The sequence below is a fragment of the Bradyrhizobium sp. RP6 genome (genome assembly GCF_003837805.1).
In the GTDB taxonomy this organism is placed as follows: Bacteria; Pseudomonadota; Alphaproteobacteria; order Rhizobiales; family Xanthobacteraceae; genus Bradyrhizobium.
The window spans coordinates 55,405-102,868 of sequence record NZ_RQIT01000027.1; the positions used below are offsets into that span (position 1 = coordinate 55,405).

Sequence of the window (47,464 nt, forward strand, 5' to 3'; positions counted from 1 at the left end):
CTCATCCGGCCACCAAGTACCTTCAGCATCGCGTAATCAGGGCGGCCCTGCAGCCGCCGCCTTTTCGCATGTCTGAAGGACCTTTCCATGTTCATGAATCAGCGCTGCCCGAAACGGCGGCTCGCAGCCCTTGGGCTGGTCGCTCTCGGCTGTTTAAGCCTGCTTTTTGGCTTGTCAGGCGCCCTTGCCCATGAGGGGCACGATCACGGCGACGCGGACCAGCCGGCGGTTGTGTCATCAGCCCATCCGAGGGTCGCCGCACGCTCGGAGCTTTACGAAATCGTCGGCATCCTGAAAGACGGCAAGCTTTCCGTCTTCATTGACGATGCGATCACGAACGAGCCGGTTTCGGACGCTGCCTTGCAGGTCACGATCGGCGATTCCGCCCCGATCGAGGCTCCGAGCCAGAACGGAGTCTACACCGCCGCGATCCCGAATGGCACGCTGCCCGGATCGGTTGAGGTCATCTTCTCGATCAGCGCCGGCAAGGGAAATGATCTGCTGGTGGACTCGCTCGCGCCGACGCGTGCCGGCGATGCCCGGCCCCCGGACCAGGAGCACGAGCATGGCTGGTTCTTCCCAAGTCGAACCGCCGTCGCCGCCTCCGCGCTCGCTGCCTTGGGCCTCGGCCTTCTCTTCGCCTATTGGAGGCGACATGGCCGCGGCACGGCTGTTCCCATCTCCGCCGCGATGGCAGGAGCGTTCGTCGCCCTCGCCGCCATCATGCTCGGCGAGGGCCGGACGAACGCAACACAACCAAATCCGCCGGATGCTCCCGTGCTGAGCGACGCCCCGCGGCGCCTGCAAGACGGCACCGTCTTCGCGGCCAAGCCGACGCAACGGTTGCTCGATGTGCGGACCACTGCAGCCGAGCCGCGGACAATTCGACCCGCCGCCACGCTGATCGGCCGCGTCATTGCCGACCCGAACCGCAGCAGCATCGTGCAAAGCGTCTACGGGGGCCGCGTCGTTCCGGGCAATGGCGGCATACCTCGCATCGGACAAACCGTCCGCAAGGGCGATCTGCTCATCCAGATCGAGCCGCATCTGCCGGTCGCGGACCGCACGACGATCCTCGAGAAGGTCGGCGAGATCGAGCAATTGATGGCAGTCACGGACAACAAGCTGCGGCGTCTGAGGCCGCTGGCCGAGCGCGGCGCGGTGCCGCAAGGACAGGTCAACGATCTCGAAAGCGAGTTGGAAGGCCTGCGGGCGCGCCGCGAAACCGTCGGAAACTCCCGCACCGGGTTTGAGGAGCTGCGGGCATCGACCGACGGCATCATCACGTCCGCCAAGGTCGTGCCAGGCCAGGTCATTCAGCCGCAGGACGTCCTGTTCCAGATCGCCGACCCCCGCAGCCTTTGGGTCGAGGCACTGGCCTATGACGATCTGGGTTCGAAGCCGTCTGAAGCCGCAACGGCAGTGGCCCCGGACGGGCAGCAGATTGCGCTGAGCTTCGTTGGAACGAGCCGGGCGCTGCGCCAGCATGCGTCGGTGGTTCAGTTCGCCATTCCCGAGCCGCCGGCGGGCCTCAACATCGGTCAGCCGCTGAATGTGATGGTCCAGAGCGGGGCGCCCGTGGCTGGCCTGATCCTTCCGCGCAACGCCGTCGTTCGGAGCGGCAACGGTGAGAATATCGTCTGGCTGCACACCGGGCCCGAGCGTTTCGAGCCGAAACCGGTTCGCGTGCTGCCGGTGGATGCGGCCCGCGTGATGGTGGCGGCCGGTGTCAACGAGGGCGAACGTGTCGTCGTTCGCGGTACCGATCTCGTCAACCAGATCCGGTAGGCCGCTCATGTTCAAGCTCATCGTCCAGATAAGTTTGCGCAACCGCCTGTTCGTGCTGGCGGTCGCCGCCGTGCTGGTCGGCTACGGCCTCTTGGTCCTGCCGAGCGTGTCCGTCGACGTCCTGCCGGACATCAATCGCCCGACCGTGAACATCCTGACCGAAGCAGAGGGACTGGCGCCCCAGGAGGTCGAACAGCTGGTGACGTTCCCGATCGAGACTTCGATGAACGGCATGCCCGGCGTCATCCGGGTCCGCTCGGTTTCGGGAGTTGGTCTGTCGGTCGTCTACGTCGAATTCGATTGGGGTGTCGACGTCTACCGCGCGCGGCAGTTCGTCTCGGAGCGGCTGGCGCTGATCCGCGACCAATTGCCGTCTTCGGTCAATCCCCAGATGGGACCGGTGACGTCGATCATGGGCGAGATCATGCTGCTCGCGCTGACGAGCGATGGCACGGCTTCGCCCATGGAAGTACGCGAGATCGCCGATTTTGTCGTCAGGCCGCAGCTTCTCGCCATTCCCGGTGTCGCCCAGGTGATACCCATCGGCGGCGAGGTCCGCCAGTATCGCGTGACGCCGAATGTTGCGAAGATGCAGGCGCTCGGCGTCACCCACGAGCAGATCGAGCAGGCGCTGGCAAGGTTCGGCACCAATAGCGCCGGTGGCTTCGTCGACCAGCATGGCCGCGAATATCTGATCCGCAATCTCGGCCTCACCAGGCGCATCGAGGATCTCGGCAACACTGTCGTCGTCACCCGCGGCGAGCAGCCGATCCTGCTGAAGCAGGTCGCCTCCGTGGATTTTGCAGCGCGCACCAAGCGCGGTGACGCCGGCTACAACGGCAAGCCCGCCGTCATCGTCAGCGTCATGAAGCAACCGGCTGCGGATACGGTGGCATTGACGCGCAGCATCGAAGCCTCGCTCGGGGAGCTGCAACGCACCATGCGCGGGGGGATCAACGTCACCAACGTGCAATTCCGTCAGGCCACGTTCATCGAGACCTCGATAGGCAATGTCGAGCGCGTTCTGGCCGAGGCCGCCATCGTCGTCGCATTGGTCCTGTTCGTCTTCCTGATGAATGGACGCGCAGCGTTCGTTTCGCTGACGGCCATTCCGATATCGATCCTCGTGACGGTCCTGGTGTTCCGCGCGTTCGGCCTCACGATCAACACCATGACGCTTGGCGGCCTTGCCATCGCCATCGGCGAACTGGTCGACGATGCCGTGGTGGACGTTGAAAACATCTTGCGGCGCTTGCGGGAGAATGCCGCGTCGAGCACGCCGCGTCCCGTTCTGGAAGTGATCTCCGGGGCAAGCCAGGAGGTTCGTTCCAGCATCGTCTATGCAACGATGATCATCGTTCTCGTCTTCGTGCCGCTGTTCGCGCTACCGGGAATCGAAGGGCGACTGTTCACGCCGCTTGGCGTGGCCTATGTGGTCTCGATCCTTGCCTCGCTGCTGACGTCGATCACCGTGACGCCGGTTCTGTCCTACTATCTGCTGTCGGGACGAGCTCGTTCCGTCGGCCGCGAGAGCCTGATCGTCACCAGGCTGAAGCAGGCCAATCGGCGGGTGCTTGGATGGGCGTTCGAGCAGCGGGGCCTGGTCCTCGGCTCCGTCGCGGCGGCGGTCGTGGTGGCCGGCTACGCCGCGAGCCAGATGCCCCGCAGTTTTCTTCCGCCCTTCAACGAAGGGACGCTGGTCCTGTCGCTGCAGTACAATCCAGGCATTTCGCTCGCGGAATCGAACCGTCTTGGACTGCTGGCGGAACAATTGCTCGCAAGGGTGCCCGAAGTGAAATCGGTCGGACGCCGCACCGGCCGCGCGGAGCTCGATGAGCACGCCGAAGGCGTGCACTACAGCGAGATCGATGTCGATCTCGTTCCGTCCAAGCGCCAGAAGGCGGACATCTATGCGAGCATCCGGGACGCCCTGTCCGCGCTGCCGGCGTCGGTGGCCATCGGACAGCCGATCAGCCACCGCCTGGATCATCTCCAGTCGGGCATTCGTGCCCAGATCGTGCTCAAGATCTTCGGTCAGGACATCGAGATGCTGCGCCGGCTGTCCGAGACGGTGCGCCAGCGACTATCGTCGATCCCCGGTCTGGTCGATCTCCAGGTCGAGAAGCAGGTGCTTATTCCGCAAGTGCGGGTTCAGGTCGATCATGCCCGCGCCGCCCTTCATGGCCTGACGCCGGCCGCGATCACGCAGGCGCTCGATGCGCTGTCCAATGGCCGAAAGGTCTCCCAGATCGTCGACGGCAATCGCCGTTTCGACGTCGTGATGCGTCTGTCGGAGCAAGACCGTTCGACGACGGGACTGCAAAATCTGCTCATCCCGACCGGCCTGGAATTCGTTCCGCTGAGCGCTTTGGCCGACATCGTCGAGACAGACGGGCCGAACCAGATTCAGCGGGAGGGGACCCAGCGCAGGATCGTTGTCTATGGCAACGGGGACGGACGTCGCGACGTCGCCGATATCGCTGCGGACATTCAGAAGGCGGTTCGCGATCTCGATCTTCCGCAAGGCTACACCACGAGCCTCGAAGGCGCATTTCAGGCGCAGCAGCAGGCATCCTGGCGGATCGGTATTCTGTCGCTGGCGTCGATGGCGATGATCTTCATCGTCCTCTACAGCCGCTACCGCTCGACCGCACTGTCGCTGATCATCATGGGCGGCATACCGCTGGCCCTGATCGGCAGCGTTGCGGCGCTGAAGATCTCCGGCCAGCCCCTGTCGGTGGCCTCGATGATCGGCTTCATCACGCTTGCCGGCATCTCGGCGCGCAACGGGATCTTGAAGATCTCCCATTACATCAATCTCGCCATTCACGAAGGCGAGCCTTTCGGGACCGGGCCGGTCATTCGAGGCAGCATGGAGCGCCTCAGCCCCGTTCTGATGACGGCGCTTTGCGCAGGGCTAGCGCTGACGCCGCTCTTGATCGGCGCGGACCAGCCGGGCCGGGAAATCCTGCATCCCGTCGCGGTGACGATCTTCGGAGGTCTGCTCAGCGCGACGATCCTGGACACCATCGTGACCCCGATTCTGTTTCTGATGTTCGGCAAGCAGCCGTTGAAGCGGCTCGCGGCCGGACATGCCGCAACCTTCACGTCCGCGGAAGCCTATTGACCTCCGCACAAAACCAGAGGAGCCCCCATGAGAAAATACATTCTCCCGGCCATGATAGGCGTGATCGCGGCAATGCCGGACCTTGCCGCGGCACAGACGAGAGGCAGCAACGGCGGTCCCGTCGTCAAGTCGCAGGGGCATCCGATCGAGTTCGTCAGCAAGGGCACGGATATCGTCTTCTATGTCGGGGACGACGATGGTTCTCCGCTCTCGACCAGGGACATGCGGGGGCGCGCAACGATTCAGGACGCCGGCAAGACCGTTACCGTTCCGCTCGCTCCGGCCAGTCCCAACATGATGGCGGGAAAGCTGCAGGCCGAGCTGTCGCCGAAGGCCATCGTGGTGTTTTCCGCGAGCTTGCACGGTCATTCCCTGACGGCGAGATATACTGTGGAATAGTTGCCGCGTGGAAAGCGAAGCACATCCAGCGAGATCGATCGTCTGTTCAATTGCCTGGCGTTCCGTTCGCTCTTGGTGCGGCCCTTCGCACGTGGCCTCACCCGTCGTTGCGCGCGGCGCTGCGCAGCATCTTGACGAAGGCCTCCGCCGGCGGCGTGAGCGCGAGCCCCCGCCGCTGATAGATATAGTAGCGGCGGCGGATGTCCGGAGCGCGCAGCTTGATGAAGCGCACGTCGAAGTTGGGCGCGAACAGGCGTCCATAGTCCGGAACGAGCGCAAGGCCGGTGCCGACGCCCACCAATGACAAGGCGGTGGTGAGATATTTGACCTCGACGGCCGTCTGCATCGAGAGCGAGCTGTCGTGCGCATGCAGCAGGCGCTCGATGTGGCGGTTGAACTCGCTGGAATAGATCACCCAGCGCTCGTCGCGCAGCTTCCGCCACGAGACGGCGCGTTGCTGCGCAAGCCTGTGCCGGGCTGAGCAGACCACCCGGATCGGGACATCCATCAGGAACGTGCTGGTGACATCCTCGCCGGTGGCGCGCTCGGGGCCGACCCCCAGCTCGGCCTCGCCGCGCCGCACGATGCTCACCACCTCGTCCGCCATCGCGTCGGCCACGCGCAGGCCGATATCCGGATGATCGCGCTCGAATTCGCCGAGGACCGCGGCCACCCACGTGCACGCCAGCATCTGCGGCGCAACCACGCGCAACAGGCCGGTACGGAGCGCACGAAGGTCCGAAGCGCCCTCCGCGATCTGTTGCAGGTCATCCAGGATGCGGCGCGCGAAGGGGAGCAATTGCTGGCCCGCCGCCGTCAATAGCACCACCGCGCCCCGGTCGAACAGTTTCAGGCCGAGCGTGTCCTCGAGCTGCTGCACCAGCATGCTGACGGCCGACTGCGTCAGGTGGATCTGGCGCGCTGCCGCCGTGAAGCTGCCGGCGCGCGCGACTGCGGCGAAGGCGCGCATCTGGCGCACGCTGAGATGGGAGAGATCTACGGGGCGCATCGAATATCCTCGGTCGAATGCAGCGACTATCAGAAAACCTGATAAGGATATTAAAAGAATTTGCTTGTGTGATGGTGGAATTATTTCTCAGAATTCACCGCCATGCATATTGTCGTCATAGGGACCGGAATCGTGGGCGCCTGCAGCGCGGCTTGGCTGCAGCGCGACGGTCACGACGTGACGTTCGTCGATCCTCTGGATGCGGGCGAAGCCTGCTCGTTCGGCAATGCCGGCTCGCTTTCGCCCAGCGCCTGCCTGCCGGTGGGCATGCCGGGCATGTGGAAGAAGGTGCCGCGCTGGCTGCTGGACCCGTTGGGGCCGCTGACGGTGCGCTGGACCTATGCACCGCGCGTGATGCCGTGGCTTCTGCGCATGCTCGGCCATTCATCGCGCGAAGAAGTGACGCGCATCGCCACCGCGCTCCGTTCGCTGCTGTCCCCCATCTTCGACTGTTACGATCCGCTGGTCGCCCATGCCGATGCCCGGGATCTGGTCCGGCGCAGCGGCTGTCTCTACGTGTTCTCCTCGCGCGAGACCGCGGCGCAATGGGCCTGGGGCATGAACCTGCGGCGATCGCTGGGCGTGCGGATGCAGGACGTCGAGCAGGATGAGCTGGAAGCGCTGGAGCCCGATTTGAAGGGACGTTTCCGGTTCGGCATTCTCGCGCCCGAGAACGGCTCGACGTCCGACCCGTCCGCGCTCGTCAAGGCGATCTACAATCGCTGCATCGCCGATGGCGCGCGTCACATCCGGGACCGCGTCCGCGGTTTCGAACGGCAGGGCCGGCGCGTCACGGGGGTGACCCTGGAGCGCGGCGAGCCGCTGGCGGCGGATGGCGTGGTGGTGGCGGCCGGCGCCTGGTCGGGGCCCTTGGCCGCGTTGCTCGGCAGCCCTGTGATGCTGGAGACCCAGCGCGGCTACCATGTCACCGTGCAGAGTTCGAACCTGGCACTCCGCCACACCGTGATGGCGGTCGAGCACAATCTCATGGTCAATCCGATGACCATGGGCCTGCGGCTGGCCGGCACGGTGGAGTTCGCCGGCCTGAAAGCGCCGCCCAACATGGCGCGCGCCGACGCTCTGCTTCGCCAGGGCCGGCAGCTGTTTCCCCATCTGGATACGTCGTCCGTGACGCGCTGGATGGGCCATCGGCCCTGTCTTCCGGACAGTCTGCCGGTGGTCGGTCCGGTCCATGCGGCTGACAACGCCTGGCTCGCCTTCGGCCACGGCCACATGGGCATGTGCATGGGCGCGGCAACCGGCCGCGAGATCGCGCATCTGGTGGCCGGCCGCCCGACGCAGGTGGATCTGGCGCCCTTCTCGCCGGAGCGCTTCCGGTGACCGCCCGGTGGTCGCTTGCCGTGGACATGGGTGGCACCTTTGTCGATGCGGTGGCCTTGCGCAGAGACGGTCACGTCGCGGCGCTCAAACATCCGCGCGCCGGACGCGGGCTGGCGGAGCCGATCGTCGAGGCACTCGATCGACTGTGTGCGCAGGCGGGCATCGTGTCCGGCGACGTCGACCGCGTGGTGCACGGCTCTACGATCGTCACCAATCTGCTGCTGGAGCTGAACGAGCCGCCGGTCGCCCTCGTCCTGACGCGCGGGATGCGCGATGTGCCGGTGCTGGCGCGACAGGACCGCAAGGAATTGTACGAGCCGGTGATCAAGCCGGCCGTGCCCGAGGCGAAGCTGTTTCCTGAATCTTTGCGTTTCGAGATCGGCGGACGCATCGATGCCGACGGTCACGAGGTGGATCCGCTCGAATTGTCCGCGGTCGGTACGATCGCTGATGCCATGAGCGCGGCCGGCGTGCGCGCGGTGGCGATCGGCCTGTTGTTCTCGCATCGCAATCCCGCGCATGAGCGCGCGCTACGTGCCGCACTCCACGCGCGCCTTCCGGACCTGGACATCTCCCTGTCCAGCGAGGTCGATCCGCAGCCGCGGGAGTTCGAGCGCTGGCTGACCACGGCGCTGGACGCCTATGCCAAGCCGTTGACCGCAGATTATCTGCGCACCCTCGCCGAAGCCTTGAACAAGCGCGCTCTGCCTTCGCTGCGTCTGATGCGATCGGCGGGCGCCACCGCGCCCTGGCAGGAGATGGCGGCGCAGCCGATCGGATTGGCCATGTCCGGCCCCTGCGCGGCCTTGCAGGGCGTGGCCGCCTGCCTGGGCGCATGGCGGGAGCCCGCGATCAGCCTGGACGTCGGCGGCACCAGTGCCGACATCAGCGTCCTCCGCGACGGCCGGCCGACATTCACCGAAGAGCTCGAATGTGGCGGCCTGCCGATCCGCCAGCGCTGCGCGGACATCACCTCCATCGGCATCGGAGGCGGCAGCGTGGTCTCGGTGCTGCCGGGCGGTGCTCTGCGTCTCGGTCCGCGCTCGCAGGGCGCCTGGCCGGGTTCGGCCGCCTTCGGTCTGGGCGGTGACCTGCCGACGCTGGGCGATGCGCTGTGCGTCCTGGATCGCTTGCCGCCCCGGCTGGCCGGCGGGATGGCGCTGGACCGTGCCGCCGCGGAGGCGTCGCTGCGCGATGTGGCCGGCGCGCTCGGTCTGTCGTTGCCGCGCACGGCCGAAGCCGTCGTGAGCGCCGCCGCCGCCGGGATGGCGGAGGCGCTCAAGACTCACGCCTTCCAGCGCAGGCTGGATCCGGCGGATGCGGTGCTCGTCGCCATCGGCGGCGGCGGCGCACAGCATGCGGCCGAAGTCGCGGAACTCGCCGGGATGCGCCGCGGGCTGGTGCTGCCGCACGCCGGGGTGATGGCGGCGCTGGGCATGCTCTGCGGTCCGGACGAGGGCGACGTCCGCATGGCGGCGAACGAAAGCCCGTGGGGCTCGCTGCCGCCGCAAGGCGAGGGGCCGCAATCGCTGTTCGCGCCGATGACCACCGTCTGGGTGCCGGCAGGCTGGTCCTGGCGGCTGCTGCCGGATCAGACGCTCGCGCTGGAGGCAAAGGTCTGATGACGCGCGTCTGCGACCTCGCATCCGATGAGGCCATCGCACTGCGCATGGAGCCGCTGCGTCTGGCGCTGCAAGGCACGGCCGACCGCATGCAGGCCGGCATGATGCGCGCCGCCGTGTCGTCCATCGCCCGCGAGAGCGGCGACTGTGCCGCAGCGCTGTTCCTTCCGGACGGACGGTTGCTGGCCCAGGCGCGTTCGCTGCCGCTGTTGCTGGGATCGCTGATACCGGCGGTTGCCGGCGTGCTCGCGCGCTTTCCGCTTTCGGCGATGTCGGAAGGAGACGCCTATCTGCTCAACGACCCCTGGTCTGGCGGCACGCATTTGCCGGATCTCGCCTTGGTCCACCCGGTCTTTCAGGATGGCCAGGTGATTGCCCTGGCCGCCGCCAATCTGCATCACCAGGATGTCGGCGGCATGGCTGCGGGCTCCATCCCGCCCGACGCCACCGAAGTCTATCAGGAGGGCCTGCGCCTGCCGCCGGTGCGCTGGCGCAGCGCCGAGGGCGTGCGACCCGACATCGACGCCATCCTGGCCGCCAACTCGCGAACACCCGACAATCTGCGGGGCGATCTGGAGGCGCAGTGGGCAGCGCTGACGCAAGGCGCGCGCGAACTGAGTCAGATCGCGCGTCACACCGGACCTCGTTTCCCCGATGTTTGCGATGCCTTGATTGCGCAGACGGAGCGCATGACCCGCGCTGCCCTTCTGGCCGCGCCCGACGGCGAATGGATCTGGCGCGATCAACTGGATGGCGACGGCGTCGACAGCGCGCCGGTGGCCATCGTGGTGACCTTGCGCAAGCGGGGTGACGCGCTGGAGATCGACTTCGAGGGGAGCGCGCCGCAGGTTCGTGGACCGCTCAACGCCTCGCCGGCGGCGATGCTGTCGGCAGCCCTGTTCTTCATGCGCACGCTGGCGCCGGAGGCTCCCAACAATGCAGGTTGCCTGGCGCCGCTGACGCTCAAGCTTCCACCCGGCAGCCTGGTCAATCCGAAGCTGCCGGCGGCGGTCAATGCGCGCACGGCTACCGTGAAGCTGGCTTGCAACGCCATTCTCGGCGCCTGGTCGCAGGCGGCAAGCGGGACGGGCGTGGCGCCGCATGCCGGCGTCGCCACCGTGCTTGTGCTCAGCGGCACGCGAATGGACGGGCGGCGCTGGATGTTCACCGAGATCATCGCCAGCGGCGCCGGCGCCAGCACCGATGCGCCGGGGCGCGCGGGCGTTTCCACGGACGTCGGCAACGCGCGCAACACGCCCGTGGAGGTGATCGAGGCCGAAGCGCCGCTGCGTGTCGAATGTTACGAGATTTGTCGCGGCAGCGGCGGCTCCGGCGCGCAACGCGGCGGCGATGGCGTGCGCCGCGTCTATCGCCTGCTCGAAGGTCAGGGGTGGATCGCCTATCGCGGAGAGCGCCATGTCGGTCGTGCGCGCGGTGCGCGAGGCGGCGAGCCCGGCGCAAACTCGGTGGCCCGCATCTTGCGTGTGGACGGAGCGGTCGAGCTCTTGCCCGCGCGTGCCCGCATCGCCTGGTCTGACGGTGACCGGCTCATCATCGAGACCGCCGGCGGTGGTGGCTGGGATCCTGCTTCAGCTGACGCCACGAAACCCATGTAGGAAGTTACCCATGATCGATCTGCCTGTTTCGCGCCGCGCAACGCTCGTCCTGGCCGCCATCGCGATGCTCTTGCCCGCGTCGGGCCATGCGCAGGCAACCTACCCGAACAAGGCGATCCATATCGTCGTGCCGTTCGCGCCCGGCGGCAGCACCGACGTGCTCGCGCGGCGTCTGGGCGACAAGCTCGCCGCGACCTGGGGCCAGCCCGTCGTGATCGAAAATCGCCCCGGCGCCGGCGGCGCCCTGGGCGCCGACTTCGTCGCCAAATCCGCACCTGACGGCTACACCCTGCTCGCGGGCGTCACCGGCAGCAACGCCATCGCGCAGGCGCTGTACCCGAAATTGCCCTACAACGTGATCAAGGACTTCGCGCCCGTGTCGATCATGGTGACTGCGCCGCTGGTGCTGGCCGTCAATCCCGACGTGAAGGCGAACAGCGCGGCCGAGTTTCTCGCCTTGGTCAAGTCGAAGCCGGGAGCGCTGAGCTTCGGCTCGGCCGGCAACGGCACGTCGATGCATCTCACCGGCGAGATGTACAAGCAGGCCGCCGATGTCTCGATCGTGCACGTGCCCTATCGCGGCAGCGCCGCCATGCTCACCGACCTCATGAGCGGTCAGATCCAGGTCACGTTCGGCGACGTCCTGGTGCTGATGCCGCAGATCCAGGCCAGCAAGGTTCGCGCGCTGGCGGTCACCTCGAAAACGAGACACCCCCTGTTGCCGGATGTGCCGACGCTCGATGAAACGGGGCTGAAGGGATTCGAGGCGCTGTCATGGCAGGGCCTGTTCGCGCCGGCCGGCACGCCGCCCGAGGTGGTGCAAAAGCTGAGCGAAGAGGTGAACAAGATCATGCAGTCCGCCGACATCAAGAACTATTTCGCGGCGCAGGGCTTCTCGGTCGAGGGGTCGACGCCGGAGGCGTTCAAGGCCTTCGTCATCAGGGAAGTGGAGAAGTGGACGCCGATCGTGAAGACGGCGGGCGTCAAGGCGAATTGAGACGAGCTCGCGCGATGTCCTCGCGCCTTCTGCCTGGGTCGCAGTACGCTTGCGGCCCACGCTGGCCTGATGATCTGCGCCGTTCATGCAGCGCGGGGGGATAAGCACCTTGCCGAGCTCGATGAAGATCGCGCGCGAGCGATCGGCGGGATCGGCGATCAACGAGAAGTCGGCGAGAGACTTAAGTCGGCGAGAGCCTTCGGTGTCGTCGCCGCGGGCGCGGAGTCCGCGGCATGCGATCGAGATCAGGCCATCGCAGCGAGTGAGGCGATGATCGCGAGGCTTGCGACCGGGGAGGCAAATTGATGCGGACCAGGCATCGCATCCCCATTGGCGCCTTCCGATTTGGTTCCGGTGCGCGCCACCGCGGGATGAGCTGAGGCGGAGCTATTCGTCTTCCTCGTCTTCCTCGTCCTCTTCATCCTCGTCGTCCTCGAGTTCGTCCTCCTCGAGCCGCTCGAGCACGGCGAGCGGCAGCGTCTCGCGGAACAGCTCGCCTTCCATGCCCATCCACAGGCAGACAACCTCTTCGCCCTTCACTTCCGCAACGGTCAGCGGCTGGCCACCGGATTTGAGCATAACGACATCGCCGGCTTTCAAGTCCATGAGGTGGTCCTTTCAGGTAGATCAGACGTGACGCTAGCAAGCCGTTGTGACAGACCGATCACGGGCGCCCCGATCTGGCGCGGCGCGGTGGTCACGCACGAGAGGTTCGAGGGGGCCTGCTGGTTGCGTTGGCCGAACCTTGCGACGATGACACTCTACCCCTGTTTTGCCCGACGGATCAGAAAAAATTTCGGCGAAACGGTAAGTGCTTGAAATTCCAGCAGGCGCTTACTTTGCATGGGGTTGTTTTCGCTGTTTTGTGTCGGGCCTGGTTACGCCTGGTCAGGCAGCAGCTCGCCGAGCGAGCGGATGATGCGGTCTGGCTTGACCGTCGAGCCTTCGGGCAAGCCGTCTCCATGCACGTCCATCCAGATCGAGTAGATGCCGAGACGCTGCGGCGTCACGACTTCCCATTCCAGATTGTCGCCGATCATCCAGGTCTCCTCGGCGGTGACGCCGAGCGCCTGCATCGCATGCAGATAGGCGCGCTCCTCGGGCTTGCCGAAGCCGTGCTCGCCCTCGATCTGGATGTGGTGGAAGCGATGCGCCAGCTCGAACCGCTCGACCTTGGCGCGCTGCATGTCCGCGGCGCCGTTGGTGACCAGCGCGAGCTTGATGCCGAGCGCCTTGAACTGGTCGATCGCCTCATGCGCGCCGGGAAACACGAACATCTCTTCCTCGCGATAGGCGGTGAAGCGATCGGCAAGGCGAATGGCGAGGTCGTCGGGAAGGGCGCGGTGGCCGGCCGCCGCAAGCGCGGCAAAACCGCCCTTGACCGTCAGGTGCCGCGCTTCGGCAAGCTTCATCCGCCACGCCGCTTCCGCATTCGCCCAGAAGTTTCGCGCGAAAGCCAGCACCGCGGTGGCGACCTGGGCCGGCGGCAGCGGCGCGAGCTCCTCCGCAAACTCGTTCGCGATCGTGTTCCAGGCGATCTCCGGCCGGCCATAGGCCGACAGGATGGTGTCGTCCATGTCGATCAGCATGGCGCGCGGCAGCGGCCTCACTGCGAGCTTCATCGTGGTCATGGCCACTTCACCTCCGGGGGCAGCGACGACAGGATGGAGTCCACATTGCCGCCGGTCTTGAGTCCGAAGATGGTGCCGCGGTCGTAGAGCAGGTTGAACTCGACATAGCGGCCGCGCCGGATCAGCTGCTCCTCGCGATCCTCCGCGGTCCAGCCTGTCGCGAAATTGCGCCGCACGATCTCAGGATAGATCTTCAGGAAGGCGCGGCCGACGTCCTGGGTGAAGGCGAGGTCGGCGTCCCAGTCGCCGCTGTCGTGCCAGTCGTAGAAGATGCCGCCGATGCCGCGCGCCTCTTTCCGGTGCGGCAGGTAGAAATACTCGTCGCACCACTTCTTGTACTTGTCATAGTCGGCAACGCCGTTCGGCTGCGCGCAGGCCTGTCTCATCGCGGCATGGAAGGCGATCGTGTCGGCATCCTCCTGCGTCCGCCTTCGCTCCAGCACCGGCGTGAGGTCGGCGCCACCACCGAACCAGGCCTTGGTCGTGACGACGAAGCGGGTGTTCATGTGCACGGCGGGCACGTTCGGGTTGCGCATATGCGCGATCAGCGAGATGCCGGAGGCCCAGAACTTCGGATCTTCCGCGGCACCCGGAATCTGGGCGCGGAATTCAGGCGCGAACTCGCCGTGCACGGTCGAGCAGTGCACCCCGACCTTCTCGAACAGGCGGCCATGCATCATCGACATCACGCCGCCACCGCCGGCCGCGCCGGTGTGATCGGTGCGCTGCCAGGGCGTGCGCTTGAAGCGGCCGGCTTCGCCGGGATAGAGGCTTTGCGGTGCGTCATCCTCGAGCCGCTCGAAGCTCGCGCAGATGTCGTCGCGCAAACGTTCGAACCAGGTGCGGGCGCCGGCTTTGCGGTCGTCTATCGTTGAGGCGTCCATCTGCATTCGCGGTCGCGTCCTATCTGATGCCGAGCGATTTATGCGTCTGCACGCTGAGCCGCCATTGCGGATGGCGCAGGCAGTAGTCGATCGCCTGCGCAGTGTTCCTGATGACCTCGGGCCCGTCCATCGGCTGCAGCGAGAAGCACTCGAAGGCGAGATGCTCGAACGTCTCGGGCGCGGCGAGCGGCTGGGGATAGACCAGCTTCAGCTCGTGGCCCTTGCGGAGGACCAGCTCGCTGCCGCCCTTCGGGCTGACGCAGATCCAGTCGAGCCCTTCCGGCGCAGGGATCGTGCCGTTGGTCTCGACGCCGATTTCGAAGCCGCGGGCGTGGAGCGCTTCGATCAGCTCGGCATCGACCTGGAGCAGCGGCTCGCCGCCGGTCAGCACCACGTAGCGATTGCCGCCTGAGGCGGTCCATTGCGCGGCAATGGTGTCCGCGAGTTCCACGGCCGAAGCATAACGGCCGCCGAGGGTGCCATCGGTGCCGACGAAATCGGTGTCGCAGAACTTGCAGGTCGCGTCGGCGCGATCGGCCTCGCGGCCGCTCCAGAGGTTGCAGCCGGCAAAGCGGCAGAACACGGACGCGCGCCCGGCATGGGCGCCTTCGCCTTGCAGGGTCAGGAAGATTTCCTTGACCGCGTAACTCAATCGTCTCTCCTCAACCTGTCAGACTTGCGGGTTCCGGATCTGCCGCAGCGCCTCGCCTGCGGCCATCGCCGCGCTCATCGCCACATTGAGCGACCGCAGCCCCGTTTTGATCGGGATCACCAGCCGCGCATCTGCGGCCTCGACCACTGCGTCCGTGACGCCGGCGCTCTCGCGCCCGAATAGCAGGATGTCCGACGTCTGGTAATGAAAATCGCGGTAGTCGGTCGCAGCCTTGGTGGTGAACAGCAGCAGCCGATAGCCCCGTGCGGCGCGCCAGTCCTCGAATTTCGCCCAGGAATCATGGCGGGTCAGCCTGACATGGTCGAGGTAATCCATTCCCGCCCGGCGGAACAAGCGGTCGGAGACGGGGAAGCCCGCAGGTTCGATGATATGGGCGGACATGTCCAGACAGGCGCAAAGCCTGAGAATCGTGCCGGTGTTCTGAGCGATGTCAGGCTGAAAAAGCGCTATCTGCATGGGCCGTGTCGGGGGTCGATGCGGGCGAGAATGTCTCAATAAAACATCGGCCGCCCGGGAATTGGTGCATGGCACGCTCCCACGCCGTTAGCGGGCTTGCGCTCGCCCGGCAAGGGTGCCAATAGAACGATTCTGGACTGCTGTTTCACCCGTTTAGAGGTGAACAAGCCAAGTTCTGCCGCCGCGGGGGGCCGCGGGCGCCGGCAGCCTTTCCGGGGACCTCTTGGGCGCCCCTCGGAGCGGTTCCACCGGTAGCACAAGAAGAAAGGGTTGGAATCGTGACGACAGCGTCTTCGGCGGACCATCCGACACGCCGTGATTTCTTATTCGTTGCAACAGGGGCAGCTGCAGCAGTAGGGGGCGCGGCTGCGCTCTGGCCCTTCATCTCCCAAATGAATCCTGACGCCTCGACCATCGCCGCCGGTGCGCCGATCGAGGTCGATCTCAGCCCGATCGCGGAAGGGCAGGACATCAAGGTATTCTGGCGCGGCAAGCCGATCTACATCAGCCACCGCACCAAGAAGCAGATCGACGAGGCGCGCGCCGTCAACGTGGCGAGCCTGCCGGATCCGCAGACCGACGAAGCCCGGGTCAAGTCCGGCCACGAGCAGTGGCTGGTCGTGATCGGCATCTGCACCCATCTCGGCTGCATCCCGATCGCTCATGAAGGCAATTACGACGGGTTCTTCTGCCCCTGCCATGGTTCGCAGTACGATTCGTCCGGCCGCATCCGCCAGGGGCCCGCGCCCTTGAACCTTCCGGTTCCGCCGTACCAGTTCGTTTCCGACACCAAAATCCAGATCGGCTGAGCCTCGGACTTTCGTCCGAAGCTTCGCGCCGTCTCGTCGTACTATTTCCTCAGGATCGCATCATGAGCGGACCATCCGACTACCAGCCGAGCAATCCGGCCCTGCAATGGATCGAGCGGCGTCTGCCGATCTTTGGTCTCATGCATTCGTCTTTCGTTGCCTATCCCACCCCGCGCAACCTGAACTATTGGTGGACCTTCGGTGCCATCCTCTCTTTCATGCTGGGGATGCAGATCCTGACCGGCGTGATCCTGGCGATGCACTACACGCCGAACGCCGATCTCGCCTTCAAGTCGGTCGAGCTGATCGTTCGTGACGTGAACTACGGCTGGCTGCTGCGCAACATGCACGCGGTCGGTGCCTCGATGTTCTTCGTCGCCGTCTACGTCCACATGTTCCGCGGCCTCTATTACGGGTCCTACAAGGAGCCGCGCGAGGTGCTGTGGATCCTCGGCGTCATCATCTACCTCCTGATGATGGCGACGGGCTTCATGGGCTACGTGCTGCCGTGGGGCCAGATGAGCTTCTGGGGTGCCACCGTCATCACCAACCTGTTCTCCGCCTTTCCCTCTGTCGGTGAGAGCATCGTGACGCTGTTGTGGGGTGGCTATTCGGTCGGCAACCCGACGCTGAACCGCTTCTTCTCGCTGCACTATCTCCTGCCCTTCGTGATCGCGGGCGTCGTCGTGCTCCACGTCTGGGCGCTGCACGTCGCCGGTCAGAACAACCCTGACGGCGTCGAGCCGAAAACGGAAAAGGATACGGTGCCGTTCACGCCGCATGCCACCATCAAGGACATGTTCGGCGTCGCCTGCTTCATGCTGCTGTACGCCTGGTTCATCTTCTACATGCCGAACTATCTCGGCGACGCCGACAACTACATTCCGGCGAACCCGGGCGTGACGCCGCCGCACATCGTGCCGGAATGGTATTACCTGCCGTTCTACGCGATCCTGCGCTCGATTCCGGACAAGCTCGCCGGCGTCATCGCGATGTTCGGGGCGATCATCATCCTGTGCTTCCTGCCCTGGCTCGATAGCGCCAAGACGAAGTCGTCGAAGTACCGTCCGCTCGCCAAGCAGTTCTTCTGGATCTTTGTCGCGGTCTGCATCCTGCTCGGCTATCTCGGTGCGCAACCGCCGGAAGGCATCTACGTCGTTGCCGGCCGGGTCCTGACGTTCTGCTACTTTGCCTACTTCCTGATCGTGCTGCCGCTGCTCGCGCGCATCGAGAAGCCGCGGCCGGTACCGAACTCGATCTCGGATGCAGTCCTGGCCAAGACCGGGAGCAGATCGACACCGATGGTCTCGACCGCGATCGTGCTGGCGCTCGCAGGTTCGTTGCTCGCGGGCTCGATCGACAGCGCGAAAGCATCGGAAGGCAGCGACACGCCGCCGGGCAACAAATGGTCGTTCTCGGGCCCTTTCGGTACGTTTGACCGCGCGGCGCTCCAGCGTGGCCTGAAGGTCTACAAGGAGGTCTGCTCCAGTTGCCACGGCTTGTCTTACGTCGCCTTCCGCAACCTCGCAGAGGCCGGCGGGCCCGGCTATTCGGTGGCGCAGGCGTCGGCGTTTGCCTCCGAGTACAAGGTCAAGGACGGTCCGAACGATGCGGGCGACATGTTCGAGCGTCCGGGCCGGCCGGCGGACTATTTCCCCTCGCCATTCCCGAACGAGCAGGCCGCGCGTGCGGCGAACGGTGGTGCGGCGCCGCCCGACCTGTCCCTGATCACCAAGGCGCGCTCCTACAAGCGCGGCTTCCCCTGGTTCATCTTCGACCTCTTCACCCAATACCAGGAGCAGGGGCCTGACTATGTCACGGCGCTGCTCCAGGGGTATGAGGAGAAGGTGCCTGAGGGCGTCACCATCCCGGACGGGTCCTATTACAACAGGTACTTCCCGGGCCACGCCATCAAGATGCCGAAGCCCCTCAGCGACGGCCAGGTGACCTTTGACGACGGCTCGCCGGCCACGGTCGCCCAGTACGCCAAGGACGTCACCACGTTCCTGATGTGGACTGCTGAGCCGCACATGGAAGCGCGCAAGCGCCTCGGCTTCCAGGTCTTCGTGTTCCTGATCATCTTCGTGGGCCTGATGTATTTCACCAAGAAGAAGGTCTGGGCCGACTCGCACTAGCCGCGCGAGACTCGATGAAATGAAAAGCCCCCGTAAGGGGGCTTTTTTGTTGGCTTCGTCTGTGTCCCGGACGCGCTGCAGCGTGCAACGCTGCTGCGCAGAGCCGGGACCCAGCGTGCTCGTGGCTGGGCCCCGGATCAGCAATGCGCCACGCCGCGAAGGGCGGCGCACTGCATTGCATCCGGGGCACGAGAGTGTGTTGCTTGGCGCGATTGCGTATCGCTCGCTCAACCGCCAAGATACCGCCAACCGCTCCCCCAAAACTCATCGGAGGACACCATGGGAACCAGCATCACCTTCAAGCGACCGGACGGCAAGGACGCCTCGGGCTATCTCGCCAGCGCCGCGCGCGGCAACGCGCCGGGCGTGGTCGTGATCCAGGAATGGTGGGGCCTGTCGGACCAGATCAAGGGTCTGTGCGATCGCTTCGCGCTGGCCGGCTTCGATGCGCTCGCGCCCGATCTCTACAAGGGCAAGGTGGTGCCCTATCACGACACGGACAGCGCCAACAGGGAGATGAACTCGCTCGACTTCATGGACGCCACCATGCAGACCGTGCGCGGTGCCGCGCAATATCTTGCGCGCAACGGCGCCAAGGTCGGGTTGACCGGTTTCTGTCTCGGCGGCGCCGTGACCATCATCGGCGCGACCAAGATCCCGGAGCTCGCGGCCGGCGTCGTGTTCTACGGCATCCCGCCCGAGCAGGCGGCCAAGCCTGCCGACGTCAAGATCCCGCTCCAGGCCCATTTCGCCAACAAGGACGATTGGTGCACGCCGGAGCTGGTCGATGGCTTCGAAAAGGCCATGAAGGCCGCCGGCAAGTCGCTGGAGCTGTTCCGCTATGACGCCGAGCACGCCTTCGTCAACGAGCAGCGCCAGGCTGTGCACGACCGCGCAGCCGCCGAGCTCGCCTGGGGCAGGGCGACGGACTTTTTTAGGAAGCATCTGGGGTAGCGGCCGTCGGCGGTATCCGCGAGAGCGGCTTTTCGCTCGGGTGCAGACCACCTATACTGATTGCGTTCTGCTATTGTGCCCGGTGGAACGGAGCTGGCGCCATCATGGCCGAGTCAGACCCGCAAGAAGATGTCGCTAAGGTTGCAAGCCATACCTTGGCGTATCTGCGTTCGCTGGACAGGAAAATGGACCTGGTGCTCGAAACTCAGGGGCGCCATACCGAGCGTTTGGGACGTCTGGAGCGCGACGTTGCCGAGGTGCGCAGGGACCTGACCGAAATCAAGAGTGATATCGCACTCTTGGAAAACAAGACTCTGACCACAGACAGAAATTCTATCTTTGTTGCATCGTATCGAGCAGTCAACGGTCCCAGCGATTGATCAGTTTGAGGATATGCCGCCCAGCCGGTAGGTTGGAGGCGCCACCCTTGACGCCGTCCCCGCGCCATGGTGAGTATCCGCCCATGAGCACCGCCGTCCGCCCAGCCCGTCTTTGGTGGCGCACCTCCTGACGAGGTGGCCGGTGCGATTACTTTTCCCAAAATCGCTAGAGGTCGCCAGCACAGCGCGGCGGCCTTCTCGTTTGTCCTGTGTGGCGTTCCCTCGGCAAGTCTCGTAAGAGGACCACATGAACAGGACAGTCTTCGCCCTCCCGGCCAGAAGCGACTACGTGACCCGCGCAGGCCTCGCGATCACGCGCGTGGCGGAGCAGTTTACCGGCGGCGCCAACAGGCTCGACGACCTCGTCAGCCTGCTCGACCGCCGCCGCGGCGTGGTGCTGTCCTCGGGCACGACCGTGCCTGGGCGCTATGAGAGCTTCGACCTCGGATTCTCCGATCCGCCGCTCAAGCTCGAGACTGTGGGGGTCAATTTCAAGCTGGAAGCGCTGAACGAACGCGGGCAGGTGCTGATCGCCTTTCTCGCCGACGTCCTGCGCGAGCCCTGCGTCGTGATCTCCGAACGCACCGCTTCGCGCCTTGCCGGCCACATCATCCGCGGCGCTGCGCCGGTCGAGGAGGACCAGCGCACGCGCCGCGCCAGCGTGATGTCGCTGGTGCGTGACCTTGTCGCCGCCTTCTCCGCCAATGACGACGGGCTGCTCGGTTTGTTCGGCGCCTTCGCCTACGACCTCGTGTTCCAGATCGAGGACCTCGTGCAGAAGCGCCCGCGCGAGGCCGACCAGCGCGACATCGTGCTCTATGTGCCCGATCGCCTGTTGGCCTATGACCGCGCCACCGGCCGCGGCGTGGTGCTCACTTACGATTTCGCGTGGAAAGGCAAATCCACCGGGGGCCTGCCGCGCGAGACCGCCGACAGCCCGTACTTGAAGACGCCGCGGCAGGGCTTTGCCGATCACGCGCCCGGTGAGTATCGGGCGACCGTCGAGACCGCGCGCGCGGCGTTTGCCCGCGGCGATCTGTTCGAAGCCGTGCCGGGCCAGCTCTTCGCCGAGCCCTGCGACCGCTCGCCGGCCGAGGTTTTCCAGCGGCTCTGCGTCATCAACCCGTCGCCCTATGGTGCGCTGATGAATCTCGGCGAGGGCGAGTTTCTGGTCTCGGCTTCGCCGGAAATGTTCGTGCGCTCGGACGGTCGCCGGGTCGAGACCTGCCCGATCTCGGGCACGATCGCGCGCGGCGCCGACGCGATCGGCGATGCCGAGCAGATCCGCCAGCTGCTGAACTCGGAGAAGGACGAGTTCGAGCTCAACATGTGCACCGACGTCGACCGCAACGACAAGGCACGTGTCTGCGTGCCCGGCACCATCAAGGTCCTGGCGCGCCGCCAGATCGAGACTTACTCAAAGCTGTTCCACACCGTCGATCACGTCGAGGGCATGCTGCGCCCCGGCTTCGACGCGCTCGACGCCTTCCTCACCCATGCCTGGGCGGTGACCGTGACAGGCGCGCCAAAGCTCTGGGCGATGCAGTTCGTCGAGGATCACGAGCGCTCGCCGCGGCGCTGGTATGCGGGGGCGATCGGCGCGGTGAACTTCGACGGCAGCATCAACACCGGTCTCACCATCCGTACCATCCGCATGAAGGACGGTCTTGCCGAGGTGCGCGTCGGCGCGACCTGCCTGTTCGATTCCGATCCTGCCGCGGAAGACCGCGAATGCCAGGTCAAGGCCGCCGCGCTGTTCCAGGCGCTGCGCGGCGATCCGCCAAAACCGCTGTCGACCTTTGCACCCGACGCCACCGGCTCGGGCAAGCAGGTGCTGCTGATCGATCACGACGACAGCTTCGTGCACATGCTCGCCGATTATTTCCGCCAGGTCGGTGCCAGCGTCACGGTGGTCCGCTATGTGCATGCGCTCGAGATGCTCAAGCAGAAGAGGTGGGATTTGCTGGTGCTGTCGCCCGGCCCGGGCAGGCCCGAAGATTTCGGGATCAAGAAGACCATCGATGCGGCGCTGGAGAAGAAGCTGCCGGTGTTCGGCGTCTGCCTCGGCGTGCAGGCGATCGGCGAATATTTCGGCGGCGAGCTCGGCCAGCTCACCCATCCCGCCCACGGCCGGCCCTCGCGGGTGCAGGTGCGCGGTGGTCGCCTGATGCGCAATCTCCCGAACGAGATCGTCATCGGCCGCTATCATTCGCTCTTTGTCGAGCGCGACAGCATGCCGGAGGTGCTCGATGTCACCGCCAGCACCGAGGACGGCGTCGCCATGGCGCTCGAGCACAAGACCCTGCCGGTCGCCGGCGTGCAATTCCATCCGGAATCGCTGATGTCGCTCGGCGGCGAGGTGGGCTTGCGTATTGTCGAAAATGCCTTCCGGCTGGAAGCGGGGACGAATTGAGTGCATGCTTCATGCTCGTCATTCCGTGGCGATGCGCAGCATCGAACCCGGAATCTCGAGATTCTCAGGCGCGCAATTGCGCACCGGAGTTCGGCTCTTCGAGCCGCGACGGAATGACAACGAAACGAGAAACGAATGACCTTTGACCACGACATCAAGGCCAGCGTCCGCACCATCCCGGACTATCCGAAGCCGGGGATCATGTTCCGCGACATCACGACCCTGCTCGCGGACGCGCGCGCGTTCCGCCGTGCGGTGGACGAACTCGTCAATCCCTGGGCCGGAAACAAGATCGACAAGGTCGCCGGCATGGAGGCACGCGGCTTCATCATCGGCGGAGCGGTGGCGCACCAGCTCTCGGCCGGCTTCGTGCCGATCCGCAAGAAGGGCAAGCTGCCGCACACCACGGTGCGCATCGCTTACTCTCTGGAATACGGCATCGACGAGATGGAGATGCATGTCGACGCGATCCAGCCCGGCGAGCGCGTGATCCTGGTCGACGACCTCATCGCCACCGGCGGCACCGCGGAAGGCGCGGTAAAGCTGCTGCGGCAGATCGGGGCCAACGTGGTCGCGGCGTGCTTCATCATCGATCTGCCCGAGCTCGGCGGCGCCGCCAAGCTGCGCGCGATGGACGTGCCGGTGCGCACGCTGATGACGTTCGAGGGGCACTGAGAGGCTGCCGCGACCTTAGATCGCCTCGGCCTTTAGCTCGGCCCGCCAATGCAGCAGGCGCTCCTTCAGGAGCGCGTTCCTGACATAGGCGGTCTCCTCGTCCAGACGCTCGCATTCGCCAAAGGTCAGGCCGGCCTCGCCATGCGCGCTCCATGCGGCCTGGAGGCTGCGGCTGGTGTGGCTGCCCTGGCGCAGCGAGAACCAGATGCGGTTCTGGATCGTCTCCAGGTTCGGCGCCTGGCCGACCCAGGCCTGGCCCGACGCCGCGCAGCGCACGACATAGATGCCGGCGACGGTTTTGCGCTCCTTGTAGGCGGCAATCGCTGCTTTCCGGTCGATGCTCACGGGACGGCCTTGCTGAAGTGAGGATGCGGATAGCCTCACTAGCGGCCGATCCGCCGCGCGTCAATATTACCCGGATAAAAAATCAGGATCGCTGCAGGATCAGGTTGAGCTCAAGCTCGCGGAAGGCGATGTAATTCCGCCGGGTCCACTGATGCAGCTCGGTCGAGGAGTCCTTTTCCTGGCGCAGATAGCCGGTGAAGGAGAAGCTCAGCCGGTCGATATAGGTCTTGAGGAAGCCTGGCAGCGCGGGCAGGCGGAACAGACGGCCGCCCTCCATCGTAGGCGGCAACTCGCCGCGCACGACATATTCGTTGTCCACCGTGATCAGGTTCATGCGCGGGATCTGCCCGCGCAGCATCTCATGGGCGCGGGCCGAGACGCGGTCGGTGTCGGCGACGAACAGGATCTGCGGTGTGACATGGCGACGTGCCGCCTCCTTCAGAAGGCCGATCTCGTCGGTCATCTTGAAGAACTCGTCGAAGGCGTGGAAGCCGAGGTCGATCACCTTGGCAATGCCGTCATCGAGGATGACGCGGTCCATCAGCTGCATCTTGCCATAGGTGTCGATCACGTCGGCGGTCTCGGTCACCTTCGGTAGGTAATCGAGCAGCGACGGCTCTTTCAGGTTGACGTCGAATGCCGCGACGTTGCCGTTCTTGAGCAGCAGGAATTCGCTCAGGAGCCGCGCCAGCAGGGTCTTGCCGACCTGCGGGCGAGGCGAGCAGATGATGTAAACGGGCGTTGCGGGCATCGACAGCTATATCAGGCCAACTCACCGCCCAATCCAGCCGTATCAACCCGGCATGCGCAACTATTTTTCGCTGTTGCGGGTCACCGGCTTCGAACCGACGATGTCGGTCAACCGGATGCGGTCGAACTCGCTCCAGACATTGGCCAGCCAGTGCCGGACATAGCCGCGCAGCACGAAGGAGTAGTTCGCGGCTTCGTCGTTGATGCCCTTGTTGGCGACGAATTTCAGGAACGGGACGGAGGAGACCTCGACCTGCTCATAGGCCATTTCGTTGAGCTTGGGGATAGTCAGCTCGGTCGCGTCCTTGATGCGGTGGAAGTAGGAATTGTAGGTCGCCTGGTCCCACTGGAAGAACTGGGTGTCGTTGATGAAGTTCTTCACCAGGAAATATTTCGCGCCGCTCATGAAGCCCGCGGTCTCCGCGATCTCCTCCAGTGAGGCGATCGAGGGGCCCAGGATGTGGAACACGGCAAAGGTGATCTGCCCGGCCTTGGCGGCATCGAGGAAGCCGATGTCGCGCAGCGAGGCGAGGGCCGGCGAGAGCAGGCCGGCGCGGACGTCGATGACGGTCACCGACGGGCTCACCGCATTGAGCGTGTCGAAGATCTTCATCTGGTCCGCCGTCGTCGTCATGTCGACGATCTCGGTGATGTCGGGGTGGAAGCGCTTCAGGGTTCCGCGCGGAGACTCCGTATCGAACGCGCGCGTCGGCACGTTGTTGGCTGAGAAATAATCGAGCAGGGTCCGCGATACCGTGGTCTTGCCGACCCCGCCCTTGTCCGCGCCCACCACAACCACTGCCGGCTTTGCCATTGCTGTCCCCTAACGCGCGCCCCCGATCGCGAGGTCGCAATCGGCCGGGCCCCAAGTCGATGTCCCGAGTCTGCTGTTGGGCGCGAACATGGCAGAAACAAGGGAGAATTCAATTCCTTGGGCCCCAACTACGGCAATTCCCGAGGTTTTTCCTGATCACCAGGAAACCCGCCACGAATAGCAGTAAATCATACCCTCAATGGCGGCCCCAAGGTCCCATCGGATTGCCAGGGGATCCTGAGGGGCCTGGAGCGGGCACGGGCGGCGGATTGGCCGGCCGGCCTGTGTCGCTCCACGGCCCATGCGGCAGCGGCTCCGCATCCTGCGGGGTGGCCTGCGCCTCCGGTTGTTCCGTCTCGGGCTGATCCGTCTCTTCAGCGGGGGCCGGCAGCGGACCGGGGTCATGGCCGCCGGCGAACTTGACCAGCGCGTCGACCCGGGACTGCACCGACGGATGGGTCGCGAACAGATCGGCAAAGCCCTCGCGCGGATTGTCGACGCAGAGCTCCATCACTGCCGAGGTCGCGCCCGGCAGTTCGCCGCGACCCTCGATCTTACGCAACGCCGAGATCATCGCATCAGGATCTTTCGTCAGCTCGACGGAGCCCGCGTCGGCGAGAAATTCGCGCGACCGCGACAGTGCGAGCTTCACCACCTGGGACAGCAGCCAGGCCACCACGATCAGCACGACCGCGATGATGATCACGATCACCGCGCCGCCGCCGGAGCTCTTGCTGTCGCTCGATGACGAGGACGACCGGGACGAGGAGGACCCCGAGCCCCCGGAGCTCCAGTTGAAGTTCGTGAACAGGCGGAAGAACAATTCGCCGAAGAATCCGACGACGCCGGCAATGATGACGGCGACCACCATGAGCTGCACGTCGCCGTTCTTGATGTGGGTCAGCTCGTGGCCCAGCACTGCCTCGATCTCCTTGTCGTCCAGCGCGTCAAGGAGACCGGTGGTGACGGTGATGGAGTATTGCCGCGGATTGAGGCCGGTCGCGAACGCGTTCAGCGCCGGGCTCTCCATGATCTTCAGCTTCGGCATGGTGATGCCGCGCGAGATGCAGAGGTTTTCAAGCAGGTTGTAGAGCTGCGGTTGCTCCTGACGGGTGACGTCGTGGCCGCCCGTCAGGGCATCGATCATCGACTGGTGGAACAAATAGGCGATCACGACCCAGACCGCCGCCGCGATCGTCGCGACCGGCGCGGCCTTGAGCAGGTCGGTGAAGGCGCGGCTCAGATAGTAGGTGACCGTGCCATTGCCGTCGATGACGACCTCGGCGACCAACGCGCCGGCATAGACCAGCACGTAAACCAGCATGAACAGGCCGGCGAGCAGCAGCATCGAACGAAACTTGTTCGAGGCAATGTGCGTGTAGAGACCATACGCGGCCATGGCTGCTTCCGTTCAATCACCGTCATTCCGGGGCGCGCCAACGGCGTGAACCCGGAATCCAGAGGTTGGTGATCTCGATGAGATTCCGGGTTCGATGCTGCGCACCGCCCCGGAATGACAGCTCTTAATCAGAACTTCACCTGCGGCGTGGCCTCGATCTCGGTACGGCTGGCGCCGAGATCGAAGAAGTCCTTCCTGGTGAAGCCGAACATGCCGGCGAACAGCGCAGCGGGCATCTGCTGGATGCCGGTGTTGTATTCCTGGACCGCGTTGTTGAAGAAACGGCGGCTCGCCGCGATCTTGTTCTCGAGGTCGGAGAGCTCGGATGCGAGCTGCTGGAAATTGGCGTTGGCCTTGAGGTCGGGATAAGCTTCCGACAGCGCGATCAGCCGGCCGAGCGCGCCAGAGAGCTGGTTCTCGGCTGCGGACACCTGCGCCGGGCCCTGCGCCGACATCGCCGAATTGCGCGCCTTGATGACGTCATCCAGCGTGCCTCGCTCGTGCGAAGCATAACCCTTCACCGTCTCGACCAGATTCGGGATCAGGTCGTGACGCTGCTTGAGTTGGACGTCGATGTCGGCAAAGGCTTGGCCGACGCGCTGGCTCAGCGCCACCAGGCGGTTGTAGGCGCTGAAGGCGAACAGCACGAGGACGACGATGACGCCGAGAACGATCCAGCCGGTCGACATGGAGAACTCCTGAAGAGGGAAGAAGACGGGCGCCAAGGTAGACCAAATTGGCGCTGAACGAGAGCCCGAGGGGAGAGGTAAGACTTGGTCGGACCGGGAGCCATCCGAGTTCAAGGCGAAAGCCCTTAACGAAGTTAACTTTCGGCAACAACGGCATCGCCCCAGCGCCAGCGCCGGGCACGTGCATAGGCGGTCTTGTCGCGGCGGGGCACCTTCGCAAGTTCAATGTCGCCCTGGGTGCAGAGCCTTGCCGCGATCTCGGCCTTGCCGATATCCGGCGGCGCCAGCACGCGCGCAGCGCGGGCGGCAGGCGGCGTGCGGGTCAGGGCCACGTAGATGAAGCGCTCGTCCTCGAACGGGACCTCGGCACCCTTGATCTGGCGATGCGCCTGCGAGCGCGGCAGGCGCTGGCTGAAATGGCACCAGTCGGGCGGAGTGAGCGGGCAGGGCTTTTCGTGCGGGCAGGGCGCGGCGACGTAGGCGCCGGCCGCGATCAATTGCTGGCGCAGTGCGAGGATGCGGGCATAGCCGGCGGGCGTGCCGGGCTCGATCACGACCAGCGCGTGGCGCGCCTTCGCCCACATCGCCCCGGCGAGCGCGCGCTGCTCCGTCTCGCTGAGCTCGCCGATGACGTAGCTCGCAACGACGAGATCGGCTGGCGAGACCTCCATGAGGTTGCCGCCGGCGTCACCGGGCAGGTAGCGGCACTCCGCGAGTCGCGAGCTGTCACGCGCCAGTTCGAGCGCGAGCCGGCTCAGCGTGACATTGGCATCGAGCAGCGTAAAGTCTTGCAGCGAGGGAAAGGCCTCCGCCGCGGCCCAGCTCGCGGTGCCAGGGCCGGCGCCGACGTCGAGCAGCGTTTCCGGGGCAAGGTTTGGTGCGATGTCGGTCAGCGCGTTCAGGCTTGCGGCGACCGCCGCATAGGTCGCCGGCATGCGCGCCAGCGCATAGGCGAGGGCATCGGCTTCCGACTTGATCGTGCCGGAGCCGCCGCCTGCGCGATAGGTGGTCGAGATTTTCTGGGAGCGCTGTGCGGCATCGCTACGCGAGAAGCCCTGAAGCTTGCCGTCGAGGGCCGCTTTCAGTTCGGCGGGCAGGGTGGGTGAGATCATGTCGGCCCACCGTCGTTCCGGGGCGCGACGAAGTCGCGAACCCGGAAGCTCCAGATTGCAGCGCAAGATCCCGGGTTCTCGCTGCGCGAGCCCCGGAATGACGCTGGAGATATCACGCCACGTTCTGGTCGAGGATCTCCACCGCCTCTTGCAGGCTGACCGACACCAGCTGCGAGACGCCGCGTTCGGCCATGGTGACGCCGAACAGTCGGTTCATCCGCGCCATCGTGATCGGGTTGTGCGTGATGATGATGAAACGCGTATCGGTCGAGCTGGTCATCTCGTGCAGCAGGTTGCAGTACCGTTCGACGTTGTGGTCGTCGAGCGGTGCGTCGACTTCGTCCAGCACGCAGATCGGCGACGGGTTGGTGAGGAACACTGCGAAGATCAGCGCCATCGCGGTCAGTGCCTGCTCGCCGCCCGAGAGCAGCGACAGCGTCTGCGGCTTCTTGCCCGGCGGCTTGGCGATGATTTCGAGGCCCGCCTCCAGCGGATCGTCGCTCTCGATCAGGTGCAGCGCGGCCTCGCCGCCGCCGAACAGCTCGACGAACAGGCGCTTGAAGTGGTTGTTGACGACCTCGAACGAGGTCAGAAGCCGCTCGCGCGCCTCCTTGTTGAGGCTCTGGATGCCCTGGCGCAGCCGCTTGATGGCCTCGACCAGGTCGTCGCGCTCGGTGACGAGGCCGGTATGCTGGGTCTCGACCTCCCGCAGCTCCTCCTCGGCGCGCAGGTTGACCGCGCCCAGGCGCTCACGGTCGCGGCGCATCTTTTCGAGGTCTTCCTCGATGTCGTGCAGCGGCGGCAGCTCGGTGCCTGGCTCGATCTCGGCAAGGCCGGCGACCGCCTGCGGCTCGACCTCGAGCATGTCGCGGATCTCGCGCTCGACATCCTCGAGCCGGCGCCGCGCGCCTTCCATGCGCTCCTCGGCGCGGGCAGTGGCCTCGCGGGCGCTGGACAGCGCCTCAAGCGTCAGCTTGGCGACGCGATCGGTCTCCGCCATCGCGCTTTCGGCGGTGGCGAGCGCGTCGGCTGCCATGCGGCGGTCATTCTCTGCGTACTCGATCTCGGTGATCAGCGCGCTGCGCTTCTCCGCGAACACGGCCGGCGCGTTTTCGAGCTCGCTGCGCTCGATCGTGAGTTCGGCGATACGGGCCTGGATGGTGTCGATGTGGGAGGCCGCGCTCTCCTTGCGATTCTGCCACTCGGTGCGCTCGGCGAGGATCGCCTGCACCCGGCGGTCGGCGAGCTCGGCTTCGCGTGCCAGCGCCTGTGCCTCGGCGCGGACCTGGGCGGCCATGCGGCGATGGCCTTCGATATCGCTGCGGACGGCGGCGAGACGCGTCTCGGTGTCCTCGCTCGACGGCAGCTCGCCGATGCCGGCCTGGGCGCATTCGTAGGCCGCTTCGGCCTCGGCGCGGTCGGCGGCGAGACGGCTGTGCGCTTCCGACAGCGTCGCCTTGCGCGCGGCGTGGCGGCTGATCTCGCGCTCGGCGGTGGCATGGCGTTCACGCGCGACGTTGAGCTCGCGCTGCGCGGCGCGCCAGGCTTCGCGGGAGGCGCCTTCCGTGCTGGCCGCCATCTGCAGCTCGGACTCGGCGTTCTCCAGCGCCTGCCGCTTGATCTGCGCGTCGATGCGGGCCTGCTCCAGCTCGTTCTCGATGTCGACGAGGCGGGCGCGCTCGGCAAGGCGGCGTGCGGCCCCGGTCGGGGCGTGAGCCGCGGCGACAAAGCCGTCCCAGCGCCAGACGTCGCCCTCGGGCGAGACCAGCCGCTGGCCGGTCTTGAGCTGCGACACGAGCTCCGCACCGCGCTCGCGCGGCACCACGCCGATCTGCGCCAGGCGGCGCGCCAGCTCGGCCGGCGCCTGCACGTGATTGGCAAGCGGCACGACGCCTTCGGGCAGCGCCGGATCGCCTTCGGTGTGTCCGACATTGGTCCAGCGCATCGGCGCCGACGGGTCGATCGGCGCATCGAGATCGTCGCCGAGCGCGGCGCCGATCGCCTTTTCAAAGCCCTTGTCGACGGTGATGCCGTCGATGATCGGCGGCCACAGATTCTTGGTCTCGCCATTGACGATCTTGGAGATCGTGCGCGCCTCGGTCTCGAGCCGCTGCACGCGCTTGTCGGCCTCGACCAGCGGCGAGCGGGAGGATTCCAGCGTCTGCCGCGCCGCGACGTGGGCCGCTTCGCTCGCCTGTGCCGCGGCTTCCGAGGCCGCGAGCGTCTGCTCAGCGGTCTCGACCACAGCGGTCAGCTCATCGAGATCGCCGAAGCCGCCGGTAGCTTCGGTGAGCTTTTGCTCTTCCGCGGCGACGTTCGCGATCTCCTGGTCGAGACGGGCGAGCTTGTCGCGGTGGGTGCGGACGTTGGCCTCGAGCTGGTTGCGCTTCGCCGTGAGGTCGGCGAGCGCCGTCGTCAGTTCGGCGAACTTCTGCTCGGTTTCGGTCAGCACCGCCTCGGCTTCGGCGACGCGTTCGTCGACGCCGGAGCGCTTCTCGACGCGCGACTTGATCTCTTCCTTCAGCTCGGCGTCTTCGGCGTCGAGCCGTTGCAGCGCGACGTCGGCGTCCATGGTTTGTTGCTGAGCACGGGAAATATCGCCTTCGAATTGAGCGAGGCGGCGCTCGAGCTCGGCGACGCGCTCCTTGGCGCGCTCTTCCTCGCGGTCGAGCAGCTCGCGGGCATTGGTCAGGCGCTGGAGCCCGGCTGCGGCGCGGGCCTCGGCATCGCGCAGCGCCGGCATTTCGGCGGCGCGGATGGCCTGGATGCGGGCGGCTTCGGCCTGGTGCTGGGTGCGCTCGGCCATTTCGCGCACCGCGAGATCGTGGGTCTGCCCGGACTCGTTGACGTCGGCATGCGCGCCGATCCAGCGCAGATGGTACAGCGTGGCTTCGGCCTTGCGGACCTTGGCGGCGACCTCGCGATAGCGCACGGCCTGGCGGGCCTGCTTCTTCAGGCCTTCCATCTGGCCCGAGAGCTGGCCGATCACGTCCTCGACACGGGTGAGGTTGGTTTCGGCCGCCTTCAGCCGCAGCTCGGCCTCGTGGCGGCGGGCATGCAGGCCGGCGACGCCGGCGGCGTCTTCCAGCACGCGGCGGCGCTGTTCCGGCTTGGCCTGGATGATCTCGCCGATCTTGCCCTGGTGGACGAGCGCCGGCGAGCGCGCGCCGGTGGCGGCGTCCGCGAACAGGATCTGCACGTCGCGCGCGCGCACGTCGCGGCCGTTGATGCGATAGACCGAGCCGGCCTCGCGCTCGATGCGGCGGGAGACTTCCAGAAGCTGGCTGTCGTTCATCGCCGCCGGCGCGGTGCGTTCGGCATTGTCGATCGTCATCGTCACTTCGGCGTGGTTGCGCGCCGGACGGTTGCCGGAGCCGGCGAAGATCACCGCGTCCATGTCGGCGGCGCGCAGCGATTTGTACGAGGTCTCGCCCATCGCCCAGCGCAGCGCTTCGACGAGATTCGACTTGCCGCAACCGTTGGGACCGACCACGCCGGTCAGGCCGGGCTCGATGACGAAGTCCGTGGGCTCAACGAAGGACTTGAAGCCGTGAAGGCGCAGGCGGGTGATTTTCATAAACACGCATCTCTGTTGGCAGGCGCGAATCTCCCTGCCGGGACAATACCATGGAAGGCAATGTCGCTGTCTGGGTGAGTCGCGCGAGGCGGCTCATGCGGCTGGACAATGGCCGCGGTGCGCCACGAGGGCAACCAGCGAAAGCCGCTTTTCCCAAGGGATTTATGCCGGGAAGAATGCGGCTTGAAATGCGCGAATCAGGATTGCCGCGTGCGAATCAGCTCTTGAGCAGCGGATTGATCTTCTTGGCGAATTCCTCGAACGAGGCCTCGCCCTTGATCTTCTCGCCGTTGATGAAGAAGGTCGGTGTCGAATCGACCTTCAACACGTCGCTGGCATATTTCTGGTCGGCGGCGATCTTGTCGAGCAGCGCCTGGTCCTTCAGGCAGGCCTCGACCTGCTGCTGAGTGAGGCCGGCCTGCTTGCCGATCCGGGTCAGGGTCTCGGTTGTATTCTTCAGCACCCAATCGTTCTGCTGGCGGAACAGCATGTCGGTGACCGCGAAATATTTCGGCGCATCGTCCTTGGCGATGCAGCGCGACAGCATCGATCCGGCGGCGGCTTTGATGTCGAGCGGGAACTCGCGGAAGATGTAACGCACCTTGCCGGTGTCGATGTATTCCGTCTTGATCTTCGGGAACACCTGCTCGTTGAAGGCGGCGCAGTGCGGGCAGGTCATCGAGGCGTATTCGGTGATGGTGACGGCGGCGTCCTTCGGGCCCAGCGCCATGTCGGGCAGCGACACCGGCTTGGCCACATCGGCCGCCGATTGCGCCATGGCTTCCGAGACGAACCGCAGCGGCGAGAGCCCGGCGAACGCGGCAAGCCCGGTCAGCGACAGCATCGTGGTGAAGGCGCGGCGGGTGATGATCAAGGTCGGCTCCCGGGATTGGCAAGGTTCGCCCAAAGGACGGGTCAAGGTTCCCGCTGGACGGCCTGTCGCTAGCTTGAAACGTCGATTGAGGCAATGGCGAGCCGCAGGGACGGGTCCAGTTTGGCGGCAGAATGAGGCTCAATTTCGCTTGATGGCGGCCCCGAGCCGGGCCAGCGCCGACTTGAGCTCGTCATCCTCGATGTCGGTCAGGCCTTCCGCCACCTTGGCGACGGCCTTCGGGTCGGGCGGTCCCGGTCGCTTCCGGGCTCGGGGCCGCGACAAGGGCGCCTGGCGGAACGCCAGCTTGCCGACCGCGCTCCAGCCGAAGAAGCGGTTGACCCGCTCCAGGATCACATCGGCTGAATGCTGGATCTCCAGCGCCATCGGCCCCTCGACCCGCAGCACCAGGGTTGCCGGCTCCTGGGGCTGACCCTCGACCGGCCGCGGCCATTGCATCTTGAGCGGCTCGGCATGGGCGGCGATCTCCGGCCCCGCGATCTGCGCCCACCGCGTCACCAGCTCGCGCGCGGCAAAGCCCTGCTTGGCATAGGCCTCGGCGAAAACGTCGTCGAGCAGGATCCCGAGCGGTTTGGCGCTGATGGGACCGGGCTTGAAGATCGGACCGGATTTGGACATGGGGCCTTATAGCACTTCGGACGTCGGGCCACAGACCCCGAGGCCCGTCATGGCCGGGCTTGTCCCGGCCATCCACGTTCTTCCTGCGAAGAAAGGCGTGGATCCCCGCGACGAGCGCGGGCATGACGTGGAGAGGCCAGTGCATTGCCGCTACAATGAGGAATGAGCCCCAGATCCGTACGCAAGCCGAAGCCGGAACCTTCTCAGCCGGAGACCTCATCGCGCCCGCTCGCGCTCCTCCAATGGTACGATCGCCATCGCCGCCGATTGCCCTGGCGGGCGGCGCCCGGCGAGGCGTCTAACCCCTATCGCGTGTGGCTCTCCGAGATCATGCTCCAGCAGACCACCGTGAAGGCGGTCGGCCCTTACTTCGAAAAATTCGTCGCGCGGTGGCCTGACGTCACGGCGCTCGGCCAGGCGTCGCTCGACGACGTGCTGCGGATGTGGGCCGGGCTCGGCTACTATTCGCGCGCACGCAATCTCCATGCCTGTGCGGTCGCGGTGACGCGCGAGCATAGCGGCGTGTTTCCGGATACCGAGGAGGGGCTGCGCGCGCTGCCGGGGATCGGGCCCTATACAGCGGCGGCGATCGCAGCAATCGCGTTCGACCGCCGTACCATGCCGGTCGACGGCAACATCGAGCGCGTGGTGTCGCGGCTGTTCGCGGTCGAGGAGGAACTGCCGCAAGCCAAGCCGCTCGTCCAGCAACTCGCCGCGACGCTGCTGGCGGACACCCGCGCCGGCGACAGCGCGCAGGCGCTGATGGATCTCGGCGCCTCGATCTGCACCCCGAAGAAGCCGGCCTGCTCCCTGTGCCCACTGAATGAGGACTGCGCGGCGCGCGCGCAGGGCACCCAGGAGGCGTTTCCGCGCAAGGCGCCGAAGAAGAGCGGGACGTTGCGGCGGGGGGCGGCTTTCGTGGTCACGCGCGGCGACGAGTTGCTCGTCCGCTCAAGGCCCGACAAGGGGCTGCTCGGCGGCATGACGGAAGTGCCGGGCTCGGACTGGCTCGCCGGCCAGGACGATGCGACGGCGAAGCAGCAGGCGCCGGAGCTGAAGGGGCTGTCGCGCTGGCAGCGCAAGGTGGGCGTCGTCACCCACGTATTCACGCATTTTCCGCTGGAGCTGGTGGTCTACACTGCGAAGGTGCAAGCCCGCACCCTCGCGCCAGAGGGCATGCGCTGGGTGCCGATCGCAACCCTGGCCGGCGAAGCGCTTCCGAACGTGATGCGCAAGGTCATCGCGCATGGATTGGGCTTCTAGGCCTCCATCCTGCTGACAACAGGCTGTCAGCAGCCTTGCGTTACCAGCGGGCAACAGGAGATCTCGCATGGTCAAGACCGCGCTCGACAACTTCCGAAGGCCACCCTGTGCCGAACTGCTGAGATGGCGTCTGCTCGATGCCCGCCCGCAGGAGGGCTGGATCAGGCTCGGTTTCGAAGGCAAGCCGGAGTTCTGCAACCCTGCGGGTTTCGTCCAGGGCGGCATGCTCTCGGCCATGCTCGACGACACCATGGGTCCGGCTGTGCTCGTGATGAGCGAGGGCCGGCTCTACACCACCACGATCAGCATGACCGTGAATTTTTTGGCACCCGCAAAGCCCGGCCCGATCATCGGCGAGGCCAAGGTGACGCAACTCGGCAAGACGATCGCCTTCGTCGAAGCCAAGCTGATGGCGGAGGACGGCACGCTGCTGGCGACGGCCAGCGCCAGCGAGCGGCTGCTGGAGGCGGCGAGGGTGGTGGGTAAATAGTTTAGCGTTGCGCACTGCTCTTCTCTCCTTGTGGGAGAAGGTGGCGCGAAGCGCCGGATGAGGGGTTTCTCTTCGCGAGTCTAAACTGCGAGTTGGACTCGCGGAGAGATACCCCTCACCCGAGTGAGCCTGCTTCCGGCATCGCTGCCCTCTCCCGCAAGGGGCGAGGGCACATCAACGGGCATCTCGCCTCGTGCGAAAGCTCACGCACTCGCCCGCGCGTCCTTGCTCACGATCGGCGGCTTGGCATTCAGCGCGTCGACCTGGAAGCCCGCGACGCGCTTGTAGTTCGCGGCGATGCCTTCCAGCTCCTGCTGGGACAAGACGTCGGTGACGACCTCAAAGCCGTCGGGCGCGCGCTCCTCGACGAGCTGCATCACCTGCTCCGGGCCGTTCTTGCGGTTGAGCAGGACGAGGTCGGTGGTTGCGGGCCGGCGCTCGGCCTCATAGGCGAGCAGCGCCGCGGTCGTCGGGCCATGCGCGAGAATCTCGCGGGTGATGACGCGGGCGTCGAGGATCGCCTGCGAGGCGCCGTTCGAGCCGATCGGGTACATCGGATGCGCGGCATCGCCCATCAGCGTGACGCGGCCGAAGGTCCACTGCGACACCGGATCACGGTCGACCAGCGGATATTCGTAGGCGTGCGGGCAGTTCCTGATCAGCCCGGGCACATCGAGCCACTCGAATTTCCAGCTTTCGAACCAGGGCAAGAACTCTTCCAGCCGCGCGGTGCGGTTATAGTCCTCGCGCCGCCACTGATAGGTCGGGGGCATGTGCCGCTCGGCGACCCAGTTGATCTGATAATTGCCTGCCGCATCCGGCGCCTTGCTGATCGGATAGCAGACGAATTTCAGGATCTCGTGCCCCGCCATGATCATGGTGCGGCCGCTGAGGAAAGCCTTTGCCGGCGTCACGCCGCGCCAGAGGATGCGGCCGTTCCAGATCGGCGGGCCTTCGCCCGGATAGAGCTTTTCGCGCACGGCGGAATGGATGCCGTCGGCCGCGATCAGGATCGCGCCGTCGTAAGTCCCCGCGGCTTTGCCGGTCGCCTTGTCGATGAAATCGGCGCGCACGCCATCCGCAGTCTCGGTCCAGCCGGTCAGATGGTGGCTGGTGAGGATGTTCTCGCGGCCGAGCCGCTCGATCGCGGCGTCGAGCAGAAGCTGCTGCAGCGTGCCGCGATGGATCGAGAATTGCGGCCATTTGTACCCGGCCTCCAGCCCGCGCGGTTCGCTCCAGATCGGCTTGCCGTGCTTGGAGAAATAGGCGAGCTCGCGGGTCCGCACGCCACTGGCGTCCAACTTGTCCATCAAGCCGAGCTCGATCAGCTCGCGCACTGCATGCGGCAGCACGTTGATGCCGACGCCGAGCGGCTTCAGTTCCGCGACGCTCTCGAACACTTTTACGGGAACGCCGATTTCGTGCAGGCTGAGCGCAAGTGTCAACCCGCCGATGCCGCCACCGGCGATAAGTACCGTCATGAGAAGACCCCTCCGATTGCAGGCGTCTTGGCACAGCCGCATGGCGGTGGGCAACTGCGAAGAGGATGTTGTGCTATGGACGTCGGGCCCGACAGTCGTTAATTTTCGGCTTTCCCATGAGGTCCGACATGCTCAAGCTCTACTACGCCACCGGCACCTGCGCGCTCGCCACCTACATCACCCTGGAGGAGGCCGGTGCCGACTACTCGGCCGAACGGCTGAGCTTCAAGGACAACCAGCAGAACAGCCCGGACTATCTCGCGATCAACCCGAAGGGCCGGGTGCCGGCGTTGGTCACCGACCGCGGCGTCCTGACCGAGACGCCGGCCATGCTGGCCTACATCGCGCAGACCTTCCCCAAGGCGAAGCTCGCGCCGCTCGACGATCCCTTCGACTTCGCCGAGGTGCAGTCGTTCAACTCCTATCTTTGCTCGACCGTGCACATCAATCACGCCCACAAGATGCGCGGCGCCCGGTGGGCGACGGAGGAGAGCTCGTTCGCCGACATGAAGGCGATGGTCCCGAAGACCATGGCCGCCTGCTTCAAGCTGATCGAGCAGAAGATGTTTCGGGGGCCCTGGGTGATGGGCGATCAGTTCACGATCTGCGATCCCTATCTCTACACGCTCTCGACCTGGCTCGAAGGTGACAGCGTCGACATCAATGCCACGCCGAAGATCGCCGATCACTTCAAGCGCATGTCCGACCGCCCCGCAGTAAGCAAGGTGATGGCGGCGCAGAAGGCGTAAGGCTCGGCGTCATGTTCCGCCGTCGTCCCGGATAAGCGAGCGCTGGTCCGGGACGACAGCATGATCGGTGAGGGGCAATCCTAACCAGCGCGCCGCTTCTCCAGCCCCCGCCCTGTTTCCAGCATCAGCCGCCGCAGCCAGATCGAGCCCGGGTCCATCTGCGCCCGCGTCGGATGGAACATGAACTGCTCGTCGATCCCGGGATCGAGCGGCGGCGTCACCGTGACGAGACCGAGCTGCTTCGACAGCGCCGCGATCAGCCGGCGCGGCACGAAGGCGACGAGGTCGGTGCGGGCGGCGACGTGCAGCGCTTCGAGATAGCCTGAGACCACCAGCGCAATGTGCCGCTCGATGCCCTTGGCTCGCAGCCAGGTGTCGATCAGGTCCTCGCTGTTGCCGCGGATGATCACGCCGACATGGCGCGCGGCGAGGAACGTCTCGCGCCGTTTCAGCTTCGCGGCCATGGGGTGGCCGCGCCGCACCGCCAGCGCGTCGCTGTCGGTATAGAGCAGCTGGCGGTGAAAGCCCTTGAAGGCATTGCCGATCGAGATCACGAGATCGATCGTGCGGGCGAACTCGGCGTAGAAGATCGCAGGTCCCCGCCACGGCACGACGTCGATGCGGACATTGGGCGCGGCCTGCGTCACCTTCTCCGTCAACGGCGGCATCAACAGCTCGACCGCGAGGTCGGGCATCATCAGGCGGAATTGCCGCTCGCTGCGCGCGGCATCGAATTCGTCCGGCACGAACAGCCCACGCACCTGATCCAGCGCCTGCGCCAGCGGGGCGCGCAGCGCCTGAGCCCGTGGCGTCAGCTCCATCCGTGCACCGGTGCGTACCAAGAGCGGATCGCCGAAGATGTCGCGCAGGCGCTGGAGCGCATGGCTCGTCGCCGGCTGCGAGAGCCCGATCCTGAGTGCGGCGCGGCTGACATTGGCTTCGCGCAGCAAGGCGTCGAGCGCGGTCAGCAGGTTGAGGTCGAGCGCAGTCAAATTCATCAGATGAATAGATATCATATAAGGTATCAATTTGAAGAATTTGGATTCTGCGTCGAAGATCCTCCTGTTCTCAGCACAAGGAGATGCCGCCATGAGCGCTGCCGCCAACAAGAAACTGATGCAGGATATCTTTGCCGCCGCGGCCCATACCGATCCGGCCGCGCGGGACCGAGCCTTGTTTGCCGCCAGCCTTGCCGACGACGCCAAATGGGTCGTGACCGGGCAATATTCCTGGTCACGCGCGTTCTCGGGCAAGGAGGCGATCCTCAACGATCTGCACGGCTATGTGCGCACGCGCCTGCGCGATCGCACGCGCACAATCGCCCACCGCTTCATTGCCGAGGGCGACATCGTCGTGGTGGAAGCCAGGGGCGACAACGTCACGCCAGACGGGGTCCGTTACGACAATGACTATTGTCTCGTGTTCCGCCTCGAGGACGGCAAGATCAAGGAGATCCGGGAATACTGCGACTCGGTCCTGACCGAGAAGGCGCTGGGTCCTTTTCCGCAGGCTCCGGTGAGGGTTGCGAGCTAGCGGGACTGAACTGCTGCCAATCCCATCCGGGCAAAGCCGGTGATGGTTGTGCGGCCCTGGAAGGCCCTGGTCGAGATGGTCCGTATCAGGCGCACACGTCCAGGGCCCGGGATCGACTCGCTGCCATGACCGAGCGGGAGCTTCTGGCCTCGGAGATGAGACTTGGGCATGACACGGTCGGAGATCGCCTGCGAGCTGCACAAGCCCCGCCGGCGAAGATGAGGAGTGGCGGGACACGGCCCGGCGTCCGCTTATGAATGCCGGCGGAACTTTCGGGTTTCGCCGGCGTTCCTTCGCTTCCCGGGGCAATTGCGCCCCCGGGCATCGAGCGCGCTTGGGAATTTCATGCTGGCTGGGGTTTCTAACGTCTCGATACAGCTCAACCACAGCTTCCCCGGACTGCGCGAGCGACTGAGAGAAGCGACTGCGGACGCGCACCGGGAACTCGACGCACAGTTTTCATCGTTCGATCTCACCGTCATTGCGGGCTATCGCCGCTTTCTTCAAGCCAGCGCCGGCGCGCTGCTTCCACTCGAAGATGCGCTCGAGCAGGCAGGCGTCGTTCGGCTGTTTCCGGACTGGCCGGAGCGGTCGCGTCGCGCCGCGATCACAGCTGACCTCCGACGGCTCGGCAGCGCCGCGCCATCCATCGTGTTTGTGCCGCCGCTGACGTCCGGTGGTGTGCTCGGCACGATGTACGTGCTGGAGGGCTCGCGGCTCGGAGCCAGGTATCTGCTGAAGCAGGTCGCGGATGCGGTCGACCCTCGTATCAGTGCGGCCACCAGCTATCTCAGCCATGGTGCAGGCAAGCGGCTCTGGCAGAGCTTCCTGTCGAAGCTTCAGGGCGATGGGGCTTGTGACGAGGATGACGTGATCCAGGCGGCGCGCGCCGCCTTTGCCGCATTCGAGCAGGCGGCGGACCGCGCATGAACGAGGCGGTCGATCTCACCAATTGCGATCGCGAGCCGATCCACATTCCCGGCAGCGTGCAGCCGTTCGGTTTCCTGCTCGCTGTGCTCCCGGATTTCACGATCTGCATGGCATCGGACAATGTCGGCAGCTTCCTCGGCGCTGACATTGCCGAGCTGCTGCAACGACCGCTGTCGAGCGTGATCTCGGCAGCGGCCGTCGAGACGATCCGCAGCCGTGTCGATCATCTGGGCGGTCCGGACGCCACCGAACGGCTGTTCGGCGTGGAGCTGCAGTCGGGCAGGGCTCCCTTCGACCTCTCCATTCATCTTTCCGGTGTCTATCTGATCATCGAGGCGGAGCCGAGCGTCCACGAGCCCGGCGTCAATTCCGGCGAACTCGTGCGCCTGATGCTTGAAAGGATCCGCAAGACGCACGGCATGGCCGATCTGGCGCGGGAGGCGGCGCGCCAGCTCAAGGCGCTGACCGGTTTCGACCGCGTCATGGTCTATCAGTTTCATCCGGACGGGTCAGGCGAGGTGATCGCCGAGACCGCGGAGGCCCGGCTCGAATCCTTCCTCGGCCTGCGTTATCCCGCATCGGACATTCCAAGGCAGGCGCGGGCCCTCTATCAGCGCAACTGGCTGCGCATCATCGCCGACGTCAACGCAAGGCCGGCCGCGCTGGTATCGACGGCTACGCACAACGCAGGGCTGCTCGATCTTTCGATGAGCGTGCTGCGCTCGGTCTCGCCGATCCACATCGAATATCTGCGCAACATGGGCGTTGCCGCCTCCATGTCGGTGTCGATCCTGCGCGATGGCAAGCTGTGGGGCCTGTTTGCCTGCCATCATTATTCGCCGCGGTATATTTCGTTCGACAAGCGTACGGCCTCCGAGCTGTTCGGTCAGATGTTCTCCTGGATCGTGCAAGGGCGCGAGCGCGAGGGCGATGTGGCCTATGAGGCCCGCGCCCATCAGGTCCAGGAGCGGTTGATCGAGATGGCGGCTTTCCACGAGCACAGCCGCCGCGCGATCGTCGATTTCCTCGGTGACTACCGCAAGATGATCGAGTGCGACGGCGTCGCGGTCTGGTCCGACAACAAGATCGCGCTCGATGGAGAGACGCCGACCGAAGACGAGGTGAAGGATCTTGTCGGCTTCATCAACCGCACTTCGCCGGGGCGGATCTTCGCGAGCGCCGAGATCGCCAAGGTCTATGCCGCCGGCCAGGCCTTCCGTGACCGCGCGGCGGGCTTTCTCGCCATCCCGATCTCGCGCACTCCGCGCGACTGCCTGATTTTCTTTCGGCGCGAGGTGACGCGCTCGGTCAAATGGGCCGGCGATCCCAACAAGGTGTACGACGAAGGTCCGCACGGGCCGCGCCTGACGCCGCGCAAGAGCTTCGAGCTCTGGCAGGAGACGGTGGCGGGGCAGTCGAAGCCGTGGTCGGCGGCCGACATCCGCATCGCCGAGAGCCTGCGCGTCACGCTGCTGGAGGTCATCCTGCAACTGTCCGACCTCGCCGCGCGCGAGCGCCGCGGGGCGCAGGAGCGGCAGGAACTGATGATCGCCGAGCTCAATCACCGCGTCCGCAACATCCTGAGCCTCGTTCGCGCCCTGGTGGCGCAGAGCAAGGAGACCGCGACCAGCGTCGAGGAGTTCGCCGGCGTTCTCGGCGGCCGCATCCAGGCTCTGGCGCGCGCCCACGATCAGATCACAAACCTGAACTGGGCCCCGGTCGCGCTCCGCACCTTGGTCGAGTCCGAGGCCGGCGCCTATCTCGGCGCGCGCGCGGGACGGGTGAAGATGGGCGGTCCGGACGTCGCGCTGGATCCCAAGGCGTTCGCCACGCTGGCTCTGGTCGTGCACGAGATGATGACCAATTCCGCCAAGTATGGCGCACTTGCCGATTCCACCGGCAGTGTCGAGGTGGTCTGGCGCCTCGATCCGTCTTCCAGCCTCGTCATCGAATGGAAGGAGAGCGGCGGTCCGCCGGTGCAGCCGCCGTCGCGGCGCGGCTTCGGCACGACGATCATCGAGCGATCGGTGCCGTTCGACCTCAAGGGCGATGCCGAGATCCGCTTCGACCTCCTGGGCGTGCAGGCGAAGTTCGTGATTCCCCCCAATTTCGTCGAATTGGTCCCGTCTATCGCAGGAGCCGCCATGCGCGTCGAGGAGCAGCAGTCCGCCCGACCCAGGATTTCCGACACGGTGCTGATCGTCGAGGACAATCTGATCATCGCGATGGCGGCGGAGGTCATCCTGCTCGATCTCGGCGCCCGCCACGTCGACACCGCAGCCACCGTCGATCAGGCGCTGCGCTCGATCGAGCGCACCCGACCGAGCTTTGCCCTGCTCGATCTCAACCTCGGCAGCGAGAGCAGCATCAAGGTGGCACAGAAGCTGAAGGAGATCGGGGTGCCCTTCATCTTTGCGACCGGCTATGGCGAGCGCGCGCCGATCCCCGAGCAATTGGCGTCGGCGCCGGTGGTCCAGAAGCCCTACACGCTGGAAGTGGTCGAGCATGCACTCGACAAATTGCGGAAGGCCGGCGCCTCGTGAGCGTTCGCATGCAGCGCTCTGCATGACGCTGCGCATTCGCGCGCGAACTCTGCATAGCTGCCGACAAAAACAGCAGATTTCGTGCCGGCCGATCTCAATCGCGCGAAAGATTTGAAGGTTCAATTAACGAGTGTCCTCCATTGTACCGCGGTGCAGCGTGGGTCGCGAGGATGCGACGCGCGGCTGCCGGGGTGGCCGGTGACGATCGCCGGAATCGTTTGGCCGCTCGAAGCGGAATGCATCTGGGTGGACAGTGGGAATGCCGAAATTTCGTTTGCGGATCAGGGGACGCCTGTACGCAGGCTTCATGGCCCTTGTGGCGGTCGGTCTCGTGATGGCGGTGGTTGCCGTCTGGAATTTGCGGGATGTGCAGAATCAGGTCGCAAGACAATCCGCGCTCTCGGACAGCACGGCGCGGGTGCTGGAGATTTCCACCCATCTTCAGGCGATCCAGCGCGCCAATCTTCGCTACGTCTACGATGCGAACGAGTCTGCGATGAAGGAGGCCCAGGAGCGGGAAACTGCCGCGATCGGGCTGTTGCAGGTCGGGGCGAAGGGCACGCTCTCGGAGGAGCGGAGAACGCTTTACAACGGCCTCATCGACGACATCGCCCAAATGCGACGTCTGCGTGACAATCTCGGCGACGCCGTCAACGAGGCGAGAACGGGCAAGGCGACGCTGCTGCCGAGCGGGGAGGATCTGGCCGTCAAGACGGGCAAGCTAGTCGACGTGGCGCGCGCCGCCGTCGACGAAGATACCGCGGCCCTCGTCGCTGATCTCGAATCGCGAATCCTGCTCGTGAGGATCGCAAACTGGCGCTTTCTGGCCCTTCGCGATACCCAGGGCCCTGCGACCTTCAGGGCGAGCGTCGACAGGGCCGCGCAACGGCTCGCGGCACTCGAAAAGAGCCCGCAAGCGACGGAGCTGCGAACCACGCTTGCGCCGGTGAAGACCTCGCTTGGAATCTACAAATCGGCGTTCGAGACGACGTCCGCCGCGATGCTTCAGGCCGACGAGATCTACCACAAGAATCTCGCGCCCCTCATCGTCGACAGCATCGGCAAGCTCAAGACCTTGGAAACGGCCCTGAAGCAGGACTACCAGCGATCGCGGACCACTGCCGAAGCCGTGATCGCCGGAACGACGACCGTTCAGGAGATTGCCGGCGGCCTCGCCATCTTGTTCGGCGGCATCGTTGCCTTCCTGATCGCCCGCAGCATCGTCGGTCCCCTGACCTCGATGACAGGTGCGATGGGGCGGCTTGCCGGCGGCAATCTCGAGGTCGAGATTCCCGGCCGCGGCAGGGCCGACGAGATCGGCGACATGGCCAAGGCGATCCAGGTGTTCAAGGACAACATGATCGAGACCGAACGCATGCGTGCCGAGCAGGCCGAGATCGAGGCGCGGCAGGCCGAGAGCCGCAAGGCCGACATGGCCAAGCTTGCCGATCAGTTCGAGCAGGCGGTCGGTGAGATCGTCAACACGGTGTCGTCGGCGTCGAACGAGCTCGAAGCCTCCGCGGGCACTTTGACCACGACGGCCGCGCGGGCCCAGGACCTCTCGACCGAGGTCGCCAGCGCCTCGCAGGAGGCCTCGGCCAATGTGCAGGCGGTCGCCTCGGCGACCGAGGAGCTCTCCTCCTCGGTATCCGAGATTGCCCGCCAGGTGCAGGAATCCGCTCGCATCGCCACCGAAGCCGTCGGTCAGGCGAGCAGGACCAACGAGCGCGTCGGCGCGCTCTCCAAGGCCGCCGCGCGGATCGGTGACGTGGTCGAGCTGATCAGCACCATCGCCGGCCAGACCAATCTGCTGGCGCTCAACGCCACCATCGAGGCTGCGCGTGCGGGCGATGCCGGCCGCGGCTTTGCGGTGGTCGCCTCCGAGGTCAAGGCGCTCGCCGAGCAGACTGCGAAGGCCACCGGCGAGATCGCCCAGCAGGTCTCCGGCATCCAGGCCGCGACGGAGGAGTCGGTCGGCTCGATCAGAGAGATCAGCGGCACCATCGAGCGGCTGTCGGAGATTTCGTCGACGGTCGCCGCCGCCGTGGAGCAGCAGGGCGCGGCGACGCAGGAGATATCCCGCAATGTCCAGCAGGCGGCCCATGGCACCCAGCTGGTGTCGTCCAACATCGGCGACGTGCAGCGCGGCGCCTCCGAGACCGGATCGGCCTCCTCGCAGGTGCTGTCGGCGGCGCGCTCGCTGTCGGCCGATAGCAGCCGCCTCAAGCTCGAAGTGGCCAAGTTCCTGAGCTCGGTCCACGCCGCCTAACCGAAAGCGGACGTATCCTGCTGCATGGTCATTCCGGGGCGGTGCGAAGCACCGACCCGGAATCTCGAGATTCCAAGGTGCGCAACTGCGCACCACCGTTCGCCGCCCTGCGGCGCCCCGGAATGACTGCTACGGCGATCAGGCCGCGTTGATCTTCATGTGCTTGAACATGTTGCTGCGCGCTTCGTCGTCCATCTCGGCCTTGAAGGTGAACTTGTCCTTCAGGGCGATGGCGCGCCCCGCCGCGGGCCGCGCCGAGATCTCGTCGACGAGCCGCTTCACGTTCGGGTATCGCGCAAACGCATCGTCGCCGAGCTTGAACGGCACCATCCGCGCCCAGCCCCACAGTGCCATGTCGACGATCGAATAGCTGTCACCGACCATGTAGCGGCGGCCCTGGAGGTGACTGTCGAGAATCCTGTAGTGGCGATCGGTCTCGTACTGGTAGCGATTATGGGCGTAGTCGTGGTTCTGGTCCTTCGGCGCAAAATGCTTGAAGTGGACGGCCTGCCCCGAATATGGCCCGACGCCGGTCGCCACGAACATCAGCCAAGACAGCAATTCGGCGCGGTTCGACGGCAGGAATTTGCCGGTCTTCTCGGCGAGATAGAGCAGGATGGCGTTCGAGTCGAACACGATCGTGCCGTTGTCGTCGATGGCCGGAACCTTGCCGTTCGGATTGACCTTCAGAAATTCAGGCGCGAATTGCTCGCCCTTGCGGGTGTCGATCTTGACCGGCTCGAAGGCCAGCCCGGACTCCTCCAGAAACAGCGCAACCTTGGTCGGATTTGGTGATCCGTTGAAAAAGAATTTGAGCATCGAGCATCTCCCCGGTGTCTGTTGCGCGCGCGGACGCGACGTGGTTGGGCGGACCTTGTCTTGCCTGAACCCGTCGCGGGAGAGCAACCGGCGAGTTTGCCGGGCGGCGTCTGCGCGCTACGCAGATCAAGCGGCGTAACAAAGGCCGATGGCCGCCGTAATGACCATGGTCGCGCCCACGGCCTCCAGCCGCAGCCCGAGCCGTGCGGCCAGATGCATGTCGGAGGCCCGCGCCGCGCGTTCCGGTCCGCGCGCGAAGCCGTGGACGATGACGTCGTGGTTGAAATTGTCGTGCGCCTCGTTGCTGCTGGCGAGCCCGACGCAGATCACGAGCATGCCGAACAGTGCGAGGCCGAAAAATCCCAGCATCGCGATCAGGAACATCGGAAACATGCCGGCCAGGAAGATCGGCAGTAGCGGCACCAGCAGCAATGTCTCGGAGTGGCGTCGCATGGAAGCTGGCCAGGTCAGGACAATGCGCTGATCCTAGTCCTGCTGGCGGCCGGGTTCAACCAAGCGCGTCGTTCCCGGGGCGGGCGATGCGCGAGCGGCTGCGTCATTCAAGCGGCTATTGGGGCCAAGGCGCAAGAGCGCCTTTGCCCACCTTGCGAGGCTACGACGCGCGGCAACGGCTACTCGGCCGCCATGCCGGCGCGGATCTCGGCGCGCAGTTCGTCGATCAGCTTGAGACCCTTCTTGGTCTCGACGTGCCAGAAGGTCCAGCCGTTGCAGGCCTGCGCGCCTTGCGCCACCGCGCCGATGCGGTGGATCGAGCCGACCTTGTCGCCCAGCATGATGGCGCCGTCGGCACGGACCAGCGCGCCCAGCTTCTTCTTGGCGTCGAACAGTTTCGTGCCGGGCATGATCATGCCGCGCTCGATCAGCTCGGCGAACGCGACGCGCGGCGCTTCGCGCGCGGTCATGAACGGGGCGAGGCTCTCCTCCGGCAGCGGCTCGACGGCGGCGATGCGGGCCTCGGCCGCCTTGGCGTAAGTCTTGTCGCGCTCGAAACCGATATAGGAGCGGCCGAGGCGCTTTGCGACCGCGCCGGTGGTGCCGGTGCCGTTGAAGGGATCGATCACGAGATCGCCGGGCCTGGATGACGACAGCAGCACGCGCGCGAGCAGGCCTTCCGGCTTCTGCGTCGGATGCACCTTCTTGCCGTCGGCGCCCTTGAGGCGCTCTTCGCCGGTGCAGAGCGGGATCAGCCAGTCGGACCGCGCCTGCACGTCCTCATTGGCGGCCTTCAGCGCCTCGTAATTGAACGTGTAGCCCTTGGCCTTCTCGTCGCGCGCGGCCCAGATCATGGTCTCGTGCGCGTTGGTGAAGCGGCGGCCGCGGAAATTCGGCATCGGGTTGGTCTTGCGCCAGACTATGTCGTTCAGGAGCCAGAAGCCGAGGTCCTGCATGATCGCGCCGACGCGGAAGATGTTGTGATAGGAGCCGATCACCCAGATCGTCGCCGACGGCTTCATCGCACGGCGGGCGGCAAGCAGCCAGGCGCGGGTGAAATCGTCATAGGCGGAGAACGAATCGAACTTGTCCCAGTCGTCGTTGACGGCATCGACATGGGATTCGTCGGGGCGCTTGAGATCGCCCTTGAGCTGGAGATTGTAGGGCGGGTCGGCGAACACCAGGTCGACCGAACCAGCCTGAAGCTTCGACATCTCGGCGACGCAATCGCCGAGAATGATGCGATGCGAAGGAGACTCAAAATTTGTGCGGGGCGCCCTTGCAGACGCCCCGCGACGCGACTCTACCATGACTCAAGAACTCTGACTCAGGCGACGCTGTCGGCGACGCGGGACCAAACAACCGACTGGCCGTTACATTGAAGGGGCAAAGTAAAAAACGACTTAACTCGCCGCTCTCGTAAGCAGCCGTCGCTTTGCCGTTCGTGCGCACGTTGCTGTGCGCATTCGCTGTATTTTGCAGTGTATTTCGCGTTTGCTCGCGCTGCTGGATCAATCGTGGCGGCAAAAAGGCTGCAAATTTCTCTCGGAAAAAATTGCTCGACCCTCGGAAAAAATTGCTGGCATCGACACGCTGTCGCACTAGGCAATTTTTGCCGGCCACGATATTGATAAGAGCAACGGAAATTTTACGTGTGTGGCGCGTTGAACCTTGGCGCTGTCTCGCGTCGTCGAAACTGAATCAGGGACCCCAAAAGGAAAGGCCGCCATGCGTTACGATGACTTCCGCCGGAGCGACGACATCGAGGATCGTCGCGAGGAAGGTGGTGGCTTTGGCGGCGGAGGAGGCGGGTTCGGTCTGCCGATGGG

The 47,464-nt window shown here is 65.5% G+C and carries 41 protein-coding genes (1 of these 41 cut by a window edge); 21 read left to right on the plus strand and 20 right to left on the minus strand.

The features are described 5' to 3' along the window. The 4 genes in view from EHH60_RS32140 to EHH60_RS32155 are tightly spaced (at most 51 nt apart) and all read left to right on the plus strand, a layout consistent with a single transcriptional unit that may run on beyond the window. On the plus strand, positions 1-36 hold the 3' end of the coding sequence (locus EHH60_RS32140; RefSeq protein ID WP_124163357.1) for a hypothetical protein. 351 nt of this gene lie to the left of the window's left edge; only the last 36 of its 387 coding nucleotides appear in the window; its start codon lies beyond the left edge, outside the window; it ends in the stop codon at positions 34-36. Positions 37-87: 51 nt separating this feature from the next. After that, a complete protein-coding gene (locus EHH60_RS32145) occupies positions 88-1,788 on the plus strand; it encodes an efflux RND transporter periplasmic adaptor subunit (protein ID WP_245454637.1) in 1,701 nt (566 codons plus the stop codon). A gap of 7 nt (positions 1,789-1,795) precedes the next feature. After that, positions 1,796-4,915, plus strand: coding sequence for an efflux RND transporter permease subunit (locus tag EHH60_RS32150; protein ID WP_124163358.1), 3,120 nt, complete (start codon positions 1,796-1,798; stop codon positions 4,913-4,915). Positions 4,916-4,942: 27 nt separating this feature from the next. Next, positions 4,943-5,314, plus strand: coding sequence for a hypothetical protein (locus tag EHH60_RS32155; protein ID WP_245454638.1), 372 nt, complete (start codon positions 4,943-4,945; stop codon positions 5,312-5,314). Positions 5,315-5,411: 97 nt separating this feature from the next. On the opposite strand, the gene EHH60_RS32160 is transcribed toward EHH60_RS32155, so the two are convergent. Continuing rightward, positions 5,412-6,284, minus strand: coding sequence for a LysR family transcriptional regulator (locus EHH60_RS32160; protein ID WP_245454639.1), 873 nt, complete (start codon positions 6,282-6,284; stop codon positions 5,412-5,414). Positions 6,285-6,425: 141 nt separating this feature from the next. On the opposite strand from EHH60_RS32160, the gene EHH60_RS32165 reads away from it, so the two are divergent. From EHH60_RS32165 to EHH60_RS32180, 4 genes are read left to right on the plus strand one after another with little or no spacing between them, the layout of a single operon-like run. After that, the gene (locus tag EHH60_RS32165) at positions 6,426-7,664 is read left to right on the plus strand and encodes an NAD(P)/FAD-dependent oxidoreductase (protein WP_124163360.1); all 1,239 of its coding nucleotides are present in this window, start codon (positions 6,426-6,428) and stop codon (positions 7,662-7,664) included. Next, on the plus strand, positions 7,661-9,286 hold the full coding sequence (locus EHH60_RS32170) for a hydantoinase/oxoprolinase family protein (protein WP_124163361.1): 1,626 nt from the start codon (positions 7,661-7,663) through the stop codon (positions 9,284-9,286). Before EHH60_RS32165 ends, EHH60_RS32170 begins: the two co-directional genes overlap by 4 nt. A 47-nt stretch (positions 9,287-9,333) precedes the next feature. Next, positions 9,334-10,902, plus strand: a complete 1,569-nt coding sequence (locus EHH60_RS32175) for a hydantoinase B/oxoprolinase family protein (RefSeq protein ID WP_283811874.1) — start codon at positions 9,334-9,336, stop codon at positions 10,900-10,902. A 10-nt stretch (positions 10,903-10,912) separates the two neighbouring features. Then, a complete protein-coding gene (locus EHH60_RS32180) occupies positions 10,913-11,899 on the plus strand; it encodes a Bug family tripartite tricarboxylate transporter substrate binding protein (protein ID WP_124163362.1) in 987 nt (328 codons plus the stop codon). 387 nt (positions 11,900-12,286) lie between these two features. On the opposite strand, the gene EHH60_RS32185 is transcribed toward EHH60_RS32180, so the two are convergent. From EHH60_RS32185 to EHH60_RS32205, 5 genes are all read right to left on the minus strand, one after another. Further along, positions 12,287-12,505, minus strand: coding sequence for a DUF2158 domain-containing protein (locus tag EHH60_RS32185; RefSeq protein WP_124163363.1), 219 nt, complete (start codon positions 12,503-12,505; stop codon positions 12,287-12,289). A 272-nt stretch (positions 12,506-12,777) separates the two neighbouring features. After that, positions 12,778-13,530: an HAD family hydrolase gene (locus EHH60_RS32190; RefSeq protein ID WP_199752307.1), complete on the minus strand. Its 753-nt coding sequence runs from the start codon at positions 13,528-13,530 to the stop codon at positions 12,778-12,780. Next, a complete protein-coding gene (gene hemF, locus EHH60_RS32195) occupies positions 13,527-14,414 on the minus strand; it encodes an oxygen-dependent coproporphyrinogen oxidase (RefSeq protein ID WP_199752310.1) in 888 nt (295 codons plus the stop codon). Before hemF ends, EHH60_RS32190 begins: the two co-directional genes overlap by 4 nt. 19 nt (positions 14,415-14,433) lie before the next feature. Continuing rightward, positions 14,434-15,066 carry a 7-carboxy-7-deazaguanine synthase gene (queE, locus tag EHH60_RS32200; protein WP_124163366.1) on the minus strand — a complete coding sequence of 211 codons (633 nt, stop codon included), beginning with the start codon at positions 15,064-15,066 and terminating at the stop codon, positions 14,434-14,436. An 18-nt stretch (positions 15,067-15,084) separates the two neighbouring features. Beyond that, the gene (locus tag EHH60_RS32205) at positions 15,085-15,543 is read right to left on the minus strand and encodes a tRNA (cytidine(34)-2'-O)-methyltransferase (protein WP_124163367.1); all 459 of its coding nucleotides are present in this window, start codon (positions 15,541-15,543) and stop codon (positions 15,085-15,087) included. Positions 15,544-15,821: 278 nt separating this feature from the next. On the opposite strand from EHH60_RS32205, the gene petA reads away from it, so the two are divergent. The 6 genes from petA (at position 15,822) to EHH60_RS32240 (ending at position 22,909) form a co-directional block, all read left to right on the plus strand. After that, entirely contained in the window at positions 15,822-16,352 is a 531-nt protein-coding gene (gene petA, locus EHH60_RS32210) for a ubiquinol-cytochrome c reductase iron-sulfur subunit (RefSeq protein WP_035699881.1), read from the plus strand. A 62-nt stretch (positions 16,353-16,414) separates the two neighbouring features. After that, positions 16,415-18,487, plus strand: coding sequence for a cytochrome b/c1 (gene fbcH, locus EHH60_RS32215; RefSeq protein WP_124163368.1), 2,073 nt, complete (start codon positions 16,415-16,417; stop codon positions 18,485-18,487). Between the two features lie 279 nt (positions 18,488-18,766). Next, positions 18,767-19,441 (plus strand): dienelactone hydrolase family protein, encoded by a 675-nt coding sequence (locus EHH60_RS32220; RefSeq protein WP_124163369.1) that lies wholly within the window; start codon positions 18,767-18,769, stop codon positions 19,439-19,441. 104 nt (positions 19,442-19,545) lie between these two features. Then, the gene (locus EHH60_RS32225) at positions 19,546-19,821 is read left to right on the plus strand and encodes a hypothetical protein (protein ID WP_124163370.1); all 276 of its coding nucleotides are present in this window, start codon (positions 19,546-19,548) and stop codon (positions 19,819-19,821) included. A 247-nt stretch (positions 19,822-20,068) separates the two neighbouring features. Beyond that, positions 20,069-22,234, plus strand: coding sequence for an anthranilate synthase component I (locus tag EHH60_RS32230; protein ID WP_124163371.1), 2,166 nt, complete (start codon positions 20,069-20,071; stop codon positions 22,232-22,234). Positions 22,235-22,369: 135 nt separating this feature from the next. Beyond that, positions 22,370-22,909, plus strand: a complete 540-nt coding sequence (locus EHH60_RS32240) for an adenine phosphoribosyltransferase (protein ID WP_018323310.1) — start codon at positions 22,370-22,372, stop codon at positions 22,907-22,909. Positions 22,910-22,924: 15 nt separating this feature from the next. Here the strand turns inward: EHH60_RS32240 and EHH60_RS32245 are convergent, their stop codons facing one another. The 9 genes from EHH60_RS32245 to EHH60_RS32285 form a co-directional block, all read right to left on the minus strand. Further along, positions 22,925-23,254 carry a GIY-YIG nuclease family protein gene (locus EHH60_RS32245; RefSeq protein WP_124163372.1) on the minus strand — a complete coding sequence of 110 codons (330 nt, stop codon included), beginning with the start codon at positions 23,252-23,254 and terminating at the stop codon, positions 22,925-22,927. An 82-nt stretch (positions 23,255-23,336) separates the two neighbouring features. Then, a complete protein-coding gene (locus EHH60_RS32250; protein ID WP_124163373.1) occupies positions 23,337-24,005 on the minus strand; it encodes a hypothetical protein in 669 nt (222 codons plus the stop codon). A 60-nt stretch (positions 24,006-24,065) separates the two neighbouring features. Then, positions 24,066-24,818, minus strand: a complete 753-nt coding sequence (locus EHH60_RS32255) for a P-loop NTPase family protein (RefSeq protein WP_035699870.1) — start codon at positions 24,816-24,818, stop codon at positions 24,066-24,068. 196 nt (positions 24,819-25,014) lie between these two features. After that, positions 25,015-26,217 carry a M48 family metallopeptidase gene (locus EHH60_RS32260; protein ID WP_124163374.1) on the minus strand — a complete coding sequence of 401 codons (1,203 nt, stop codon included), beginning with the start codon at positions 26,215-26,217 and terminating at the stop codon, positions 25,015-25,017. Positions 26,218-26,345: 128 nt separating this feature from the next. After that, positions 26,346-26,906: a LemA family protein gene (locus tag EHH60_RS32265; protein ID WP_124163375.1), complete on the minus strand. Its 561-nt coding sequence runs from the start codon at positions 26,904-26,906 to the stop codon at positions 26,346-26,348. A gap of 134 nt (positions 26,907-27,040) precedes the next feature. After that, positions 27,041-28,018: a small ribosomal subunit Rsm22 family protein gene (locus tag EHH60_RS32270; RefSeq protein WP_124163376.1), complete on the minus strand. Its 978-nt coding sequence runs from the start codon at positions 28,016-28,018 to the stop codon at positions 27,041-27,043. Positions 28,019-28,130: 112 nt separating this feature from the next. Beyond that, positions 28,131-31,595 (minus strand): chromosome segregation protein SMC, encoded by a 3,465-nt coding sequence (gene smc, locus EHH60_RS32275; protein ID WP_124163377.1) that lies wholly within the window; start codon positions 31,593-31,595, stop codon positions 28,131-28,133. Positions 31,596-31,812: 217 nt separating this feature from the next. After that, positions 31,813-32,469 (minus strand): DsbA family protein, encoded by a 657-nt coding sequence (locus EHH60_RS32280; protein WP_124163378.1) that lies wholly within the window; start codon positions 32,467-32,469, stop codon positions 31,813-31,815. A gap of 138 nt (positions 32,470-32,607) precedes the next feature. After that, positions 32,608-33,105, minus strand: a complete 498-nt coding sequence (locus EHH60_RS32285) for a DUF721 domain-containing protein (RefSeq protein ID WP_124163379.1) — start codon at positions 33,103-33,105, stop codon at positions 32,608-32,610. Between the two features lie 162 nt (positions 33,106-33,267). Here EHH60_RS32285 and mutY point away from each other — a divergent pair, with 162 nt between their 5' ends. Together mutY and EHH60_RS32295 are read left to right on the plus strand one after the other, a co-directional pair. Further along, complete coding sequence (gene mutY, locus EHH60_RS32290; RefSeq protein WP_124163380.1) at positions 33,268-34,368, plus strand: A/G-specific adenine glycosylase; 1,101 nt, start codon at positions 33,268-33,270, stop codon at positions 34,366-34,368. Between the two features lie 67 nt (positions 34,369-34,435). Further along, positions 34,436-34,858 (plus strand): PaaI family thioesterase, encoded by a 423-nt coding sequence (locus EHH60_RS32295; RefSeq protein WP_124163381.1) that lies wholly within the window; start codon positions 34,436-34,438, stop codon positions 34,856-34,858. A 203-nt stretch (positions 34,859-35,061) separates the two neighbouring features. Here EHH60_RS32295 and EHH60_RS32300 read toward each other — a convergent pair whose 3' ends face one another. Then, positions 35,062-36,339, minus strand: coding sequence for a flavin-dependent oxidoreductase (locus EHH60_RS32300; RefSeq protein ID WP_124163382.1), 1,278 nt, complete (start codon positions 36,337-36,339; stop codon positions 35,062-35,064). Positions 36,340-36,467: 128 nt separating this feature from the next. Here EHH60_RS32300 and EHH60_RS32305 point away from each other — a divergent pair, with 128 nt between their 5' ends. Beyond that, positions 36,468-37,088, plus strand: a complete 621-nt coding sequence (locus EHH60_RS32305; RefSeq protein WP_124163383.1) for a glutathione S-transferase family protein — start codon at positions 36,468-36,470, stop codon at positions 37,086-37,088. Between the two features lie 80 nt (positions 37,089-37,168). On the opposite strand, the gene EHH60_RS32310 is transcribed toward EHH60_RS32305, so the two are convergent. Next, positions 37,169-38,086 carry a LysR family transcriptional regulator gene (locus EHH60_RS32310; RefSeq protein WP_124163384.1) on the minus strand — a complete coding sequence of 306 codons (918 nt, stop codon included), beginning with the start codon at positions 38,084-38,086 and terminating at the stop codon, positions 37,169-37,171. 91 nt (positions 38,087-38,177) lie between these two features. On the opposite strand from EHH60_RS32310, the gene EHH60_RS32315 reads away from it, so the two are divergent. From EHH60_RS32315 to EHH60_RS32330, 4 genes are all read left to right on the plus strand, one after another. Then, positions 38,178-38,621: a nuclear transport factor 2 family protein gene (locus EHH60_RS32315; RefSeq protein WP_124163385.1), complete on the plus strand. Its 444-nt coding sequence runs from the start codon at positions 38,178-38,180 to the stop codon at positions 38,619-38,621. 345 nt (positions 38,622-38,966) lie between these two features. After that, positions 38,967-39,551: a biliverdin-producing heme oxygenase gene (locus tag EHH60_RS32320; protein WP_124163386.1), complete on the plus strand. Its 585-nt coding sequence runs from the start codon at positions 38,967-38,969 to the stop codon at positions 39,549-39,551. Continuing rightward, on the plus strand, positions 39,548-42,094 hold the full coding sequence (locus EHH60_RS32325) for an HWE histidine kinase domain-containing protein (RefSeq protein WP_124163387.1): 2,547 nt from the start codon (positions 39,548-39,550) through the stop codon (positions 42,092-42,094). The genes EHH60_RS32320 and EHH60_RS32325 overlap by 4 nt, the downstream gene beginning before the upstream one ends. 259 nt (positions 42,095-42,353) lie before the next feature. After that, a complete protein-coding gene (locus EHH60_RS32330) occupies positions 42,354-44,363 on the plus strand; it encodes a methyl-accepting chemotaxis protein (protein ID WP_199752312.1) in 2,010 nt (669 codons plus the stop codon). Between the two features lie 138 nt (positions 44,364-44,501). Here EHH60_RS32330 and EHH60_RS32335 read toward each other — a convergent pair whose 3' ends face one another. From EHH60_RS32335 to EHH60_RS32345, 3 genes are all read right to left on the minus strand, one after another. After that, positions 44,502-45,182 (minus strand): glutathione S-transferase family protein, encoded by a 681-nt coding sequence (locus EHH60_RS32335; RefSeq protein WP_124163389.1) that lies wholly within the window; start codon positions 45,180-45,182, stop codon positions 44,502-44,504. A gap of 126 nt (positions 45,183-45,308) precedes the next feature. Beyond that, a complete protein-coding gene (locus tag EHH60_RS32340; RefSeq protein WP_124163390.1) occupies positions 45,309-45,635 on the minus strand; it encodes a hypothetical protein in 327 nt (108 codons plus the stop codon). Positions 45,636-45,814: 179 nt separating this feature from the next. Further along, on the minus strand, positions 45,815-46,945 hold the full coding sequence (locus EHH60_RS32345) for a site-specific DNA-methyltransferase (RefSeq protein ID WP_124163391.1): 1,131 nt from the start codon (positions 46,943-46,945) through the stop codon (positions 45,815-45,817). Positions 46,946-47,464: the final 519 nt, after the last annotated feature.

What these genes read in the sequence shown, in the direction of transcription:
- EHH60_RS32145 (WP_245454637.1), top strand. Translation starts at nt 88, where the DNA reads ATGTTCATGAATCAGCGCTGCCCGAAACGGCGGCTCGCAGCCCTTGGG.
- EHH60_RS32150 (WP_124163358.1), top strand. Translation starts at nt 1,796, where the DNA reads ATGTTCAAGCTCATCGTCCAGATAAGTTTGCGCAACCGCCTGTTCGTG.
- EHH60_RS32155 (WP_245454638.1), top strand. Translation starts at nt 4,943, where the DNA reads ATGAGAAAATACATTCTCCCGGCCATGATAGGCGTGATCGCGGCAATG.
- EHH60_RS32160 (WP_245454639.1), bottom strand. Translation starts at nt 6,284, where the DNA reads ATGCGCGCCTTCGCCGCAGTCGCGCGCGCCGGCAGCTTCACGGCGGCA.
- EHH60_RS32165 (WP_124163360.1), top strand. Translation starts at nt 6,426, where the DNA reads ATGCATATTGTCGTCATAGGGACCGGAATCGTGGGCGCCTGCAGCGCG.
- EHH60_RS32175 (WP_283811874.1), top strand. Translation starts at nt 9,334, where the DNA reads ATGGAGCCGCTGCGTCTGGCGCTGCAAGGCACGGCCGACCGCATGCAG.
- EHH60_RS32180 (WP_124163362.1), top strand. Translation starts at nt 10,913, where the DNA reads ATGATCGATCTGCCTGTTTCGCGCCGCGCAACGCTCGTCCTGGCCGCC.
- EHH60_RS32185 (WP_124163363.1), bottom strand. Translation starts at nt 12,505, where the DNA reads ATGGACTTGAAAGCCGGCGATGTCGTTATGCTCAAATCCGGTGGCCAG.
- EHH60_RS32190 (WP_199752307.1), bottom strand. Translation starts at nt 13,530, where the DNA reads ATGACCACGATGAAGCTCGCAGTGAGGCCGCTGCCGCGCGCCATGCTG.
- hemF (WP_199752310.1), bottom strand. Translation starts at nt 14,414, where the DNA reads ATGGACGCCTCAACGATAGACGACCGCAAAGCCGGCGCCCGCACCTGG.
- EHH60_RS32205 (WP_124163367.1), bottom strand. Translation starts at nt 15,543, where the DNA reads ATGCAGATAGCGCTTTTTCAGCCTGACATCGCTCAGAACACCGGCACG.
- fbcH (WP_124163368.1), top strand. Translation starts at nt 16,415, where the DNA reads ATGAGCGGACCATCCGACTACCAGCCGAGCAATCCGGCCCTGCAATGG.
- EHH60_RS32220 (WP_124163369.1), top strand. Translation starts at nt 18,767, where the DNA reads ATGGGAACCAGCATCACCTTCAAGCGACCGGACGGCAAGGACGCCTCG.
- EHH60_RS32225 (WP_124163370.1), top strand. Translation starts at nt 19,546, where the DNA reads ATGGCCGAGTCAGACCCGCAAGAAGATGTCGCTAAGGTTGCAAGCCAT.
- EHH60_RS32230 (WP_124163371.1), top strand. Translation starts at nt 20,069, where the DNA reads ATGAACAGGACAGTCTTCGCCCTCCCGGCCAGAAGCGACTACGTGACC.
- EHH60_RS32240 (WP_018323310.1), top strand. Translation starts at nt 22,370, where the DNA reads ATGACCTTTGACCACGACATCAAGGCCAGCGTCCGCACCATCCCGGAC.
- EHH60_RS32250 (WP_124163373.1), bottom strand. Translation starts at nt 24,005, where the DNA reads ATGCCCGCAACGCCCGTTTACATCATCTGCTCGCCTCGCCCGCAGGTC.
- EHH60_RS32255 (WP_035699870.1), bottom strand. Translation starts at nt 24,818, where the DNA reads ATGGCAAAGCCGGCAGTGGTTGTGGTGGGCGCGGACAAGGGCGGGGTC.
- EHH60_RS32260 (WP_124163374.1), bottom strand. Translation starts at nt 26,217, where the DNA reads ATGGCCGCGTATGGTCTCTACACGCACATTGCCTCGAACAAGTTTCGT.
- EHH60_RS32265 (WP_124163375.1), bottom strand. Translation starts at nt 26,906, where the DNA reads ATGTCGACCGGCTGGATCGTTCTCGGCGTCATCGTCGTCCTCGTGCTG.
- EHH60_RS32270 (WP_124163376.1), bottom strand. Translation starts at nt 28,018, where the DNA reads ATGATCTCACCCACCCTGCCCGCCGAACTGAAAGCGGCCCTCGACGGC.
- smc (WP_124163377.1), bottom strand. Translation starts at nt 31,595, where the DNA reads ATGAAAATCACCCGCCTGCGCCTTCACGGCTTCAAGTCCTTCGTTGAG.
- EHH60_RS32285 (WP_124163379.1), bottom strand. Translation starts at nt 33,105, where the DNA reads ATGTCCAAATCCGGTCCGATCTTCAAGCCCGGTCCCATCAGCGCCAAA.
- mutY (WP_124163380.1), top strand. Translation starts at nt 33,268, where the DNA reads ATGAGCCCCAGATCCGTACGCAAGCCGAAGCCGGAACCTTCTCAGCCG.
- EHH60_RS32295 (WP_124163381.1), top strand. Translation starts at nt 34,436, where the DNA reads ATGGTCAAGACCGCGCTCGACAACTTCCGAAGGCCACCCTGTGCCGAA.
- EHH60_RS32300 (WP_124163382.1), bottom strand. Translation starts at nt 36,339, where the DNA reads ATGACGGTACTTATCGCCGGTGGCGGCATCGGCGGGTTGACACTTGCG.
- EHH60_RS32305 (WP_124163383.1), top strand. Translation starts at nt 36,468, where the DNA reads ATGCTCAAGCTCTACTACGCCACCGGCACCTGCGCGCTCGCCACCTAC.
- EHH60_RS32310 (WP_124163384.1), bottom strand. Translation starts at nt 38,086, where the DNA reads ATGAATTTGACTGCGCTCGACCTCAACCTGCTGACCGCGCTCGACGCC.
- EHH60_RS32315 (WP_124163385.1), top strand. Translation starts at nt 38,178, where the DNA reads ATGAGCGCTGCCGCCAACAAGAAACTGATGCAGGATATCTTTGCCGCC.
- EHH60_RS32320 (WP_124163386.1), top strand. Translation starts at nt 38,967, where the DNA reads ATGCTGGCTGGGGTTTCTAACGTCTCGATACAGCTCAACCACAGCTTC.
- EHH60_RS32325 (WP_124163387.1), top strand. Translation starts at nt 39,548, where the DNA reads ATGAACGAGGCGGTCGATCTCACCAATTGCGATCGCGAGCCGATCCAC.
- EHH60_RS32330 (WP_199752312.1), top strand. Translation starts at nt 42,354, where the DNA reads ATGCCGAAATTTCGTTTGCGGATCAGGGGACGCCTGTACGCAGGCTTC.
- EHH60_RS32335 (WP_124163389.1), bottom strand. Translation starts at nt 45,182, where the DNA reads ATGCTCAAATTCTTTTTCAACGGATCACCAAATCCGACCAAGGTTGCG.
- EHH60_RS32340 (WP_124163390.1), bottom strand. Translation starts at nt 45,635, where the DNA reads ATGCGACGCCACTCCGAGACATTGCTGCTGGTGCCGCTACTGCCGATC.
- EHH60_RS32345 (WP_124163391.1), bottom strand. Translation starts at nt 46,945, where the DNA reads ATGGTAGAGTCGCGTCGCGGGGCGTCTGCAAGGGCGCCCCGCACAAAT.